The 55,829-nt window shown below is 38.9% G+C and carries 68 protein-coding genes and 1 riboswitch (2 of these 69 cut by a window edge); of the genes, 55 read left to right on the top strand and 13 right to left on the bottom strand.

Annotation, left to right across the window (positions count from 1 at the left end):
- The 3 genes in view from H0184_RS07860 to H0184_RS07870 are tightly spaced (each overlapping or abutting the next) and all read left to right on the top strand, a layout consistent with a single transcriptional unit that may run on beyond the window.
- Positions 1 to 105, top strand: the final stretch of a protein-coding gene (locus tag H0184_RS07860) for an ABC transporter ATP-binding protein (RefSeq protein WP_221823185.1). Its footprint begins 717 nt before the window's first position; the window shows 105 of its 822 coding nt (coding positions 718-822); the start codon falls outside the window, past its left edge; the stop codon is at positions 103 to 105.
- Positions 98 to 874, top strand: coding sequence for an IucA/IucC family C-terminal-domain containing protein (locus tag H0184_RS07865; RefSeq protein ID WP_221823186.1), 777 nt, complete (start codon positions 98 to 100; stop codon positions 872 to 874). Before H0184_RS07860 ends, H0184_RS07865 begins: the two co-directional genes overlap by 8 nt.
- A complete protein-coding gene (locus tag H0184_RS07870; RefSeq protein ID WP_221823187.1) occupies positions 834 to 1,085 on the top strand; it encodes a DUF2573 family protein in 252 nt (83 codons plus the stop codon). Before H0184_RS07865 ends, H0184_RS07870 begins: the two co-directional genes overlap by 41 nt.
- A 441-nt stretch (positions 1,086 to 1,526) precedes the next feature.
- Here H0184_RS07870 and H0184_RS07875 read toward each other — a convergent pair whose 3' ends face one another.
- Positions 1,527 to 1,658, bottom strand: coding sequence for a YuzL family protein (locus H0184_RS07875; RefSeq protein ID WP_221823188.1), 132 nt, complete (start codon positions 1,656 to 1,658; stop codon positions 1,527 to 1,529).
- 213 nt (positions 1,659 to 1,871) lie between these two features.
- On the opposite strand from H0184_RS07875, the gene H0184_RS07880 reads away from it, so the two are divergent.
- From H0184_RS07880 to yunB, 23 genes are all read left to right on the top strand, one after another.
- Positions 1,872 to 4,259, top strand: a complete 2,388-nt coding sequence (locus H0184_RS07880) for a 3-hydroxyacyl-CoA dehydrogenase/enoyl-CoA hydratase family protein (protein WP_221823190.1) — start codon at positions 1,872 to 1,874, stop codon at positions 4,257 to 4,259.
- Positions 4,260 to 4,336: 77 nt separating this feature from the next.
- The gene (locus H0184_RS07885; RefSeq protein ID WP_221823192.1) at positions 4,337 to 5,512 is read left to right on the top strand and encodes an acetyl-CoA C-acetyltransferase; all 1,176 of its coding nucleotides are present in this window, start codon (positions 4,337 to 4,339) and stop codon (positions 5,510 to 5,512) included.
- Between the two features lie 62 nt (positions 5,513 to 5,574).
- On the top strand, positions 5,575 to 7,359 hold the full coding sequence (locus tag H0184_RS07890) for an acyl-CoA dehydrogenase family protein (RefSeq protein ID WP_221823194.1): 1,785 nt from the start codon (positions 5,575 to 5,577) through the stop codon (positions 7,357 to 7,359).
- 182 nt (positions 7,360 to 7,541) lie between these two features.
- Positions 7,542 to 7,898 (top strand): arsenate reductase family protein, encoded by a 357-nt coding sequence (locus tag H0184_RS07895; RefSeq protein ID WP_221823196.1) that lies wholly within the window; start codon positions 7,542 to 7,544, stop codon positions 7,896 to 7,898.
- Positions 7,899 to 7,982: 84 nt separating this feature from the next.
- On the top strand, positions 7,983 to 8,366 hold the full coding sequence (gcvH, locus tag H0184_RS07900) for a glycine cleavage system protein GcvH (protein WP_221823198.1): 384 nt from the start codon (positions 7,983 to 7,985) through the stop codon (positions 8,364 to 8,366).
- A gap of 113 nt (positions 8,367 to 8,479) precedes the next feature.
- Positions 8,480 to 8,719, top strand: coding sequence for a YusG family protein (locus H0184_RS07905; RefSeq protein ID WP_095250799.1), 240 nt, complete (start codon positions 8,480 to 8,482; stop codon positions 8,717 to 8,719).
- A gap of 131 nt (positions 8,720 to 8,850) precedes the next feature.
- Positions 8,851 to 9,207, top strand: coding sequence for a toprim domain-containing protein (locus tag H0184_RS07910; RefSeq protein WP_221823200.1), 357 nt, complete (start codon positions 8,851 to 8,853; stop codon positions 9,205 to 9,207).
- 3 nt (positions 9,208 to 9,210) lie between these two features.
- Positions 9,211 to 9,516, top strand: a complete 306-nt coding sequence (locus tag H0184_RS07915) for a thioredoxin family protein (protein ID WP_221823203.1) — start codon at positions 9,211 to 9,213, stop codon at positions 9,514 to 9,516.
- Positions 9,517 to 9,643: 127 nt separating this feature from the next.
- The gene (locus H0184_RS07920) at positions 9,644 to 10,000 is read left to right on the top strand and encodes a hypothetical protein (RefSeq protein WP_221823204.1); all 357 of its coding nucleotides are present in this window, start codon (positions 9,644 to 9,646) and stop codon (positions 9,998 to 10,000) included.
- 31 nt (positions 10,001 to 10,031) lie between these two features.
- Positions 10,032 to 11,348 (top strand): O-acetylhomoserine aminocarboxypropyltransferase/cysteine synthase family protein, encoded by a 1,317-nt coding sequence (locus H0184_RS07925; RefSeq protein ID WP_221823206.1) that lies wholly within the window; start codon positions 10,032 to 10,034, stop codon positions 11,346 to 11,348.
- Positions 11,349 to 11,472: 124 nt separating this feature from the next.
- Positions 11,473 to 11,579, top strand: a riboswitch (SAM riboswitch).
- Positions 11,580 to 11,742: 163 nt separating this feature from the next.
- Entirely contained in the window at positions 11,743 to 12,768 is a 1,026-nt protein-coding gene (locus tag H0184_RS07930) for a methionine ABC transporter ATP-binding protein (RefSeq protein WP_221823207.1), read from the top strand.
- Positions 12,761 to 13,426: a methionine ABC transporter permease gene (locus H0184_RS07935; protein WP_221823208.1), complete on the top strand. Its 666-nt coding sequence runs from the start codon at positions 12,761 to 12,763 to the stop codon at positions 13,424 to 13,426. The genes H0184_RS07930 and H0184_RS07935 overlap by 8 nt, the downstream gene beginning before the upstream one ends.
- A gap of 16 nt (positions 13,427 to 13,442) precedes the next feature.
- The gene (locus H0184_RS07940; protein WP_221823209.1) at positions 13,443 to 14,279 is read left to right on the top strand and encodes a MetQ/NlpA family ABC transporter substrate-binding protein; all 837 of its coding nucleotides are present in this window, start codon (positions 13,443 to 13,445) and stop codon (positions 14,277 to 14,279) included.
- A gap of 428 nt (positions 14,280 to 14,707) precedes the next feature.
- Positions 14,708 to 15,493 (top strand): Fe-S cluster assembly ATPase SufC, encoded by a 786-nt coding sequence (gene sufC / locus H0184_RS07945; protein WP_221823210.1) that lies wholly within the window; start codon positions 14,708 to 14,710, stop codon positions 15,491 to 15,493.
- A gap of 24 nt (positions 15,494 to 15,517) precedes the next feature.
- Positions 15,518 to 16,828 (top strand): Fe-S cluster assembly protein SufD, encoded by a 1,311-nt coding sequence (gene sufD / locus H0184_RS07950; protein ID WP_221823211.1) that lies wholly within the window; start codon positions 15,518 to 15,520, stop codon positions 16,826 to 16,828.
- The gene (locus H0184_RS07955) at positions 16,828 to 18,057 is read left to right on the top strand and encodes a cysteine desulfurase (protein WP_221823212.1); all 1,230 of its coding nucleotides are present in this window, start codon (positions 16,828 to 16,830) and stop codon (positions 18,055 to 18,057) included. The genes sufD and H0184_RS07955 overlap by 1 nt, the downstream gene beginning before the upstream one ends.
- Complete coding sequence (gene sufU / locus H0184_RS07960) at positions 18,047 to 18,487, top strand: Fe-S cluster assembly sulfur transfer protein SufU (RefSeq protein ID WP_221823213.1); 441 nt, start codon at positions 18,047 to 18,049, stop codon at positions 18,485 to 18,487. Before H0184_RS07955 ends, sufU begins: the two co-directional genes overlap by 11 nt.
- Before the next feature lie 51 nt (positions 18,488 to 18,538).
- Complete coding sequence (gene sufB, locus H0184_RS07965; protein WP_221823214.1) at positions 18,539 to 19,936, top strand: Fe-S cluster assembly protein SufB; 1,398 nt, start codon at positions 18,539 to 18,541, stop codon at positions 19,934 to 19,936.
- 558 nt (positions 19,937 to 20,494) lie between these two features.
- Positions 20,495 to 21,340: a DUF72 domain-containing protein gene (locus H0184_RS07970; RefSeq protein ID WP_221823216.1), complete on the top strand. Its 846-nt coding sequence runs from the start codon at positions 20,495 to 20,497 to the stop codon at positions 21,338 to 21,340.
- A 17-nt stretch (positions 21,341 to 21,357) separates the two neighbouring features.
- On the top strand, positions 21,358 to 22,179 hold the full coding sequence (locus H0184_RS07975) for a sulfite exporter TauE/SafE family protein (RefSeq protein ID WP_221823218.1): 822 nt from the start codon (positions 21,358 to 21,360) through the stop codon (positions 22,177 to 22,179).
- A gap of 18 nt (positions 22,180 to 22,197) precedes the next feature.
- Positions 22,198 to 23,538, top strand: coding sequence for a bifunctional metallophosphatase/5'-nucleotidase (locus tag H0184_RS07980; protein ID WP_221823220.1), 1,341 nt, complete (start codon positions 22,198 to 22,200; stop codon positions 23,536 to 23,538).
- A 67-nt stretch (positions 23,539 to 23,605) separates the two neighbouring features.
- Positions 23,606 to 23,908, top strand: coding sequence for a YunC family protein (locus H0184_RS07985; RefSeq protein ID WP_221823223.1), 303 nt, complete (start codon positions 23,606 to 23,608; stop codon positions 23,906 to 23,908).
- Positions 23,909 to 24,019: 111 nt separating this feature from the next.
- Positions 24,020 to 24,778 carry a sporulation protein YunB gene (gene yunB / locus H0184_RS07990; protein WP_221823225.1) on the top strand — a complete coding sequence of 253 codons (759 nt, stop codon included), beginning with the start codon at positions 24,020 to 24,022 and terminating at the stop codon, positions 24,776 to 24,778.
- Positions 24,779 to 24,801: 23 nt separating this feature from the next.
- Here the strand turns inward: yunB and H0184_RS07995 are convergent, their stop codons facing one another.
- On the bottom strand, positions 24,802 to 25,758 hold the full coding sequence (locus tag H0184_RS07995; RefSeq protein WP_221823495.1) for a M23 family metallopeptidase: 957 nt from the start codon (positions 25,756 to 25,758) through the stop codon (positions 24,802 to 24,804).
- Positions 25,759 to 25,961: 203 nt separating this feature from the next.
- Here H0184_RS07995 and lipA point away from each other — a divergent pair, with 203 nt between their 5' ends.
- Positions 25,962 to 26,879, top strand: a complete 918-nt coding sequence (gene lipA / locus H0184_RS08000) for a lipoyl synthase (RefSeq protein ID WP_221823227.1) — start codon at positions 25,962 to 25,964, stop codon at positions 26,877 to 26,879.
- A 234-nt stretch (positions 26,880 to 27,113) separates the two neighbouring features.
- Here the strand turns inward: lipA and H0184_RS08005 are convergent, their stop codons facing one another.
- Entirely contained in the window at positions 27,114 to 27,752 is a 639-nt protein-coding gene (locus tag H0184_RS08005; RefSeq protein WP_221823229.1) for a YhcN/YlaJ family sporulation lipoprotein, read from the bottom strand.
- A 114-nt stretch (positions 27,753 to 27,866) separates the two neighbouring features.
- Between H0184_RS08005 and H0184_RS08010 the strand changes: the two genes are divergently transcribed.
- Positions 27,867 to 28,142, top strand: coding sequence for a YutD family protein (locus H0184_RS08010; protein ID WP_095250773.1), 276 nt, complete (start codon positions 27,867 to 27,869; stop codon positions 28,140 to 28,142).
- Between the two features lie 44 nt (positions 28,143 to 28,186).
- Here the strand turns inward: H0184_RS08010 and H0184_RS08015 are convergent, their stop codons facing one another.
- Together H0184_RS08015 and H0184_RS08020 are read right to left on the bottom strand one after the other, a co-directional pair.
- On the bottom strand, positions 28,187 to 28,471 hold the full coding sequence (locus H0184_RS08015; protein WP_221823231.1) for a cytosolic protein: 285 nt from the start codon (positions 28,469 to 28,471) through the stop codon (positions 28,187 to 28,189).
- A gap of 47 nt (positions 28,472 to 28,518) precedes the next feature.
- The gene (locus tag H0184_RS08020; RefSeq protein ID WP_221823233.1) at positions 28,519 to 28,785 is read right to left on the bottom strand and encodes a DUF3055 domain-containing protein; all 267 of its coding nucleotides are present in this window, start codon (positions 28,783 to 28,785) and stop codon (positions 28,519 to 28,521) included.
- 184 nt (positions 28,786 to 28,969) lie between these two features.
- Here H0184_RS08020 and H0184_RS08025 point away from each other — a divergent pair, with 184 nt between their 5' ends.
- The 3 genes from H0184_RS08025 to H0184_RS08035 all read left to right on the top strand — a co-directional run bounded on the left by H0184_RS08025 (position 28,970) and on the right by H0184_RS08035 (position 31,582).
- Positions 28,970 to 30,271, top strand: a complete 1,302-nt coding sequence (locus H0184_RS08025; protein WP_221823234.1) for an EAL domain-containing protein — start codon at positions 28,970 to 28,972, stop codon at positions 30,269 to 30,271.
- A 27-nt stretch (positions 30,272 to 30,298) separates the two neighbouring features.
- Positions 30,299 to 30,733, top strand: coding sequence for a DUF86 domain-containing protein (locus H0184_RS08030; RefSeq protein WP_221823235.1), 435 nt, complete (start codon positions 30,299 to 30,301; stop codon positions 30,731 to 30,733).
- Positions 30,734 to 30,817: 84 nt separating this feature from the next.
- A complete protein-coding gene (locus H0184_RS08035; protein ID WP_221823236.1) occupies positions 30,818 to 31,582 on the top strand; it encodes a TIGR01457 family HAD-type hydrolase in 765 nt (254 codons plus the stop codon).
- Between the two features lie 39 nt (positions 31,583 to 31,621).
- Here the strand turns inward: H0184_RS08035 and H0184_RS08040 are convergent, their stop codons facing one another.
- Positions 31,622 to 32,122, bottom strand: a complete 501-nt coding sequence (locus H0184_RS08040; RefSeq protein WP_095248389.1) for a phosphatidylglycerophosphatase A family protein — start codon at positions 32,120 to 32,122, stop codon at positions 31,622 to 31,624.
- Positions 32,123 to 32,330: 208 nt separating this feature from the next.
- Here H0184_RS08040 and yutH point away from each other — a divergent pair, with 208 nt between their 5' ends.
- A complete protein-coding gene (gene yutH, locus H0184_RS08045; RefSeq protein ID WP_221823237.1) occupies positions 32,331 to 33,341 on the top strand; it encodes a spore coat putative kinase YutH in 1,011 nt (336 codons plus the stop codon).
- A gap of 43 nt (positions 33,342 to 33,384) precedes the next feature.
- Here yutH and H0184_RS08050 read toward each other — a convergent pair whose 3' ends face one another.
- Entirely contained in the window at positions 33,385 to 33,630 is a 246-nt protein-coding gene (locus H0184_RS08050; RefSeq protein ID WP_081954428.1) for a NifU family protein, read from the bottom strand.
- Positions 33,631 to 33,778: 148 nt separating this feature from the next.
- Between H0184_RS08050 and H0184_RS08055 the strand changes: the two genes are divergently transcribed.
- Positions 33,779 to 34,105, top strand: a complete 327-nt coding sequence (locus tag H0184_RS08055; RefSeq protein WP_221823238.1) for a YuzD family protein — start codon at positions 33,779 to 33,781, stop codon at positions 34,103 to 34,105.
- Between the two features lie 36 nt (positions 34,106 to 34,141).
- Here the strand turns inward: H0184_RS08055 and H0184_RS08060 are convergent, their stop codons facing one another.
- Complete coding sequence (locus tag H0184_RS08060) at positions 34,142 to 35,209, bottom strand: NAD(P)/FAD-dependent oxidoreductase (protein WP_221823239.1); 1,068 nt, start codon at positions 35,207 to 35,209, stop codon at positions 34,142 to 34,144.
- 246 nt (positions 35,210 to 35,455) lie between these two features.
- On the opposite strand from H0184_RS08060, the gene H0184_RS08065 reads away from it, so the two are divergent.
- Positions 35,456 to 35,695: a YuzB family protein gene (locus H0184_RS08065; protein ID WP_221823240.1), complete on the top strand. Its 240-nt coding sequence runs from the start codon at positions 35,456 to 35,458 to the stop codon at positions 35,693 to 35,695.
- A 141-nt stretch (positions 35,696 to 35,836) separates the two neighbouring features.
- Entirely contained in the window at positions 35,837 to 36,202 is a 366-nt protein-coding gene (locus H0184_RS08070; RefSeq protein WP_221823241.1) for a HesB/IscA family protein, read from the top strand.
- A 33-nt stretch (positions 36,203 to 36,235) separates the two neighbouring features.
- Here H0184_RS08070 and H0184_RS08075 read toward each other — a convergent pair whose 3' ends face one another.
- On the bottom strand, positions 36,236 to 37,234 hold the full coding sequence (locus tag H0184_RS08075; protein WP_221823242.1) for an NAD(P)/FAD-dependent oxidoreductase: 999 nt from the start codon (positions 37,232 to 37,234) through the stop codon (positions 36,236 to 36,238).
- Between the two features lie 358 nt (positions 37,235 to 37,592).
- Between H0184_RS08075 and H0184_RS08080 the strand changes: the two genes are divergently transcribed.
- The 9 genes from H0184_RS08080 (at position 37,593) to kapD (ending at position 45,005) form a co-directional block, all read left to right on the top strand.
- On the top strand, positions 37,593 to 38,810 hold the full coding sequence (locus H0184_RS08080; protein WP_221823244.1) for an NAD(P)/FAD-dependent oxidoreductase: 1,218 nt from the start codon (positions 37,593 to 37,595) through the stop codon (positions 38,808 to 38,810).
- Positions 38,811 to 38,898: 88 nt separating this feature from the next.
- The gene (locus H0184_RS08085) at positions 38,899 to 39,390 is read left to right on the top strand and encodes an NUDIX hydrolase (protein ID WP_221823246.1); all 492 of its coding nucleotides are present in this window, start codon (positions 38,899 to 38,901) and stop codon (positions 39,388 to 39,390) included.
- Between the two features lie 156 nt (positions 39,391 to 39,546).
- On the top strand, positions 39,547 to 39,678 hold the full coding sequence (locus tag H0184_RS08090) for a YuiA family protein (protein WP_221823247.1): 132 nt from the start codon (positions 39,547 to 39,549) through the stop codon (positions 39,676 to 39,678).
- Between the two features lie 167 nt (positions 39,679 to 39,845).
- Complete coding sequence (locus tag H0184_RS08095) at positions 39,846 to 40,169, top strand: YuiB family protein (RefSeq protein ID WP_221823248.1); 324 nt, start codon at positions 39,846 to 39,848, stop codon at positions 40,167 to 40,169.
- Between the two features lie 114 nt (positions 40,170 to 40,283).
- Positions 40,284 to 40,901 carry a 3D domain-containing protein gene (locus H0184_RS08100; protein ID WP_221823249.1) on the top strand — a complete coding sequence of 206 codons (618 nt, stop codon included), beginning with the start codon at positions 40,284 to 40,286 and terminating at the stop codon, positions 40,899 to 40,901.
- A 395-nt stretch (positions 40,902 to 41,296) separates the two neighbouring features.
- On the top strand, positions 41,297 to 42,802 hold the full coding sequence (locus H0184_RS08105) for a leucyl aminopeptidase (protein WP_221823250.1): 1,506 nt from the start codon (positions 41,297 to 41,299) through the stop codon (positions 42,800 to 42,802).
- Positions 42,803 to 43,501: 699 nt separating this feature from the next.
- Positions 43,502 to 43,714, top strand: a complete 213-nt coding sequence (locus tag H0184_RS08110) for a hypothetical protein (RefSeq protein ID WP_221823251.1) — start codon at positions 43,502 to 43,504, stop codon at positions 43,712 to 43,714.
- A gap of 112 nt (positions 43,715 to 43,826) precedes the next feature.
- Entirely contained in the window at positions 43,827 to 44,210 is a 384-nt protein-coding gene (locus H0184_RS08115; protein ID WP_221823253.1) for a hotdog fold thioesterase, read from the top strand.
- A gap of 174 nt (positions 44,211 to 44,384) precedes the next feature.
- On the top strand, positions 44,385 to 45,005 hold the full coding sequence (gene kapD, locus H0184_RS08120; protein WP_221823254.1) for a 3'-5' exonuclease KapD: 621 nt from the start codon (positions 44,385 to 44,387) through the stop codon (positions 45,003 to 45,005).
- 38 nt (positions 45,006 to 45,043) lie between these two features.
- Here the strand turns inward: kapD and kapB are convergent, their stop codons facing one another.
- Positions 45,044 to 45,424 carry a kinase-associated lipoprotein KapB gene (gene kapB / locus H0184_RS08125; RefSeq protein ID WP_221823255.1) on the bottom strand — a complete coding sequence of 127 codons (381 nt, stop codon included), beginning with the start codon at positions 45,422 to 45,424 and terminating at the stop codon, positions 45,044 to 45,046.
- Positions 45,425 to 45,519: 95 nt separating this feature from the next.
- On the opposite strand from kapB, the gene H0184_RS08130 reads away from it, so the two are divergent.
- From H0184_RS08130 to H0184_RS08160, 7 genes are all read left to right on the top strand, one after another.
- Positions 45,520 to 46,260, top strand: a complete 741-nt coding sequence (locus H0184_RS08130; RefSeq protein ID WP_221823256.1) for a peptidylprolyl isomerase — start codon at positions 45,520 to 45,522, stop codon at positions 46,258 to 46,260.
- 87 nt (positions 46,261 to 46,347) lie between these two features.
- Complete coding sequence (locus H0184_RS08135; RefSeq protein WP_221823257.1) at positions 46,348 to 46,563, top strand: hypothetical protein; 216 nt, start codon at positions 46,348 to 46,350, stop codon at positions 46,561 to 46,563.
- 77 nt (positions 46,564 to 46,640) lie between these two features.
- The gene (locus H0184_RS08140) at positions 46,641 to 47,162 is read left to right on the top strand and encodes a superoxide dismutase family protein (RefSeq protein WP_221823258.1); all 522 of its coding nucleotides are present in this window, start codon (positions 46,641 to 46,643) and stop codon (positions 47,160 to 47,162) included.
- 131 nt (positions 47,163 to 47,293) lie between these two features.
- A complete protein-coding gene (locus H0184_RS08145; RefSeq protein ID WP_221823259.1) occupies positions 47,294 to 47,635 on the top strand; it encodes a hypothetical protein in 342 nt (113 codons plus the stop codon).
- Between the two features lie 79 nt (positions 47,636 to 47,714).
- Complete coding sequence (locus H0184_RS08150; protein WP_221823261.1) at positions 47,715 to 48,944, top strand: alanyl-tRNA editing protein; 1,230 nt, start codon at positions 47,715 to 47,717, stop codon at positions 48,942 to 48,944.
- A 67-nt stretch (positions 48,945 to 49,011) separates the two neighbouring features.
- Positions 49,012 to 49,389, top strand: a complete 378-nt coding sequence (locus tag H0184_RS08155) for a PH domain-containing protein (RefSeq protein WP_221823262.1) — start codon at positions 49,012 to 49,014, stop codon at positions 49,387 to 49,389.
- A gap of 85 nt (positions 49,390 to 49,474) precedes the next feature.
- The gene (locus H0184_RS08160) at positions 49,475 to 49,738 is read left to right on the top strand and encodes a YugE family protein (protein ID WP_260631491.1); all 264 of its coding nucleotides are present in this window, start codon (positions 49,475 to 49,477) and stop codon (positions 49,736 to 49,738) included.
- 28 nt (positions 49,739 to 49,766) lie between these two features.
- Here H0184_RS08160 and H0184_RS08165 read toward each other — a convergent pair whose 3' ends face one another.
- Both H0184_RS08165 and H0184_RS08170 read right to left on the bottom strand, forming a co-directional pair.
- The gene (locus H0184_RS08165) at positions 49,767 to 50,591 is read right to left on the bottom strand and encodes an alpha/beta fold hydrolase (protein ID WP_221823263.1); all 825 of its coding nucleotides are present in this window, start codon (positions 50,589 to 50,591) and stop codon (positions 49,767 to 49,769) included.
- 198 nt (positions 50,592 to 50,789) lie between these two features.
- Entirely contained in the window at positions 50,790 to 51,005 is a 216-nt protein-coding gene (locus H0184_RS08170) for a helix-turn-helix domain-containing protein (protein ID WP_221823264.1), read from the bottom strand.
- A gap of 202 nt (positions 51,006 to 51,207) precedes the next feature.
- On the opposite strand from H0184_RS08170, the gene yugI reads away from it, so the two are divergent.
- The 3 genes from yugI (at position 51,208) to H0184_RS08185 (ending at position 54,273) form a co-directional block, all read left to right on the top strand.
- Entirely contained in the window at positions 51,208 to 51,615 is a 408-nt protein-coding gene (yugI, locus tag H0184_RS08175; protein WP_221823265.1) for a S1 domain-containing post-transcriptional regulator GSP13, read from the top strand.
- 147 nt (positions 51,616 to 51,762) lie between these two features.
- On the top strand, positions 51,763 to 52,962 hold the full coding sequence (locus tag H0184_RS08180) for an ornithine--oxo-acid transaminase (protein ID WP_221823266.1): 1,200 nt from the start codon (positions 51,763 to 51,765) through the stop codon (positions 52,960 to 52,962).
- A gap of 21 nt (positions 52,963 to 52,983) precedes the next feature.
- Positions 52,984 to 54,273 carry a Glu/Leu/Phe/Val family dehydrogenase gene (locus H0184_RS08185; RefSeq protein WP_221823267.1) on the top strand — a complete coding sequence of 430 codons (1,290 nt, stop codon included), beginning with the start codon at positions 52,984 to 52,986 and terminating at the stop codon, positions 54,271 to 54,273.
- 41 nt (positions 54,274 to 54,314) lie between these two features.
- Here H0184_RS08185 and H0184_RS08190 read toward each other — a convergent pair whose 3' ends face one another.
- Complete coding sequence (locus H0184_RS08190) at positions 54,315 to 54,545, bottom strand: DUF378 domain-containing protein (protein WP_221823268.1); 231 nt, start codon at positions 54,543 to 54,545, stop codon at positions 54,315 to 54,317.
- Positions 54,546 to 54,676: 131 nt separating this feature from the next.
- Here H0184_RS08190 and H0184_RS08195 point away from each other — a divergent pair, with 131 nt between their 5' ends.
- A protein-coding gene (locus tag H0184_RS08195; protein ID WP_221823269.1) for an iron-containing alcohol dehydrogenase crosses the window boundary here: on the top strand, positions 54,677 to 55,829 show its 5' portion. It continues 11 nt past the right edge of the window; 1,153 of the gene's 1,164 nt are visible here — the first part of the coding sequence; its start codon is at positions 54,677 to 54,679; its stop codon lies beyond the right edge, outside the window.

Here is a 55,829-nt window from a genome sequence, read left to right on the forward strand (position 1 = left end):
ATGGAATGTGAAGTTACAATGGATCCGCTATTTGGAACACCGTTATGTATCCCTTATGGAAAAGGAAGACGAATCCTCCAAAAGGCGGCTGTGTCGAATGGGTAATATACTTAAAGAGAATGACTTGGGTGCCCTGCAGAAATACAGGCTTAGGCCGGAATCAGGCAAATCATTTAACGTGGCAAATCTACTTGAAAAAGCATATGTAACAGATTTTATGAAAAATTTGGCAGAATCAATAGGAGCTCCTTCAGAAAGAGCGGCCGCCTCCATATTTATTAAGAGATATGCATTTATTGCGGTTATTTCCCTTTTTGCAATGACGGCGGATAATAAGAAATTGAATTTATCCTTGGATAATATTGAAATGGAAGAAGCGGAACGTGGAAAAGACTGGCTCCCAACGATTTCTTTAAAAGATCCATCTATCGAGGAATGGGATGGAGAAAACAGGCATGAATGGCGGAAACGTGTTTACATCAATCTATTTGCTAACAATATCTATCCTATCATTGAACATTTTGAAAAAACGTTCAAGGTTTCTAAATTAATTTTATGGGAAAATATCGCTGTTTATCTGTTCTGGTTATATGAGTCGGAATTAAAGGACAGCGATAATCCAAACGTGCTAAGTGATTTCCGTTTTTTAATTAATGAAGCAGAAGGACTCTTGTTTGGCAGATACAATCTAAATCCAATACAGAAATATTATACAGAAAAGAACCAAGATGAGGTCAGGATCAGAAAAACTTGTTGTTTTACTTATCAGCTGGGGTCAAAACGCTGTAAAACATGTCCATGTACTCATCTGGTTAAGGATGGAGTGTGCCTTGATGGAGAAAATATTTGCGGAGCAATTCAAAGCTTTACTTGAGAAATATAGCGAATTACTCGTTGGTGAGTCTAGTGAGGAGACAACCGAAAAGGTAAAGGCATATGCATTGTATACGCATATTGCCAAATCAATGCCAGCCTTAGCGAAGCACTGGAATGAACTCTACCCGGAGGCAAAGGACGAAATGAAAACAATCATTGGTGAAATTAAAGAATTAAACGAAAAACACCGCAGCACAGCAAAAAAATAAAACCGGAGGGCAATGCCTCGGGTTCACGAATTTTAATTGCCCAATTTGCCTAGTAAATCACAAGGTATGAAGTTTGTTTGTGATTTAGTACGTGGATTATAATTGAATAACCAGTGATAGTTAAAATAAGCGGAGAATTTCCGGTTATTTACAGAACAAAGCTTGTTTCGGGGTAAATAAGCGGAGGTTTTCCGGTTATGCAAAGAAAAATCTTCTATTTTTTCGTTTTTTGCTTCAATAGACGGAATTCCTCCGTCTATTGAAACGATTTTTAGTGCTATTTCCTAAATAAGCGAAATTTCTCCGCTTATTTATCAACTAGCTCTAGTATCTAATGAACTTGAACAACTTACAGGGCAGCTTCGCGAAAAAGGAAAATATTAAAAAAGGCTTAGAAATATATGCATCTCTAAGCCTTTTTGATATCTCGGGTTTTACTTTTTATCTTTTATATTGATTGTTTTGGGAGTTTACTTTGTTTTTATCGTTTTGTTCTCCGCCAGGACCGGCGTTTCCTTGAACGCTAGCGGCACTTACGCCTCTTTTAGATGGGTTTTTCTTCATTTTTCCCATGCTTCATCACCTCGTTTATAGGATGTCCAATTCTATCTTTTTATGAAGAAAAAAACGTTTACGAAAAAAAAATTTAATTTTCCACGATTAGTTATTGCGCAAATTTTTTAAATATTCTATAGTTATAAGTAGCAGAACTCATTCGTTTATTTATGAATTTTTTTTGACAAAAAAATGAATGAGTGTTCATTCAAAGCCTTAAAGGGGGAGACAATGTTGAACCAACTTATTAAAAAAGCAGCTGTTTTAGGATCAGGAGTTATGGGATCAGGGATTGCTGCTCACCTAGCAAACATCGGCATTCCAACATTATTATTGGATATTGTACCTCGGGAGTTAACAAACGATGAAATAGCAAAAGGGCTGACGCTTGAAGATAAACAAGTTCGTAACCGTATTAGCAGCCAATCCATTCAGAAGTTATTAAAACAAAAACCTGCACCACTAGCGGTAAAAAAGAATCTTGCACTAATTGAAGCGGGTAACTTAGAAGATGACCTTGTTAAATTGAAAGATGTTGATTGGGTGATCGAGGTTGTCGTTGAAAATCTGAATGTAAAGAAGCAGGTCTTTGAAAAGGTTGAACAATATCGGAAACCAGGGAGCATTATCAGCTCGAATACATCGGGAATCTCTGTTGAAGCGATGGCAGAAGGCAGGTCTGAGGATTTCAAAAAGCATTTCCTAGGCACCCACTTCTTTAACCCGCCTAGATACTTAAAATTACTTGAAGTAATACCTACTCAGTATACGAGTCAAGAAGTTGTCTCATTCATGAAAACCTTTGGCGAGGATGTATTAGGGAAAGGTGTCGTTCTTGCAAAAGATACACCAAACTTTATTGCAAACCGAATTGGAACTTATGGCCTCCTGATTACTGTCCAAGAAATGCTGAAGGGCGGATATAGCGTAGGTGAAGTCGATTCTGTTACTGGACCATTAGTCGGCCGTCCTTCAAGTGCAACTTTCCGTACGCTGGATGTAGTGGGACTTGATACATTTGCACATGTCGCAGGAAATGTTTATGAGAAAGTAACCGGAAAAGAAAAAGAAGTTTTTGAAGTTCCTGGTTTTATGAAAACCATGCTTGAAAAAGGCTGGCTGGGAAGCAAATCTGGGCAAGGCTTCTTTCTGAAAAAAGGGAAAGAAATCCTTGAACTTGACCCTGCTTCTTTAGACTATATTCCACGTAAAAAACTAAAAACAACAGCAACCGAATTAAGTAAACAGGAAAAAGGCACTGCAAATAAATTGAAAGCGCTTGTATACGCCGGGGACCGTGCTGGTGAGCTTTTATGGAACATCTTTAGTCCGGTTCTAGTATATTCTGCGCAGCTGTTAGGAGAAATTGCTGACACCATCGTCGATATTGACCGTGCTATGAAATGGGGCTTCGGATGGGAGATGGGTCCGTTTGAAACATGGGATGCCATTGGATTAGAGAAGTCAGTTGAAAAAATGAAGAATGATGGCTTGGAAATTCCAGCATGGGTAACAGAAATGCTGGCTAAGGGCCAAACTTCATTCTATTTAGAAGAAAATGGCGAAGTATTCTTCTATAAAAATGGGGAATATCGCTTAGTTGAAAGTAATCCAAAAGCGATCGATTTAAAACAATTAAAAAAACAAAAGGGCGTAATTAAGAAGAATGGCGGTGCCAGCTTGCTTGATTTAGGTGATGGTGTAGCACTTCTTGAATTCCATTCACCGAATAATGCGATTGGTCTTGATATTATTCAGATGATTAACTTTGCTATTGACGAAGTGGAGAAGAATTACAAGGGGCTTGTAATCGGTAACCAAGGTAAAAACTTCTGTGTTGGTGCGAACCTCGCTATGATGCTGATGGAAGCTCAGGATGACAATATTTATGAGCTAGATATGGTTATTCGTCAATTCCAAAATGCGATGATGAAGGTGAAATACAGTGCAAAACCAGTCGTAGCAGCACCATTTGCCATGACACTTGGCGGAGGGGCTGAGGTATGTTTACCTGCTGCACACATTCAAGCATCGGCTGAAACCTATATGGGATTGGTTGAAGTAGGTGTAGGCTTACTTCCTGGCGGCGGCGGTAATAAAGAGTTATATATTAAACACTTAGAAGGTCTGCCGAATGGCGTCCAAATTGATTTACAGGCTGTAGCAAACAAAGTGTTTGAAACGATTGCCACTGCAAAAGTATCCACATCTGGTGCAGAAGCTCGAGAGAATAATTTCTTAGGCTTAGGTGATGGCATCAGTATTAACGGAGATCACTTGTTATACGACGCAAAGCAGGCTGTACTCGCATTGCATGAAAAGGGATATGTACAAAAGGCACGCAGAAAAGTACCAGTAGTGGGTGAAACAGGGTACGCTACACTCTTACTGGGAGCACAATCCATGTACTTATCAGGATATATTTCAGAGCATGATTTAAAAATAGCTAAAAAAGTAGCATATGTCATTGCGGGCGGTAAAGTTCCATACGGCTCAGAAGTGGATGAGCAATATTTATTGGATTTAGAAAGAGAAGCGTTCTTAAGCTTAATAAGAGAAGGAAAAACACAACAGCGTATGCAGCACATGTTAGTAAAAGGAAAACCTTTACGTAATTAAAATGAAAAGCGAAAAGCGCCTAAGCGCGGAAGCTAGACAAATAGATTGCTACTATAAGAGAAAGAGAGGGAACACGCATGAGAGAAGCGGTAATTGTAGCCGGAGCACGAACCCCGGTTGGTAAAGCGAAGAAAGGTACGCTTGCCCATGTTCGCCCTGATGATTTGGGAGCATTGGTTGTAAAAGAAACATTAAAACGTGCAGGAAATTACGAAGGAAATATTGATGATTTAATCATAGGATGTGCGATGCCTGAAGCTGAGCAGGGAAATAACATGGCTCGGAATATTGGGGCACTTGCAGGCCTGCCGCACACAGTTCCGGCAATCACCATTAACCGTTTTTGTTCTTCTGGACTACAAGCGATAGCCTATGCAGCACAAGGGATAATGCTCGGTCACACCGATACAGCGATTGCTGGTGGAGCGGAATCGATGAGTCTAATCCCAATGGCAGGGCATGTGGTTCGTCCAAATGTAAAACTAGCAGAATCAGCGCCAGAGTACTACATGGGAATGGGTCATACTGCTGAAGAAGTAGCCAAGAAATATGGTATAACGCGTGAGGACCAAGACGCATTTGCTGTTCGCAGCCATCAGAAAGCTGCAAAAGCCATTCAAGAAGGAAAATTTGTGGATGAAATTGTTCCCGTGGAAGTTACCTTCCGTTCTGTCGGAAAGGACAACAAGCTAGTTGAGAGAACAATCAAATTTTCTCAAGATGAAGGCGTGCGCCCTGATACAAACGTACAATCTTTAGCAAAACTTCGTCCCGCCTTCTCTGTGACAGGTTCTGTTACAGCTGGCAATGCCTCACAAACAAGTGATGGAGCAGCAGCTTTAATGATAATGGACCGTGAAAAAGCAGAGTCACTTGGGCTAAAGCCATTAGCTAAATTCAGATCCTTTGCGGTCGGAGGTGTACCGCCGGAAATTATGGGAGTTGGTCCTGTTGTCGCAGTTCCAAAGGCCGTTAAACTGGCTGGTCTAGAATTATCCGATATAAATCTTTTCGAATTAAACGAAGCATTTGCTTCTCAATCCCTGCAAGTCATTCGCGAGCTTGGTCTCGATGAAGAAAAAGTAAACGTAAATGGCGGGGCAATTGCACTAGGTCATCCGCTTGGCTGTACAGGTGCAAAACTTACGTTAACACTAATCCACGAACTAAGACGCCGGAACCAGCAATTTGGGGTCGTAACCATGTGCATAGGCGGCGGAATGGGCGCTGCAGGAGTTTTCGAACTTCTTTAAAACGACGTAAAGAATTCATTGATGAATTACGGCTGGCTATAAAAGATTAGGAGGAATTTTTGATGACACAACAAGCAGAAAAAATTATTAAAGGCGGAAGCTTTTTAATCGACGATATTTCCTATGATCAAATGTTAACACCAGAGGATTTTAACGAAGAGCAACTAATGATCGCGAAAACTGCAGAGGACTTCATAGAAAAAGAAGTGCTTCCACAACTGGAACATCTTGAAAATCATGAATTTGATCGCACAGTAAAACTATTAAAGCAAGCTGGAGATCTAGGTCTTTTAGCAGCAGATGTACCTGAGGAGTATGATGGTCTAGGTTTAGATAAAGTGACTTCATCACTGGTAACTGAGAAAATGTCAAAAGCTGGCGGCTTCTCACTTTCCTATGGCGCACATGTTGGAATCGGCTCACTGCCTATCGTTTTATTCGGTAACGAAGAGCAAAAGAAAAAATATTTACCGGCACTAGCTTCTGGTGAAAAGATTGCAGCATACGCCTTAACAGAGCCAGGTTCAGGTTCAGATGCACTTGGTGCAAGAACAACAGCAAAACTAAACGAAGCAGGTACACATTACATTCTTAACGGCGAGAAACAATGGATTACCAATGCTGGTTTTGCCGATGTATTTGTTGTCTATACAAAAATAGATGGTGAACATTTCACTGCGTTCATTGTTGAAAAAGACTTCCCTGGAGTTTCTACTGGCGCTGAAGAAAAGAAAATGGGAATTAAGAGCTCTTCTACTCGTACACTTATTCTAGAAGATGTACCTGTCCCTGTGGAAAACCTATTAGGAGAGTATGGAAAAGGTCACGTCATTGCGTTTAATATCTTAAACATCGGACGCTACAAATTAGCTGTAGGCGGAGTGGGCGGTTCTAAAAATGCATTTGAATTAGCCGTTAAATATGCAAATGGCCGTAAGCAATTTAATACACCAATTTCTCAGTTCAATTTAACAAAAGAAAAATTCGGTACAATGGCCTCTAGGATCTATGCTGCTGAGAGCTCTGTCTACCGTACGATTGGACTTTATGAAGATAATCAAGGAAAGCTTACAACTGAAGAGCAGAAGGATATTAAGTTAGTAGCCAACTCAATTGCTGAATATGCGATTGAATGCTCTGTTAATAAATTCTTCTGTAGTGAAGTTCTAGATTACGTGGTAGATGAGGGTGTTCAAATTCACGGTGGATACGGCTTTATGCAGGAATATACAATCGAAAGAGCTTACCGAGATTCACGTATCAATCGAATTTTTGAAGGAACAAATGAAATTAACCGTCTCCTAGTACCAGGAACATATATAAAGAAAGCATTCAAAGGTGAGCTTCCGCTGTTCCAAAAGGCCATGGCACTCCAAGAAGAAATTATGATGTTAATGCCTGAAGAGCCAGGCGATGAGCCGCTAGCACAAGAAAAGCATTTAGTAAGCAATGCCAAGAAAATCGGCTTATTAGCTGCCGGTTTAGCTGCACAAAAATTTGGTAAAGCTCTTGATAAAGAACAAGAAATCTTATCAAATATTGCTGACATTGTTTCAAATGCCTATGCAATGGAATCTGCACTTCTGCGGACAGAAAAGGCAATTGCAAAGAATGGTCTTGAGAAAAATAAACAAAAGCTTCTTTACACACAAATCTTCTGTCAAGAAGCATTTAACGAAATCGAGCAGCATGCAAAAGAAACGTTAGTTGCAACTGAACAAGGAGATACACTTCGTATGCTAGTATCTGCACTTCGCAAACTTACTCGCCATACGCCAATCAATGTGATTGCTAAGAAACGTGAAGCTGCTGATGTGCTTATTGAAGCAGAACGCTATATTGTTTAATAAATAAGTTTTTAGGCTCCCCTCTTTTGTGGGAGTCTAAATTTTTTCTGTTCGTTAAGCAGGAAATACGCAGATTTAGTCGAATTTTTGTAAGGGAAGTATTTTTACTTTTTTTCCTGATATGTTACTATTCAAGTGACGATTGACGTCATTGATGTTTGTGCAAAGGAGGGTGGAAACAGATGTCTCTTACTTTTTACTGGTATCCGAAATGTGGTACATGCCGTAATGCTAAGAAATGGCTTGATGCACATCAGCTTTCCTACAAAGAAATACATATTGTTGAAAACCCGCCGTCAAAGGCAGAACTTCGGGAGTATTACGAAAAAAGCAACCTTGAATTAAAGAAGTTCTTTAATACGAGCGGACAAAAGTATCGTGAATTGGGTATTAAGGATAAAATATCCACTGCTTCTGAAGATGAGCTGCTAGATTTGTTAGCCTCGGATGGGATGCTAATCAAAAGACCATTAGTTAGTGATGGAGAAAAAGTAACAGTAGGATTTAAAGAAGAAGAGTATGAGAAGATGTGGTTATAAGCATAATCAATACTTTTCAAAAAGGCAGCAGGGATAAATTGATATATGTGCTGAAGATTTAGAAATTAATGGAGGGATTTTGAAATGACTACACCAAAGGAATTGCGTTATTCTGAAGAACATGAGTGGGTAAAGGTTGAAGGAGAAACAGTCCGTGTAGGGATTACTCACTTTGCACAATCTGAGTTAGGCGACATCGTGTTTGTTGAACTTCCTGAAGTTGGCGATGAAGTGACTGCAGATGAGCCATTTGGCAGTGTTGAATCTGTTAAAACAGTTTCAGAATTATATGCTCCGTTAAGCGGTAAGGTTGTTGCCATTAACGAAGATTTAAGTGACAGCCCTGAATTCGTGAACGAATCTCCATACGAAAAAGCATGGATGATTGTGATCGAGCCTTCTAATAGCAGTGAAATAGAAAACCTAATGACTGCAGAGCAATATGAAGAAATGATTAAAGAAGATTAGTATTACAAAACACCTTGTTTATCAAGGTGTTTTTTTATGGAGAAAATTAGCACCATGTAACTTCTAAAACTAGGAGATACTAGAATAAACTTTAATTAAAAGGGGCTCTTGGTATGACATTGAAACAACAGAAAATTGATGTGACAGATCGAGTAGTTGGTAAAATGAAAAATGGTGAGATGGAGTTATTTCTTGATAATACGCCAATTGGTAAGATTCAGCTGCCAGGAGACATGACCTTCCAGCTAGATCAGCGATTTGAAGTAGAACAACGGAAAATATTTCAGAATGTAACAGTGACGGAACAGCCAGATGCAAAATATACGGATTGTGATGATGGTGGATGGTGCTAGCAGCTTATAACTGAGCAAACACCTATTATCATAAAAATAATCGTGGTATAGTTAACATATTCACACGATATTAAATTTATTGAATATGTTAACATCAAACAAATAACTTTCGATTGTATAGGTGATGAATGATGAATGATACGTATGGTGATAAAGTTCTGATTGTCGAAGGAAAATCAGATAAGAAAAAGGTTAAAAGTATTCTGAAGGAACCCATGGAGATAGTCTGCACAAATGGGACAATCAGCATGACGAAATTGGATGAATTGATTGATACACTTGAGGATAAAGACGTTTATATTCTCGTTGATGCTGATGACGCTGGTGAAAAGCTTCGTAAACAATTAAAAAGGGAGTTCCCTCAAGCGGAACATATCTATATTGACAGAATGTATCGTGAAGTTGCAACAGCACCAGTTTATCACCTTGCCACAGTCCTCTTAGGTGCAAATATCGATGTTCATTCTGAATTTTTAGAGATGGGTTAAAAAATGACCGATTGGAACCTTGATGAGGTATCATCATTCTTAAAAAATCATTCATCTGGACTCATTTACTTCTATACTCCTTTATGTGGTACTTGTCAGGTAGCATCCAGAATGCTCCAAGTCATTGAAAATATGGTTGATGTGAAAATAGGAAAAGTGAATTTGAACTTTTATCCTGAAATGGCAAAGCAATTTGAAGTAGAAAGTGTTCCCTGCCTGTTATTAATTAAAGACGGCAACGTGATCGATCAGATTTATGCTTTTCAATCAGTTCCGTTCTTATATGAAAAAGTAAAAACAATCGTCTAAAAACAGATGCCTGGCGTCTGTTTTTTTTTGTTTGATAAACGAGAAATTTGTCGATGAAAGAATGAAGGAGTTCTAATCATTTAACTTGAATATATAACAGAATGGAGTGTAAATGGAGTGATGGAAAATGGAAGAAATGATACAAGTATTCCTTTCTGCTATCAGAAAACAGTCTCACGTCTTAAAGTTGATTGAAAACTTGGATGTTCTAAAGATAAAACTGATTAGCGATAATGCTGAGGAGATTCTTGTTTTTCATCGTGGTGAAGTTTTCTTACTCGTCGACAATGATGAAAGTGCTGGAACTTATGTGATAAGTGGTGAGCGGAATTCCATTTATAGCCTGCTTCAAGGGAAAGAAAAATTAAGGAATCTAATTCACTATAAAAAGCTTAACATAACCGCACCATTTCGCACTATATTACTAATCGAATCGATTTTTTACTTAACAAGACCAGAAGAGAAGTATTCAATTATTTCTTAAAATGATTATAAATTTAGAGGAGTGTTTTAGTATGGGGGAAAACAAAAAAAATTATCGTTTTGAAACATTAAGTGTCCATGGAGGCTTAGCTCCAGATCCAGTTACAGGAGCACGCGCGGTACCAATTTACCAAAACAATGCATATCAATTCAAAAACACAGAACATGCTGCTAATCTATTTGCACTTAAGGAAACGGGATACATATATACGCGCATCCATAACCCAACCACGACGGTTTTCGAAGACAGAGTTGCATTATTAGAAGGCGGAGTGGGAGCACTTGCAGTAGCGAGCGGAATGGCTGCGATTACTTTGGCTATTTTAAATATTGCTGAAGCAGGAGATGAAATAGTTTCGGCCTCCAATTTATATGGCGGAACATACAATTTATTTGCAGTTACCCTTCCGAAATATGGAATTAAGGTTAAGTTCGTAGATCCTGAAAATCCAGAAAACTTCCGTGCAGCAATTACGGATAAAACAAAAGCGGTGTTTGCAGAGACTATTGGTAATCCTTCTTTAAGAATTCTTGATATTGAAAAAGTTGCGGACATTGCCCACGAGGCAGGAGTTCCATTAATAATTGATAATACATTTGCGACACCATATCTTTGCAGACCAATAGAATACGGTGCTGATATTGTCATTCATTCAGCAACAAAATGGCTTTTAGGTAATGGAACAACAACTGGTGGGATTATTGTAGACGGCGGGAAATTCGACTGGAATTCAGCTAAATTCCCAGGCTTTACGACTCCAGATTCAAGCTATCATGACCTTGTTTACGCCGAAGCATTAGGTGCTGCTGCTTATATTGTTAAGGCACGCGTACAGCTATTGCGTGATTTAGGACCTGCTTTAAGTCCACAAAATGCGTTTCAATTCACCCTTGGACTTGAAACCCTTCACGTCCGCATGAAAGAACATATTTCTAATACAAAGGCAGTAGTGGAATATTTATTAAATCATCCTGCAGTAGAATGGATTTCGTATCCAGGGCATAACTCGCATCCTGATTATGCATTAGCTAGTAAGTATTTGCCAAAAGGAGCAGGATCGATGATTGTTTTTGGTATTAAGGGTGGAAGAGAAGCAGGAGCAAAATTGATTGATTCAATTACCCTGTTTGCCCATGTAGCCAATGTTGGCGATGCGAAAAGCCTGATTATTCATCCTGCCAGCACGACTCATCAGCAGCTTGATGCAGAAGGACTAAAGGCAGCTGGAGTTTCGGAAGATTTAATTCGTCTTTCCATTGGGATTGAAAATGTAGAGGATTTAATAGAAGACTTAGAAGCTGCGATTGAGACAGCAACAGGTGTCGCATCATTAAAAGCAAAAGCCTAAAAAGAGTGTATTCATAATTGTAGAAATTTTCGTTGACACCAATTTTTATCCATGTTAAGATAACTTTCGTACTAAAACAATTGCTTAATCAATCAACGTGTAAATTGAATATAGAATGCTATAACTCTTATCAAGAGTGGTGGAGGGATGTGCCCGATGAAGCCCGGCAACCGTCAATATTTATTGAAATGGTGCCAATTCACACAAAGCGGATGCTTTGGAAGATGGGAGAAAGGTCTTTATTTATGATGCCTTTCTGCCTATGCAGAAAGGCTTTTTAATTTTCTAATATAAGAATGTTTTATGCACAACAGTCAAACCCTATATTTAAGCAGTATGGTTTAGTTGGAATTTTTGTCATTCATATTTTATTGGATAAAAAGTAGGTGATGGAATGATTTCTATAAAAGATGTCGGGAAGGTTTTCCCTTCTAAGCAGGGGCAGCTGAAGGCAGTCGATGGTGTTAACTTAGAAATACATCAAGGAGAAATTTTTGGTGTTATCGGATATAGTGGTGCAGGAAAAAGTACGTTAATTCGAATGCTAAATGGTCTAGAGCTTCCTACAGAAGGATCTGTTACCGTTGCTGGCCGCGTTATTTCAAAGATTAGAGGCAGTGAACTTAGGAAAGCACGCCAGGAAATTAGTATGATTTTTCAACATTTTAACTTGCTTTGGTCAAGGACGGTCAGCGAAAATATTGCTTTTCCTTTAGAAATCGCTGGAGTTACCGGTGCAGAAAGGCAGAAACGGGTAAACGAACTGATTAAATTAGTCGGCCTTGAGGGAAGAGAAAATGCGTATCCATCACAGCTTAGCGGCGGACAAAAACAGCGTGTAGGAATAGCCAGGGCACTCGCTAATAATCCTAAAGTTCTGCTTTGCGATGAAGCCACTTCTGCATTAGATCCGCAGACGACTGATTCTATCTTGGATTTATTAGTTGATATTAATAAAAGACTTGGCTTAACCATTGTCTTAATCACACATGAAATGCATGTTATTCGAAAAATTTGTCACCGTGTAGCCGTTATGGAAAGTGGTAGAATCGTAGAACTGGGTCAGGTGTTAGATGTTTTTAAAAACCCACAGCAGTCCATAACAAAACGATTTGTACAGCAGGTAACGGAACCTGAAGAAACCAAAGAAACGATTGAGCATTTACTCGAACGTTATCCGTATGGAAAGGTGGTTCAGCTCTCGTTTGTTGGAGAGGCAGCAGAACAGCCATTGATTACCACTCTAATCAGGGATTTTGACGTTGTCGTAAACATTCTGCAAGGGAAAATTTCACACACTCAAAACGGGTCCTACGGTACTTTATTTATACACTTAGATGGTAAGGCAGAAATTATTCAGAAAGCCATTAATTATATCCACTCTCAACAAGTCGGTGTGGAGGTGATTAGTAATGGCTAGCTTTTTCGAAATGGTAAAGTGGGATCAGTTATGGGAGGCAACGCTTGAAACCCTTTATATGACTTCCATTTCAGTGTTTACTACATTCATCTTAGGAATAGTTCTTGGTTTGCTGCTATTTCTAACAGATAAGGGTAATTTATGGGAAAACAGATCGGTAAATGTTATTATTGCCGCCTTTGTAAATATTTTTAGATCCATCCCCTTTATTATCTTAATAGTTTTATTAATTCCTTTTACAAAATTATTGGTTGGAACCATGCTTGGTGCAAATGCAGCGCTGCCTGCCTTAATTATTGGAGCGGCCCCTTTTTACGCCAGAATGGTGGAAATTGCTCTTAGGGAAATCGATAAAGGTGTTATTGAAGCATCACAATCAATGGGAGCAACACATGGTCGTATTATCTTTAAAGTATTAATACCGGAATCCTTGCCTGCATTAATTTCAGGGCTTACGGTTACAGCTATTTCATTAGTTAGTTTTACAGCAATGGCTGGAGTAATCGGAGCAGGGGGGCTTGGACATTTTGCCTACCTTGAAGGATTTCAGCGCAATAGACCCATTGTAACGTTAGTTGCAACGGTTGCCATTTTAATTTTGGTTTTTATCATCCAATTTATTGGAGATTATTTTACAAAAAGAACAGATAAACGATAACAGGAGGAGTTAGAGTATGAAAAAAGTATTTAGTTTAATTATTATCGCATTAGCAGCATTTGTCCTGACAGCTTGCGGCGGCGCTAAAGACGATAGTGCAGATAACGGAGGAGAAAAAGGAAACAAAAAGTTAGTTGTGGGAGCATCTGCTGTACCGCATGCAGAAGTGTTAGAGGCAGCAAAACCATTATTAGAGGAAAAAGGCATTGATCTAAAAGTACAAGTTTTTCAAGATTACATCCTGCCAAACGTAGCTTTAAGAGATAAAGAACTTGACGCAAACTATTTTCAAACACCAGGTTATTTAGAATTGCAAATGGAAGAAAATAAGGACTTCGACTTTGTAAGTGTAGGCGGCGTTCATAAGGAACCAATCGGAATTTATTCTAAGGAATTCAAAAGCTTAAATGACCTTCCAAAAGGTGCGAAAATTATTATGAGTGATTCACTAAGCGACCATGGACGTATTTTACCTATTTTTGAAAAAGAAGGATTAATTAAGCTTAAAGAAGGCGTTGGAGCGAATGCAAGAGTAGAGGATATTGTGGAAAATCCAAAGGACCTTGATTTCTCAACTCTAATTGAAGCAAAACTATTAGCTTCTTCTTTCGAGAGCGGTGAAGGTGATGCAGTCGTTATTAATACGAACTATGCATTAGAAGGCGGAATCGACATTGGGAAGTATGGGATTGCATTTGAAGGCGATGACGTAGTACCAGCAAACCTTGTTGTCGTTCGCTCTGAGGACAAAGACCGTGAAGAGATTAAAACACTTGTAGAGGTTCTTCAATCAGAAGAAATTAAAAAATTCCTGGAAGAAAAATACCAAGGTGCTGTTATTCCAGGAGAATAATATTCAAAATGGACTAAAATAGATACTTATAAGAAGAAAACAGAAAGCCAGTGATAATGATTCACTGGTTTTTCTGTTTATATACATGAATTCAATTTGATAGGTAAAAATAGGTAAGAAATAATAATGCGCTAGCCTTGGCAAACTAGAGAAAAATAAGTTATGATTTAGTTCGTATGTGAATACATAAAGCGGTCACAAGATATAAAATGCTGAATTAACATACTCCTTTATTGCTTATGCATTCTCATTTAGTTTGGGGTTAGTGAAAATAAAAATTCTTTTTCTTTTCGGTATCGTTATTACTGTTTATGAGTTGCTAACAGATTCTATTTGTTATAAGATTGTAATGAGAATAAAGTGAGAATGAATTTTGGGCCAACGTTTAAGGCTTCAAGATACAAAATTATCTTTGCGGAGGTATATATATGGCTGGATCAACATTAACTATCAAAGATTTACATGTAGCAATTGATGAGAAAGAAATTTTAAAAGGTGTAAACCTTGAAATAAAAGGTGGAGAAATTCACGCAATCATGGGACCAAATGGTACTGGTAAGTCTACTCTTTCTTCTGCCATTATGGGTCATCCTAAGTATGAAGTTACTAGCGGTTCTATCATGCTGGATGATGAAAATGTTCTTGAAATGGAAGTAGACGAACGTGCACGTGCAGGTCTATTCTTAGCAATGCAATATCCAAGTGAAATTAACGGTGTTACAAACGCCGATTTCTTGCGTTCTGCGCTTAATAGCCGTCTAGGTGAAGGAAATGAGATTTCTTTAATGAAGTTCATCCGTAAAATGGATAAACAAATGGAATTCCTTGAAATGGATCTTGATATGGCACAACGTTACCTGAATGAAGGATTCTCTGGTGGAGAGAAAAAGCGTAATGAAATTCTTCAATTAATGATGCTTGAGCCAAAAATTGCAATTTTAGATGAAATTGACTCTGGGTTAGATATTGACGCATTGAAAGTGGTTTCAAAGGGAATCAATCAAATGCGCGGAGAAGATTTTGGCTGTTTAATTATCACCCACTATCAACGACTTTTAAACTATATCACTCCTGACCATGTGCATGTAATGATGCAGGGCCGCATTGTGAAATCTGGCGGACCAGAACTTGCACAACGCTTAGAAGCAGAAGGATATGACTGGATCAAGCAAGAACTTGGAATCGAAGATGAAACAGTTGGGCAAGAAGCGTAAGAGTTTAGCGTTAGGAGGATAATCATGACAACAGAAACGAATTTATCATTTGATAAAGATTTTGTTCGTTCTTTTTCAAAAGAAATGAACGAGCCTGCTTGGATGGAGGAATTTCGTCTAAAAGCTTTTGAATTGAGCGAGACTCTGCCAATGCCAAGGCCTGATAAAACAAAAATTGATAAGTGGAACTTCACTCAATTTGATACTCATACTGTGAAAAGCAGCAGTTTTTCATCACTTGCTGAACTTCCTGAAGAGGTAAAAGCATTAATTGGTGATGAAGCAGCAGCTAAAAATTTATATATCCAGCGTAATCATACACCTGCTTATATTTCTCTAACAGAGGAGTTAAAAGGGCAAGGGGTTATTTTTACAGATATCTTTACGGCCATTCGTGAACACAGCGAACTTGTACAAAAATACTTTTTAACAGAAGCAGTTAAGACTGATGAACATCGTCTAATTGCCTTACATGCAGCACTTGTAAATGGCGGAGCATTCTTATACATTCCTAAAAATATTGAAGTTAAAGAACCTATCCATTCTATTTATTTACATGATCATGCAGATACGAACCTTTTCAATCATGTCATTGTCGTTGCGGACGATAATAGTTCCGTAACATATGTAGAAAACTATCTGTCAACACTTGAAACTGCTAATAGTGTTTTTAATATTGTGACAGAAGTAATCGCAAATGCTGGTGCGAAAGTTCAGTATGGTGCGGTGGATACTCTTGCGAAGGGCATCACAACCTACGTAAATCGTCGTGGTTCAGCAGGCAGAGATGCTCGAATTGAATGGGCTCTTGGTTTAATGAATGAAGGTAATACCATCTCAGAAAATACAACCAACCTTGTTGGCGATGGTGCTTACGGAGATACCAAAACGGTTGTTGTAGGACGTGGCGAACAAACACAAAACTTTACAACAAAGGTAGTTCATTTTGGTAAAAACACTGAAGGTTATATTTTAAAGCATGGTGTTATGAAGGATAGCGCTTCGTCCATTTTTAATGGAATTGGCCATATCTTACATGGTGCTTCAAAATCGAATGCAGAACAGGAATCACGTGTGCTTATGCTTAGTGAAAAAGCACGTGGCGATGCAAACCCAATTCTTCTTATCGATGAAGATGATGTAACAGCGGGACACGCTGCATCAGTTGGACGTGTGGATCCAGTGCAGCTTTACTACCTAATGAGCCGCGGAATTCCGAAGAAAGAAGCAGAACGCCTGGTTATTCATGGCTTCCTTGCACCTGTAGTTAATCAGCTTCCTATCGAAGGAGTTAAAAAGCAATTAACTGCAGTAATTGAAAGGAAAGTACGATAATGAATGTCCTTGATATTCGTCGTCAATTCCCTATTTTAGATCAGGAAGTAAATGGAAACCCACTTGTCTATCTAGATAGTTCTGCAACTTCTCAGAAACCGATCCAAGTCATTGAGACAATGGAAAAATATTATAAAGAAATCAATTCCAATGTTCATCGTGGTGTTCATACGCTAGGAACTAGAGCGACAGATGCCTACGAAGGAGCTAGAGAAAAGGTTCGTAAGTTTATTAATGCAAAGTCTACCCAGGAGGTTATTTTTACCCGGGGTACGACAACTGCATTAAATACGGTTGCGGCTAGCTATGCGGCTGAAAACCTCAGTGCAGGTGACGAAATTGTCATTACCTATATGGAACACCACAGCAACATTATTCCTTGGCAGCAGGTTGCAAGACGGACCGGAGCAACGTTAAAGTACATCCCGCTTCAAGAGGATGGAACGATTTCTCTTGATGATGTGCGGGCAACGATAACGGCCAATACCCGTGTAGTTTCTGTCATGCAGGTATCGAATGTACTGGGAGTTATTAACCCTGTTAAGGAAATTGCCCAAATTGCTCATGAGAATGGTGCGATTATGGTGGTCGATGGGGCACAAAGTGCACCACATATGAAAATAGATGTTCAAGATTTAGATTGCGACTTCTTGGCTTTTTCTGGGCATAAGATGTGTGCTCCCACTGGTATCGGAGTGTTATATGGGAAAAAGCATTTGTTAGAAAAAATGGAACCCATTGAATTTGGCGGTGAAATGATCGATTTCGTTCATTTACAAGAATCTACATGGAAAGAGCTTCCATGGAAGTTTGAAGCCGGAACACCAATCATTGCAGGGGCCATAGGTCTTGGAGCAGCAATTGACTTTTTAAATGAAATTGGCTTAGATAATATTGCAAATCATGAGCATAAGCTGGCAGAGTACGCGCTGGATAAAATGTCTTCAGTTCCTGGAATGACAATTTATGGACCTTTAGACGCTTCCAAACGTGCAGGTCTTGTTACCTTTAATATTAGCGATGTGCATCCTCATGATGTCGCTACTGTACTAGACGCTGAGGGCATTGCTGTCCGTGCAGGACATCATTGTGCCCAGCCATTGATGAAATGGCTAAAGGCATCTGCAACGGCTCGTGCAAGCTTTTACTTATACAACACGGAAGACGATATTGATAAGCTGGTTGAAGGACTTGTGAAAACAAAGGAGTATTTCAGCGATGTCTTCTAATAATTTAGATAATTTATACCGTCGGGTAATTATGGACCATTATAAAAATCCACGAAATCGCGGAATTTTAGAAGATGGCAGTCATACGATTAATATGAACAACCCTACATGCGGAGATCGAATTCAATTAACTTTCAAGGTTGAAGATGGAGTTGTGATCGATGCAAGATTTGAGGGAGAAGGCTGTTCCATTTCAATGTCATCTGCTTCAATGATGACCCAAGCGATTAAAGGAAAAAAAGTAGAGGAAGCGATCAAGCTTTCGAAGATTTTTTCCGATATTATGCAGGGGAATGAATATGATGACGATATCGATTTAGGTGATATTGAAGCACTTCAGGGAGTTGCAAAATTTCCAGCACGTATTAAATGTGCCACATTAGCGTGGAAGGCAATGGAAAAAGGATTAACTGAAGAGGAACAAAAGTAAAACATGAGGGGAGTTTTAAACCCCTTTCGTTTAAGAAGGAGGAACAGGTCGATGGCGAAGAAAATGCCGGAAATCGGAGATTATAAATACGGTTTTGCCGATAAGGACGTTTCTATATTCAGATCAAAACGTGGTTTAACAAGTGAAATTGTAGAAGAAATTTCAAAGCTAAAGAATGAACCACAATGGATGCTTGATTTTCGTTTGAAATCTTTAGAGCATTTTTATAAAATGCCAATGCCTCAATGGGGCGGAGATTTAGGTTCGTTGAACTTTGACGAAATCACATATTATGTAAAACCATCTGAGAAATCGGAAAAATCTTGGGATGAAGTCCCTGAAGAAATTAAAGCAACATTTGATAAACTTGGGATTCCTGAAGCAGAGCAAAAGTATCTTGCTGGTGTATCTGCTCAATATGAATCCGAGGTTGTTTACCATAATATGAAGGTAGAACTTGAAGACTTGGGCATTGTTTTTAAAGATACTGATTCTGCTCTTAGAGAGAATGAAGATATCTTCCGTGAGCATTTTGGAAAAACAATCCCGCCGACAGATAACAAGTTTGCTGCACTAAACTCCGCAGTATGGTCAGGTGGATCATTTATATATGTTCCAAAAGGAGTTAAAGTAGATACTCCTTTACAAGCTTATTTCCGAATTAATTCTGAAAATATGGGACAATTTGAGCGTACTTTAATTGTTGTTGATGAAGGCGCACATGTTCATTATGTCGAAGGCTGTACAGCACCAGTTTATACAACAAATTCACTTCACAGTGCAGTTGTAGAGATTGTTATTAAGAAAGATGCTTACTGCCGTTACACAACAATCCAAAACTGGGCAAACAATGTATTTAACCTAGTTACCAAGCGTGCTGTTTGCGAAGCAAATGCCACAATGGAATGGATTGATGGTAACATTGGTTCTAAGTTAACAATGAAATACCCTGCTGTCATCTTAAAAGGTGAAGGCGCTCGTGGTATGACATTATCCATTGCGATTGCAGGTAAAGGTCAACACCAAGATGCAGGAGCAAAGATGATTCACTTAGCTCCTAATACGTCTTCTACGATTGTGTCTAAATCAATCTCTAAGCACGGCGGTAAAGTAACATACCGTGGTGTCGTTCACTTCGGACGTAAAGCAGATGGCGCACGTGCAAATATCGAATGCGATACGTTGATTATGGATAATCAGTCAACATCTGATACCATTCCATACAACGAAATCTTAAACGATAACATTTCACTTGAGCACGAAGCAAAGGTTTCTAAAGTATCTGAAGAGCAGCTCTTCTACCTAATGAGCCGTGGTATCTCAGAACAAGAAGCAACTGAAATGATCGTAATGGGCTTCATCGAGCCATTTACAAAAGAACTTCCAATGGAATACGCAGTCGAAATGAACCGTCTCATCAAGTTCGAGATGGAAGGTTCTATCGGTTAATAAATGTTGGTCCGCTTGCCTCCGTTGGCAAGCGGATTTTTGCGTTTAGTTGCGGATGGCGGGAATTAGTTGCGGATGGCGGGAATTAGTTGCGGATGGCGGGAAATTAGTTGCGGATGGCGGGGAATTAGTTGCGGATGGCGGGAATTAGTTGCGGATGGCGGGAATTAGTTGCGGATGGCGGGAATTAGTTGCGGATGGCGGGAATTAGTTGCAGATGGCGGAAATTAGTTGTGGATGGCGGGAATTAGTTGCGGATGGCGGGAAATTAGTTGCGGATAAGCGAGATAACTCTCGGATAGCGGAAAACACTCTCGGATAAGCAGAGATAACTCTCGGATAGCGGAAAACACTCTTGGATAGCGGAAAACACTCTTGGATAGCGAAAAACACTCTCGGATAGCGAAAAACACTCTCGGATAGCGAAAAACACTCTCGGATAAGCGGAGATAACTCTCGGATAGCGGAAGACACTCTCGGATAACAAGAAAATACTCTCGGATAGAAAAAAGCAGCAATTAGGGTTATGCTATTATTAGCATGTGGAGGTGATCGTAGTTGATTTATATAGGTGTAACAGGCTGGGGAGATCATGACAGCTTATATCCGGGTCAAATCTCTCCACGTGATAAGCTAAAAGAGTATGCAGGACATTTCCCGACAGTTGAAGTGGATACTGCTTTTTATGCCATCCAACCGAAGCGGAATGCAGTTAAATGGGTAAACGATACACAAGACTCTTTCCAATTCATCGTGAAGGCTTACCAGGGGATGACAGGACATCAGCGTGGTGAAATCCCATTTGCAACAAAGGAGGAAATGTTTCACGCCTTTAAAGAATCGTTAGAACCATACATAGAAGCAAATAAATTAGCCATGGTACTTTTTCAATTTCCACCATGGTTTGATTGTAAACAGGAGAATGTTGACTATTTAAGATGGTGTAAAGCACAAATAGGGGATATACCCAGCGCACTTGAATTCAGGCACCAATCTTGGTTTACTCCCCGTTACCGCCAGCATACATTGCAATTTATGAAAGAGGAAAAGTGGATACATAGTATTTGTGATGAGCCGCAATCTGGTGATGGGTCAATACCAGCTATATTAGAGACAACTGATTCTGAAAATCTATTGATTCGGTTTCATGGACGTAACGTTCACGGCTGGCAAAAACGCCAAGATAGTGATTGGCGTGAAGTCAGGTACCTTTATCGATACAATCAGCAAGAACTTCAAGAATGGGCAGACATAATCCAAAGGTTAACCAAGGAATCCAAAAACCTCTATGTCCTATTTAATAACAATTCTGGCGGAGATGCAGCAGATAATGCAAAAGAAATGATAAACCTCTTAGGGATAAAATATGATGACCTTGCTCCTAGACAGCTTGATTTATTTTAGTGTAAAGGAGAAAAATAATGGAATGGATTGTTTTAATAGTAATAGGAATTGCAGGTAGTTCCTTAGGGAGCTTAATTGGACTAGGCGGAGGGATCGTGATTGTTCCTTCGTTACTCTTTTTAGGCTCTTTATCGGGATTTGGTTATATCTCTCCTCAGACAGCTGTGGGGACTTCACTCTTCACCATGATTTTTACCGGGCTTTCTTCGACGTTAGCTTATATGAAACATAAAACGGTCGACTATAAAAGCGGCTTGATTTTTTTGATTGGAAGCGGTCCAGGGAGTATCCTGGGAGCATGGGTTACGGAGATTTTAAACTTAAAATCATTCAATTTATTTTTTGGCATTTTTATCATTTTTGTTTCATTTGTTCTGCTTTTAAAAGACAAACTAAAACCCATTCCATTTCGCAAAGAAAAGGGTATTGTCAGGAGTTACACCGATAATTCAGGGAAACTCTTTGAATATGGCTTTAACCCTTTAGCGGCCGTCGTTATCTCTTTCGCGGTCGGATTTTTATCAGGAATATTAGGTGTTGGCGGCGGATCGTTAATGGTTCCGACAATGATTCTATTCTTTTTCTTTCCTCCCCATGTTGCAACAGCAACATCTATGTTTATGATTTTGCCAACCTCCATTCTAAGCTCTATTACCCACATCACGCTAGGGAATGTGGATTGGCTGCTGGCATTGGCATTGGTTCCAGGGGCATGGATTGGGGCGAAGGTTGGAGCCTATTTAAACATGAAGCTAAAAAGCAAAACGATTGTTTTATTATTACGAACCATATTAATTATCGTTGGCATACGATTAATTTATCAAGGTATTATTGGCTAAGAAGGAAGCGAAATAAGCATGGAAACCATTCAAATCTATCATACAAACGATATTCACAGTCATTTAAAACGGTGGCCGCGGATTCACCAATTCTTAACAAGCCGAAGAAAACATCATGAAGAAGCAAGGGAAGAAGTTTTTCTATTTGACATAGGTGACTTTATTGATCGATGGCATCCGTTATCTGATGCGACTCATGGGCAGGGAAATATTGAACTGTTAAATGAATCCGGTTATACAGCCGTGACAATAGGCAACAATGAAGGAGTTAATTTTCCGTACGAATCATTGAATCATTTGTATGACAAAAGCAAGTTTGATGTTGTGGTCGCCAACCTCTATAACAAGAATAGTCAGCATCCAGCATGGCTCAAACCATATGAGATTTATCAGACGACAGGCGGTACAACGATTGGTGTGATTGGATTGACAGCCCATTATTCTCTTCTTTACGAGCTTTTAGGCTGGCATCTGACTGAGCCGCTTGAAGAATTGGGGAAGTGGATGCAAATTTTAAAGGAACAATCTGATGTAATCATTCTGCTTTCTCATCTAGGTCTAAGCCATGATGAACAAATTGCAATGAAATATCCCGAAATTGACATCATACTTGGCGGACATACACACCATACCCTTCCTGAAGGCAAGCAGGTGGGTCATACAATGATTGCCGGAGCTGGAAAGCATGGAAGATATGTTGGGCACGTCACACTTCAGATTGACGAAAAAGAACCTATTAAGAAACAAGCAAAATTGTACAATGTATTGGAACTTCCACCAGTACCCGATGAGAAAGCAACTTCCAGGGAACTTTACCGTAAAGGAAAAAAAATACTAAATCAAAAAATCACCACATTGACTAATAACCAGGATTCTTTCCAAGTTACAGAGCTTTCACAAATCTTATGTGATGCATTAAGAGAATGGTGTAATGCAGATTGTGCGTTTATAAATGCTGGTCTTATTTTGGGTTCACTTTCAGGTAATGTGACTGCCTATGACCTGCTTACCATATGTCCTCATCCTATTAATCCCTGTAAAATTGAACTCACAGGAAGTGAGTTGAGGAAGGTCTTACTTGAAACGAGGGAGAAAGACTGGGCGGAAAAACAAGTAGTAGGACTAGGCTTTAGGGGTACCGCAATGGGCTCAAGTGTATATTCTGAGATTGCTTTTAAGGAAAACAACGACATCTTTATCAATGACATGGAACTAGATTTAGACAAGACATACTCACTGGCTATTCCAGATATGTTTACCTTTGGGCATTTTTTTAAAGAAGTTTTTCCAAATAAACAAAAAGAATATTTCCTTCCTGAATTTTTACGAGACTTATTAAAATGGAAATTACAACAGTAGTCCTAAAATATATACACGCTTTTTCTTTCGCTTTCATAAGTTGTTAGTGAGGAAAGGAGTGTGTAAATTGATTGAGCTATCACCGGTAGAGATTAATGGTCACACGTTCTTGGCTGTTACTGTTTTACTACCAAAAACAACACTGCTCTCGGTAAGCAGTGAAAAGGGATACATCATGTGCGGTGCTTTAGATGTCGGGTTATTGAACGAAAAGTTAAAGGATCGCAAAATCATTGCTGCAAGAGCGGTAGGGGTAAGAACCATTGAACAGCTCCTTAACGCTCCAATGGAATCAGTTACGGTCGAGGCGGAAAGATTAGGAATCACAAAAGGAATGCTGGGAAAAGACGCCTTGCTAAAAATGATATGAAAAGCTTGCACCTGTGCAGGCTTTTTCTTATGAATAAGGATAACTCCATTAAATTTATAGGCTAGTTCACCTCTTCATCGCATACATATAACTTGTAAGGGGGGATCATGATTGGCAAAATTTCGTGTACGTCACCGAAAAAGGGGACCATTACCTTTCCGATATGTAATGTTATTGTCGTTTGTATTCTTTCTTCTGTCTACTGCAATGGGAATATGGCTGGTGAACAAGGGAATTGAGCCTTCCTTGATGAGATATGCGGAATCTAAGACAAAACAAATCGCCTCACAGGTCATCAATAAGGCCATCAACAAAAAAACGGTCGAAGTGGGGGATGTTATTGCGGTTGAACCCGGCCAAAATGGTGCGCAGCCAAGTGCAAGTTTGAAGACCGAAGTCATTAACCAAAAATTATCTGAAATTACGAGTGAAATTCAGAAAAACTTAAATGCAGCAGAAAAAGGGGATCTCTCCTCATTGGAGCGATTAACCGACGTGGATATTGAGGTAGAAACGAAGCAGCGTGAAGATGGGATTGTTTGGAATGTTCCACTAGGGCAGGCAACCAATATGGCGTTGTTAGGAAACCTAGGTCCTAAAATACCCGTTCGATTTCATGCAATTGGTGAAGTCCGTCCTGATGTGAAAATTGATCCCAAACCAATGGGGATCAATAATACTTGGATTGATGTGGCTATTCACTTGGAGGTGTCTGTACAAATCATCACGCCGTTTGCAACAGAAATCACCAAGTTAGAGCAAAAAATTCCTGTTGGCGGCAGATTAATACAGGGGGAAGTCCCGCAATTTTATAATAATGGCGGCAGTGGAATTACACCATCGATTCAAATACCGCCTCCTAAAAATTAAAAGGACTGTCTTTGTGACAGTCCTTACTTCTTTTTGTTTTTCAATGCCTGTCTCTCTTGCTGTTTCCACAATCTTAAGTGTGGAGTTGGGTCAAAGGACCACTCAGTATAGCCGTTATCTTTGTACATCCCATAATGCAAATGGGGAGGAAATTTACCTGATGTCCCCGGAGGTCCATAACCAGAACTGCCAACGCCGCCGATTAACGTTCCAGGTTCCACTATTTGACCTACTTTTAAATCTTTAGCAAAACCGCTAAGATGAGCAAAATAATGATACGTATTATTAATATCACGAATTCCTACTCTCCAGCCGCCGAACTTATTCCAACCCTTCATTTCAACGATGCCATAGTTTGTAGCTCGGACAGGGACTCCGTAGCCAGCAAAAATGTCGGTACCTTCGTGAATTCTTCTTCCACCCCAGCCTCGTGCATCGCCCCAGGTACTGCGATAACTATGATTGCTTCGCAGTGGTAAAGGAAAGACGTGTGAATCTAATTCTAACCGGCCGAAATGGCGGTAAATCTTCGCCTTATCCGCAATAATCCCAACTGTTTTGTCACGATGATAATAATTCCATAGACCGATTTTTATATTATCATGGTCTATCCCATATGATAAAAGATAATTGGCAAAAGCATATAAGACATCTTCGTCGTTCTTTATACTGGCTTTACCATCTCCATCCCCATCCACGCCCATACCGCCAAAAAACTGAATCATTGCAGGGTTTTCATCTGCTGGATTTGGGTTAGCTGGTCCTGCCCATTTCTCGGGAGTGAAATAAATTCCTATCACACTTTCCGCTTTTGGTAAATCCCTGCGTACCGCGCGGATATTCCTTTCATATTGATCCGCTGCTGCTAAGTAATACCATGGAATTTGTGTGATGGTTTCCACCTTTTTGTAGAGCCTCATTCTTTCCTGATATTCATCAGGACCTTTTGCATGAGCATCCCTGGGAGATATGCTGCTCATTAATAAGAGGAAAGTTCCAATTATCAGAAATGCCCGCACAGGAATCCTCCTTCCGATTATTGTACGCTTTTAGTTTATGACTTCTAGGCTATTTCATAATGATCAATAATTGGAAATAAGGTTTAAGAAGGTAGTCTGCTTTTGTTGTTACAAAAAGTATGGTAAAGTGACATGGAGCAAACTCATTTATAGGGGTGGAATTAGTGAGCAAAAATGCAGATTACTTAAGAAAACCAGAATGGTTGAAAATAAAATTAAATACGAATGAACACTATACAGGTTTAAAAAAGATGATGCGTGAAAAAAACCTACATACTGTATGTGAAGAAGCAAGGTGCCCAAATATTCACGAATGCTGGGCTGAAAGAAGAACCGCTACTTTTATGATACTTGGTGATACGTGTACCCGAGCATGCCGTTTCTGTGCGGTTAAAACAGGATTACCAACAGAATTAGATCTCCAAGAACCAGAACGCGTGGCAGACTCTGTTCAATTGATGAACTTAAAACATGTTGTCGTTACTGCTGTAGCCCGGGATGATTTGAAAGATGGCGGTGCAGCTGTATTTGCGGAAACCGTTAGGGCTATTAGAAGAAAAAATCCATTTACAAGTATTGAAGTCCTTCCTTCAGACATGGGCGGTAAAGAAGAAAATCTAGCACTGTTAATGGATGCAAAACCTGATATTTTGAATCATAATATCGAAACGGTGAAAAGATTAACACCTAGAGTTAGAGCGAGAGCAAAGTATGAACGCTCTCTTGAGTTCTTGCGCAGAGCAAAAGAAATGCAGCCAACCATACCTACAAAATCAAGCTTAATGGTAGGTTTAGGTGAAACGAAGGAAGAAATTATCGAAGTCATGGATGACCTAAGAGCTAATAATGTCGATATCATGACCATAGGTCAGTACCTCCAGCCATCTAAAAATCACCTAAAGGTTGAAAAATACTATCATCCAGATGAATTTGCGGAACTTCGTGAAATTGCACTCACCAAAGGCTTTAGCCATTGTGAGGCAGGTCCATTAGTACGTTCCTCCTACCATGCAGATGAACAAGTGAATGCAGCCGCAAAGCATAAACAATTACTCGGTGAAACAGAAGCCAAGGAAGCTTAAAATTAATATAAAGGTGTGTTAATGGATACTAAAGATTTATCTCCTGTTGATTTGCGCGGAAGGCACGAGACTCCTGCAGGAGTACGGAGCAGGTGAGACCCCGCAGGCGCTAGCGCCGAGGAGGCTCGCCGCAACGCCTGCGGAAAGCGAAGTGCCTGGAGCGCAAATCAACAGCCCAATTTAACACAGCTAAATAAAAAAAAGAGTTCAGTCTAGCGGCTGAACTCTTATTTTTTATTTATTTGTCGTCTTCATAACATCATCTTTTGTTGCTCCATTTTCATCCTCACTATCACTCATTCGATTACCTTGAGGGGACTTCTTCATCTGTTTCACTAAGCCATCAATTAAACCTCTTGCATTTTTGCTTTTTGAGTCTAGGTTCGCGAGATTTTCCACATCGCGCATTAAATTTGTGTTGTCTGAAACATAAACATGGTAATATCTAGGGATAACGGACATAGCTGTTCTTTTGACCTGGTCAGCAGTTTTGTTACGGTCCTTGGAATCTGTACTATAGGAAACAAGAACCTCCTGGTCCGTTACCAGCGTAGCTACGTCATTCACATTTGGGATATCTGTACTCAGCTGGCTAATAATATTCGCCACTTGTTCACGGTCAATCGCCGAATAGTGTTCTGTTCCACCTCGGTCACCCTGAATAGGACTTTTTTGATGACGGACAAAACCATAATCATCGCTTACATTACGAACACCTTTACTTCCGCCTTCATTGTACAGCTCATCTCTTTTATTATTTACATTTATGGTATCGCCGCTTTCTTCATACACATCTCGATTTGCCATATCCTTTGAGCAGCCAGCAGCTGTAAAGAGTAAACAAAAACCAATGATAATCGACCACTTTTTCATTTAAAGCACCTCCTTTTTTTAGAATAGCCAAATAACTGATTTTTTTTCTTAGTAATTGATGGGGAATCGGTTATAATGAAAGAAAGATTTACTGGTAAAATTTGAGGTGATAACATGATCAATATCAACGGCTCCACCTATGAAATTGTGCAGGAACACAGAGATGCCTTTAATGAGGAAGCCTTAAAGGCGAGATATAGTGATATATTATCTAGATATGATTATATTGTCGGGGATTGGGGATATGGGCAGCTCCGGCTTAAGGGCTTTTTTGAAGATCAAAATCAAAAAGCTACCTTTGATACCAAAATCAGTACATTAAGTGAATATTTGTATGAATACTGTAATTTTGGCTGTGCCTATTTTGTCTTAAAGAAAGTAAAAAAATAAAGAAGCTTGCGATTAAGCAAGCTTCTTTATTTTTGGCATTCAGCTTAAGTTGTATAAGGAGGCTGTTCCTCCGTATCAGGGTCGTCATGTGTGGGATGAGCCCCGTCCATTTGCCGTGGGATATTCTGATGAAACGTTTTATCCTCATAGTTAAAATTACTATAATAACGCTGCCCTTCTTGCCAGGGAGTGTTTTTATTTTCAACAGGCTGATCTTTGCCCACTGGTGACCCAAAGGGACCCTCAGGGAATTCCTCAGCAGTTAAGAAGTTCTTCTGTTTTTCAACATTAGAAAGATCAAAATAGCTTCTCTCTTTTTTCTCGTCCATGTGCACTCACTCCTTTTTATTATTATGTAAAAAGGAGTACTAAATAATTATAGTAATTCTAATAAAAAGGAACGTAGTTCTTCAGCGTCTTCTTCATTTAATTGATAGGCGTATTCTAAATACCCTTCCTCTTTTAGGTCATCCTCGCCAATAATCGCAAATCGACTCCCTTGCATGTCGAGAACAAGATGTTTCCCAAAATGGCGGTCAGATTGAACGATGGCCAAATCGAAGCGTTGGTTGTCACCAACAAAGCTGACGAACCGTGTTTTTGTATCCTCTGTATCATCGTATAAGAAAAAACGTTCTTTCATGTGCTGTTCTCCTTTAGTTAATTTCTTCACTTCTTTATATTACCAAATATATTGTCCGTGAGGTAATTATAGTGTTAATCGAATATTGTTAAAAATTTACTGAAAGGGAAAACGGATTCTGTCAAATTGTGTTACAATATACTTATTATTGTCGTATGCTGCGCTGCTGAGAGGGATGGATTCCATGGACTGTCGTTACATGAAAAAAGTAAAGAGTGTAATGCAATGGGGAAAGATTATATTACCTCTTTCGTCCCTTCGCTATTACCCTCCTCAATTTACCTTGCGCGATCCCTTATTAGAAGGGGTAAGGAATGCTTTTGGGGCTGGACATGAGGTAGCGGTAATCGTTTTTAAATTAAGGAACCAAAAGGATTTGATGGAACAAACTGAAATACAGCTGCAGTCGAAGGTAATGAAAACCATAAAGAAACTTTTTCAAATAGTTGTGGAACAAGAGGTCAGCCAAAAGGAATTTATTGCCCTTCATGATTATTATGGCGAAGGAATTACCTTATTAATAACTGTTGATCATGACCGCCATTCTATTTCTAATATTGACCTTATGATGAAGAAGATTACCGAAGAAGTAGCACAGAAGTTTATTAAATTGTATCCTTCACTGTACCCGATTTTTGAAGAAGGGTATATGTTTGTTGAAAAATATGAGTACTCTATCCAAGATTCGATATTAATAGCACATAGACAAGCAATTGGCATGGCTGAGAAACGAGAGCAGCTAAAAATTAATGAAATGTTATTAGCACTCAATAAAATTATCACCAAAAAGGATATAAACTTGTTAGCACAGCCTATTTTCGATGTTGCAACAAGTGAGATACGGGCTTGGGAATTGTTAACCCGCGGGCCAAGAGGGACTCCTTTAGAAGCACCTTTACAACTTTTTTCTGTTGCAAGACAAACGGGTCGTTTATACGAATTAGAAATGATTGTCTTGGAAAAGATGCTCCAGCAGGTAAAGGCATCTCGTTTTCATCAAGATATATTTGTTAATTGTACACCATTAACTTTGGGAAATATAAAATTTACTAGTGATTTGAAAAAACTGCTGCGAAAATATAGAGGCATATCACCGAAACAAATTACCTTCGAAGTGACTGAACGGGATTCAATTGAAGGATTGAAGAATTTTACCTTTAATATTAATGTATTACGATTAATGGGTTTTAAAATTGCCGTTGATGACACGGGAGCTGGTTATTCCAGCTTGAACACCATAACCGAACTTATGCCTGATTTCATCAAGATTGATCGTTCTGTTATTGAAAATATAGATAAAAACTCGGTTAAGGAGTCAATGTTAAAAGGATTGCTCCTTGTAGCAAGAGAGGCTGGTTCTTTGGTGGTTGCGGAAGGGATTGAAAACCAAGAAGAAGCTTCAGTACTAAGCAGAAATAAGGTTGACTTAGCACAGGGGAATTTTTATGCGGAGCCAGCCATGTTTTTCGATGGAATTGCAACATAAGTGAAAATGAATGAGGAAGTGGATGACATGTATTTTGTAGACCGCGAAAAGTTGGAGACAACATTGGTTTTCTTAGAAAAGCAAATCAATCTATTTTCCAGCCAGAATCAATGGGAAACACCGATTGAAAAAGCTGCCTTAGAGCGGATCACACACCTTATGATTGAATCAGTTTTAGATGTGGGTAACGCAATGATTGATGGATTTATCATGAGGGACCCTGGCAGCTACGAGGATATCATTGAGATACTAATCGACGAAAAGGTTGTTACACCTGAGTCGGGTAAAAGCTTAAAAATACTGGTCCAGAAACGTAAGGAACTCGTCCAACTATATACGGAGATTAATCATAGTGACCTCTATATTCAGTTCTCTAACCATATGCAGGTACTAGCATTATTTCCTAAAAATGTCCGTGACTACCTGCAGAATGAACTTGGCCCCGTTTCGGCATTTAGTTAATCAATTTTTTGGACCGCAGCTTTGCGGTCCTTTACTATGATGAAAAGAAACTTAAAACGGATATGATAAAAAAGGAATGATTTCATGAAAAAGTATAAAGGTTATTTAATTGATCTTGATGGAACGATGTATAAAGGAACAGAAAAAATTGAGGCGGCCGGGGATTTTGTTAAGAAGTTAAAGGAAAAAGAAATTCCCTACTTATTTGTAACCAATAATTCATCCCGGACTCCTGCCCAAGTTGCACAAAAGTTAAAGGATTTTGATATTCCTGCCGAAGAGGACCTAGTTTTTACGACGAGTCAGGCCACCGCGAATTATATTTACGGCCAGAAGAATGACGCCTCGGTTTATGTAATTGGAGAGGAAGGACTTCGTCAGGCTTTGGAGGATAAGAAATTTACCTTTGCTGGGGAAGAGGCGGATTATGTAGTAATCGGTATAGACAGGGAGATTAGCTATGAAAAATTAGCAATAGCCTGCCTTGCTGTTCGAAATGGTGCTGTCTTTATTTCAACGAATGGTGATATCGCGATACCAACGGAGAGAGGCTTACTTCCTGGAAATGGATCACTCACATCGGTTATTGCTGTATCAACACAGACAAAACCTATTTTTATTGGCAAGCCCGAATCCATCATAATGGAACAAGCCCTAAAGGTATTGGGGACAGAAAAAGAAGACACCTTAATGGTGGGCGATTATTACGATACAGATATTCTAGCAGGGATGAACGCAGGACTTGATACCCTTCTAGTCCACACGGGTGTGACAACGAGGGAATTACTTGCGGGGTATGACCGTAAACCAACCTTTGCGATTGACTCATTAGATCAATGGGAGCCGTAAGAAAAGGATGGATAGATTTCCATCCTTTTCTTTATGGTTTTATTCCACATGTGCGGCACGGTGAGCCAATCTGCTTGAAGCGGCCGCTGCGATTGCACCGATGATGTCATCTAAAAATGTATGGCACTCGCCAGTTGATTTATCATTTAAACGGGCTAAGATACCGGGTTTTTGCTTATCGATATAGCCGTAATTGGTGAATCCGATTGAGCCATACACATTAACGATGGACAAAGCAAGAATTTCATCAACACCATATAAACTTTCATCTGTTTTAATGATGGATTGTATTGGTTCTTCGAGCATGTTTTTTTCTGCTAGCATATCGAGCTGGATTCCCGTAATGATGGCATTTTGAACCTCTCGCTTAGCAATAACACGCTCGACATTTGCAATGCAGTCTTCCATTTTTAGGTTTTCATGATATTTTTCCTGTAAAAAAAAGACTAAATCTGCAATATCCTGAATTTCTACGCCTCTTTCTTTAATCCATCTTCGTGCAGTTTCTTCTGTTAAATCCATTTTTTTATCTTCTGCCATCCATTTATCACCTTTTCCTTGGATTTTTTTACCATTCTTAATTCATAACATATGTGCGCTCATTTGAAAAGGAACGAATGAATCAACACCCTTCTTACAGAATCTCCTTTAACATTTTTCTTATACTTTTATTGCATAAGAAGACAACAAGTTTTTTGGGCTACTACATATATATGACATAAGAGTAGAAAAGAGAAGAGGTGGAAGGGTGCTGCAAAAATTACTTGAAAATAAATATGGAATACAAGTTGATGAATATGTAAAGCTGGATACTTATGATGCGTTGAGAAGTAATGGCTGGCTTTACTTAATTGCGAAGCCCCAAGGAAGAGAAGCTGAAGATATTGTTGAATTAGAGAGAATTGCTGAACACCTAAGAAATAACGGTGATTCTCATGTCCCAGCATTTTTACAATCTACCGAGGGGACCTTAATTACAACTTGGGAAGAGCATCAATATTGTGTGCTTGCAAATCGGCAGACAGAAAAGCCAGCAAAAGTGAAGCTTGGAAGAAAGTTAGCAAAATTTCATGAACGAGGTAAAAGTGTTCCGTTTAAAATTGAAAGATCGAGTAGAATTGGACAATGGAAGCAATTATGGGAAAAGCGTCTAGACCAAATCGAAAAGGTATGGAGTGAGCTCCTGTATCAAACGCCTGAGGATGATTTTGAAAGAATGTTTATTGATTCATTTCCCTATTATATTGGTTTAACGGAAAATGCCATCCAGTATTTAGTTGATACGGAGCTTGACGATGAACCAAAAGAATCCGATAGCGGAACCGTGTGTCATGAACGTTTTTCAAATGATTCCTGGGGAGCTAATTATTATATAAAAGATCCTTTCGATTGGGTTTTTGACCATCGCAGCCGTGACCTTGCAGAATGGACTAGAGAACGATACTTTAGGAATACGCAAACATATGAGGTAGATGTGAGACAGTTTTTTGTTGATTATCAAAGTATTGCCCCGTTATCCTCTTTTTCGTGGCGGTTATTATTTTCGCGTTTATTATTTCCTCTTCATTACTTCGAGTGCATTGAGAATTACTATATAACTAGATCTGAGCAGGAAAAAAGACATTTAGAAGAACAACTAACGAAGATATTAAAGCAATCCACTGAATATGAGCGTTTTTTGAGTACTTTTTTTCATACTGTCAGAGCACCCATAAAACCGTTACAGATTCCTCAATTAGACTGGTTGCTAATTAGATAACAAAAAAAGCGATTGCTGATTTAGCAATCGCCTTTTTTGTTTATTAAAATACTTGCTCTACTTCGACTACTCCAGGAACCTCTTCTAATAGTGCTCTTTCGATTCCTGCTTTTAGGGTAATGGTTGAGCTTGGGCAGCTGCCGCATGCGCCAAGTAAACGGAGTTTAACAATACCATCCTCAACATCAACTAATTCACAATCCCCGCCATCGCGAAGGAGAAACGGACGTAATTTATCTAATACTTCCTGAACTTGCTCAAACATTTCTTGCACTTCTTGTTCTGCCATATTATATCGTCTCCTTTCCTACTTATATTATAATGTCATTGAGGGTAAAAATCCATTCTCATGAAATGGGAATTCGCACATTTACAACCATATTTGTGTGTTTAATAGTTTGAATGATGTAAAATAAAAGAAAAAGGCAGGAGAAGGAATGACAAATTCTACAGTTGAAATTATCCTTTATGGTGCAGAACAGTTATGCCCGAGCTGTGTTAATTTACCTTCGTCAAAGGAAACATTTGAATGGCTTCAGGCAGCTATTGCAAGGAAATTTCCGGAGCAGCCATTCAAGATGATTTATGTTGACATATATCAACCACCAAATGAAAGTAAAAAAGAGAACTTTGCAAAAAGAGTGATTGAAGAGGATTTATTTTATCCCGTTGTTGTGATTAAAGATAAGATTGTTGGAGAAGGAAACCCGCGACTCAAAACAATTTTCAGCGAGATGGAAAAATATGGATACAAATCCATATAAAAAGGCATTCCAGTTTTAGGCTGGAATGCTTTTTTATCATCCGTTATGGTATTTGTAGAGCCAAAGAACTCCAGATTTTAGAAGTCGGGCAACTCGACCTGTAATGGCTCTGTCTGCCATCATTCCAAAGCCATGTTTCTTACCAAGAGAGCCAAGGACACCTTTTAGTTTAATAGTCGGGAATTCTGTTGGCGGTTCCTCGCCATTCCAACGCTTTTTCAACACTTCAACAATCTGCTCCGCTTGTCCCTCCGCTAACTGAGCACTTGGGGCATGTGGAAGACTAGCACAATCTCCTAGAATAAAAACATTCTCATCATTTGGTAAATGATGACGAGGCGTGATAATAAGCCTGCCGGAGCGGTCCATTTCTTCCCCTAATTCACGAACAACCTTATTCGCCTGGATACCAGCGGTCCAAACGACCACATCACACGAGACGGGCTCATCATGGTTGTACAGCAATTTTTCTTCAACTTTTGTGATATTAGAGTTATTAATGATTTCAACATTATTTTTATGAAACCAATTTTCAACATATTTACTTAAGCGATCAGGGAAGGCAGGAAGAATGTGCTTGCCGCGATCAAATAGTTTGATTTTAAGATCTCCGCGGCTCTCGCTTAGTTCACTTGCCAGCTCTACACCACTTAGGCCTGCTCCAACAATACCAACAACAGATCCAGGACCTAAATTGTTTAGAACAGAGTATGTCCTGCGGGATTTTTCAATACTTTGTATGCTGTAGGTATATTGATCAGCTCCTGGTACACCATGATACTTGTCCTCGCAGCCTAGACCAATGATTAAGTCATCATAGCTTATTGGCTCTGAATCTTTAAGCAAAACCTTTTTATTGTTCTTTTCAATTCCTGTCACTTCTCCGTATTTAATTTCTAATTGAGGGTGCTCTGGAAAGGAAACACGCAGCTCCTTATCTGAAACAGTCCCTGCCGCCAAGGCATAATACTCCGTTTTCAAACAATGGTATGGCACACGATCAACAAGTGTAATTCGTATATCCTCAGGTAAATGGTTTGGAAGAAGTTCACTCAATATCTTCATTCCGCCGTATCCGCCACCGAGAATTACAAGGTTTTTCATTATATATTTCCCCTTTGTAAACCAGTAATTATGTCTTTACTCTTACATAGAATATGTGACCTAGGCAAGCTAGGTTTTAAGATGAATATAATTGTAATATAGCGTTTAAATCCATTAAGAGTATAGCTGAAATATGACAAAATAACAACACATTTGACATTATTATTGACAGATTCCACTAACACATGATAATTGACGTGTCTAAAAAAAAATAGTAAGATAATATGTTATGGAGAGGTGATAGCCATGTTTAAGCCAATTATTGAATTTTGTATCAGTAATCTTGCTAGTGGTGCTCAAAAAGCACTTGAGAAGTTAGAAAAAGACCCCAATCTTGATATCATTGAATATGGATGTCTTGGCTATTGCGGGAAATGTGCTTCCACCCTTTATGCACTTGTAAACGGTGAAGTCGTAACAGGCAGTACACCTGATGAATTGGTGGAACATATTTACCAGCACATAGATGAGAATCCAATGTTCTAATATATAATAAGCTATAGGGGGCGTGTACCGCTTCCCTATTGTTTTTTATCATATAATACTCATAAGAAACGAATTAGTTGAGTCATGAAGATACAGTGTATATACTAGAAGTAGAACCTTCAAAAAAGGAGGAAAAAATAAATGAGTAATGAAGTAGTAATTTTAACGGAAGCTGCGGCTCTTCAAATAAAAGAAATGATGAAGCACAATGAAGAAGAAGGTGCCCTATTACGAGTTAGTGTAAAAGGCGGCGGCTGCAGTGGTTTATCATATGGAATGGGATTTGATCATGAAGTGAAAGAAGAGGATCTCCATTTTGCTCAGCATGACATACAAATTCTTGTAGCTAAAGAGGATGCAGCTATCCTAAATGGTACAAAAATTGATTATAAGCAATCGATGATGGGCGGCGGATTTACCATCGACAATCCAAACGCAATTGCATCATGCGGCTGCGGCTCTTCATTTAGAACAGCAACAGCAACGGGTACACCGGAAGAATGTTAATAAGTAAAGGCGCCTCGAGGGCGCCTTTATTTATTACTTACCAAACATTGATGAACTATGAAGCGGCTGAATTTTTGCTTTTGGATCAATAAATGCTTTTGCATTGTTAACGGCCGTAGGTGCTTCACCAAATCCACAGGCAATTAATTTAACTTTGCCATCATATGTGCAAATATCTCCAGCTGCGTAGATTCCAGGTATCGCTGTTTCCATTTTAGAGTTAACCACAATCGAGTTCTTTTCGATTTGCAGGCCCCATTCCTTAATCGGACCAAGTGAGGAAACAAAACCATAGTTACAAATAACTGCATCTACATCAATGGCTTCTCTATTTTCTCCATTAACACCAGTAAGAACGACTTGCTTAATACCACTGTCATCACCAATCAATTCAGCAGGTACAAAAGGCGTTTTTACATTAACCTTTGAATTATGCAGGTTCTCAACACTATGTTCATGGGCTCTGAACTTATCTCTGCGATGTACAATCGTTACTTCTTTCGCGATAGGCTCTAACATTAATGCCCAGTCCACTGCTGAATCACCGCCGCCAAAAACGACAACTTTTTGACCAGCAAATTTATTAAGGTCATCAATGAAGTAATGCAGGTTTTTACGCTCATATTGTGCAGCGCTTTCAAGCTCTAATCGGCGTGGCTGGAATGCACCATTTCCTGCAGTAATAATTACTGTTTTTGAATAGTGAACTTCACTGTTTGTTGTTAATTTGAACGTACCATCCTCTTGCTTTTCCAACTTCTCTACAGATTGCTCTAAAGCAATGGCCGGAGAGAACTTTGCCATTTGTTCCTTTAAGTTATCAATTAATTCTTGTGCGCGGACTTTGGGAAATCCAGCAACATCATAAATGTATTTTTCCGGGTAAAGTGCCGATAACTGACCGCCTAATTGTGGTAAGCTTTCAATGATTTTTACTGAAGCTTGTCTCATACCGCCATAAAATGCAGTAAATAGACCGGTAGGACCGCCCCCGATAATAGTTATGTCATAAATTTTTTGATCTTCTTGCACCGTGTATCCCCCCAACTTATGTAATAACAGACTCCATTCCTTATAATATCACAAAACCACCAAATCCTCACAACTTTTGGGAAATATTCAGATTGCGAGGATTAAAAAATTTCATACAATTTTTCAAAAAAATAATCATATAAACCACTTGAAAATGTGAAGAGTTTAGCATAATATGTATTGAGGATAGATGTTAAAGTTTTGTGACAAAAAAAGAAATATTTTGTGTCCTCATACGTGAATTATATCACATACTTTTTTCCTCATTACAATATAATTAACAAAATAAAAAACATAAAAGCTGAGGAAGATAAGAACAAGTATTTTACTCAAAATAAAAAAGGTGGAAGTGATCACTTTGAAAAAGCCAAAAATAGTTATTGTTGGTGCGGGGTATGGCGGGCTTATGACAACTGTAAGGTTGCAAAAGCTTGTGGGAGTCAATGAAGCGGATATTGTATTAATTAATAAAAATGATTATCACTATGAAACTACATGGCTGCATGAGGCTTCTGCAGGCACACTTCATCATGACCGTGTACGTTATGACATTCGCGATGTTATTGATAGCAGCAAAGTTGATTTCGTACAGGATACTGTTGTAGAAATCAAGAAAGAAGAGAAAAAGGTAATCCTAGAAAAAAGCGAAGTCGAATATGATTACCTCGTTATCGCTCTTGGCGGAGAACCAGAAACCTTTGGAATTAAAGGGTTAAAAGAATATGCTTTTGGGATTACGAATGTAAATTCTTCACGTCAATTACGTGAGCATATTGAGTATCAATTTGCTACTTATAATATGGAAGAAGAAAAGAATGATAATCGTTTGGTTATTGTTGTAGGCGGTGCAGGCTTTACAGGTATTGAGTTCTTAGGTGAATTAACCAATCGAGTACCTGAGCTTTGCCGTGAATACGATGTTGATCCACACAAAGTAAAAATTCTTTGTGTAGAAGCAGCACCAACCGTTCTCCCAGGATTTGACCCAGAGCTTGTGAACTATGCTGTATCACAGCTTGAGCGTAAAGGGGTAGAATTCTTAATTGGAACAGCAATTAAAGAATGTACACCTGAGGGAATCATCGTAGCAAAAGGTGAAGAAGAGCCGCGTGAAATTAAGGCGGAAACAGTTGTTTGGGCCGCTGGCGTACGCGGTAATTCAATTATTGAAAAATCAGGCTTTGAAGCGATGAGAGGCCGTGTGAAAGTACAGCCTGACCTTCGTGTACCAGGATTTGATGATGTCTTTATCATTGGTGATAGTTCACTAGTAATCAATGAAGAAATCAACCGTCCTTATCCGCCAACTGCTCAAATTGCGATGCAGCAGGGGGAAGTTGTTGCACGTAACGTAGCAGCATTAATCCGAAATAAGACAGACCTTGAAACCTTCACATTTGATAATAAAGGAACAGTATGTTCACTAGGTCACGATGATGCCATTGGTGTTGTATTTGGCAAAAAAGTAACTGGTGCAAAAGCATCCTTTATGAAAAAAGTTGTCGATAATCGTTCTTTATTCATGATCGGCGGCGCAGGACTAGTCTTGAAAAAAGGTAAATTTAACGTTTTCTAATAATAACTTTTTTAAAAGGGGCAGATATCTATATCTGTCCTTTTTTTGATACTATAGATTTAAAGCCTTTATGTATGGAGGGGTTGTTATGAGTAATAGAGAGAAAAGAGGCAAGGTCTGGTTAGCGGTTGGAGGAGTAGTCATATCATCTGAAGGTCATTGGCTGGTGGTTAAGAAGCGATATGGCGGATTGAAAGGAAAGTGGTCCATTCCTGCTGGTTTCGTTGAAGAGGGAGAGACCGCCGATGAAGCAGCGATTAGGGAGGTAAAGGAAGAAACAGGTCTAGATTGTGTTGTAACGGGATTGATTGGTCTCCGAACAGGGGTTATTTCTAATGAGATTAGTGATAATTTACTCGTCTTTTTACTTGAACCCCTGGATGAAATGGGAATCCAACACCAGGAAAATGAGCTATATGAGGCAAGGTTTATGGCACCTGAAGCACTACTCGAAGAAAAAGATGCATCAATCATGCTGCACTACCTGATCAATCAAGGTGATACTATTGCCAAGCCAGCTTGTGATGGATTAAATCCTGGTGATCAATTTAAATACAGTGCTTACAAATTATTTTTTTAATTTTTAGAAAATTTAAGTGACGTTCAGGAAATGAAAGAAAACTTAACATGTATCCGTTTTCCTGCTTGTTTTTGGTTGAATTTCGTCCTTTTCTTTCTGTCAGATTCTTGATATATTATCAGAAAATTTAAATAACATTTTAAGGAGCTGATTCGAATGAAAACAACTAGCTTAGATACTAAAAATTGTGATTACTGTTCTGGCACTGGATACTTTCAATTACTGCTTGGGGGGTCCGAAACATGTTCTTGCTGCGAGGGCACTGGAAAGAAAAAAGAAGAGTATTAATGAAATCTTCCAAATTGAACTAGAGCCATGCTTCCTCGAGAAAAATTCGGGAAGCTATTTTTTTGCAATTTTTCTCATAATAGGATAACAACAAACTGGTGTGTAAGGATTGACTCCCTCATGGACATTAAGTAAACTATTTAGTGATGTGTAAAGGAGGTATTTCCATGCAGATGAGCATTGTTGTATTAATTATTTCGATTTTGTTATTTTTTGTATTGTTTTTTGGAATTGGATTTATTCTAAATATGCTTTTAAGAATGTCTTGGATCATGGCAATCATATATCCGATTATTGCTATTTTTATCGTAGATAAAGTTAAGTTCATTGAATACATTACAAATAGTAAGGCGGCATTTCTGGAGCTCGGACAAAAACTAAGCTCACTTGCAACAGCTGATATTCTCATCTTGCTAAGCGGGTTAGCAGGCGCCATTGCAGCCGGAATTACAATTAAACTTTTACGGAAAAATGGATATCAAATGTTTTAAGGCTTTTTCCTTGTGAAAAGGTCTTTTTTTATTTTAAAAAATGGTTTTTACTCCTTTTTAGAATATTTCCGTGCTGGTTGGGAAATGAATATTTTGGGAGGAGTGAAAATTTTAATGAATAACATCAAAAATTGGACAAAGCGTTTTGCCATGACCGTTCTTTTCCTGCTGGCCATATTAGTGACTCTGCAATCAATAACAGGTATAGATATTAAAGTGTTAATTACAAATATGGTGCAATTAGAGGCGCACGCTGCTTCGGGCGAAGTAAATGCCAAGAAACCACTTCCGTTAGAGGATGCCTTCGATTGGTCTAAGTATCCAAAGAAAACAGTAGTAGCAACAGGATATACAGCAGGATATGAATCAACAGGTAAAAATGAAAGCCACCCAGAGTACGGTATTACTTACTCAGGTGTAAAAGTGAAACGGGATTTATATTCGACCGTAGCTGCAGACTTATCGGTTTTCCCCATTGGTACCATTCTGTTTATTCCAGGGTATGGGTATGGAGTTGTAGCTGATAAAGGCGGAGCGATAAAGGGAGATAAAGTCGATCTTTATTACGAGACGGTTGAGGATGTCTATAACAAGTGGGGTAAAAAAGAAATTGAAGTATATGTGATTGAACAAGGAAACGGAAAACTAACCGAATCAGAGTTACAGGCACTAAATGAGGACAAATCCATGCAGGTTTTTCGGCAGCAGTATATCGGTTCTGAGAGGAAATAATGCAGGCATTGAGCCTGCTATTTTTATTGTAAGCTCTGTTAAAACTGAATGTTGATTTCACTGTGTTTGGAAAATAAGCGGAGGTTTTCCGTTTAAATTGGGAAATACCCATATTTCCTTAAAAATAGGCGGAGGTTTTCCGCTTATTGTATTCAAATCCTTGGAATTGGTCTTATTTAAAGCAGTTAAGCGGAATATCTCCGCTTAACTCTGTTTCTAAAGGCTCCTCTATAAACAATAGCCGGAAATTCTCCGCCTATGAATTCTCAACCCTACACGAAACTCAACAATGAATAATAACAGAGCCTTATTGTAAGAAGGTAGAATACTTAGAAAGTCGAAATATATTTATTTTTTCGATATAATGAAAAAGTAATAAATTTGGAGGTGGAGACATGTTTGATGTAAAAAAAGAAATGGACTTCTCGAGCGCACATGAAGGTTTAATTGTTGGGGTCTTTGATAAGTCTGAGAAGTTTAGCGGTCCATTAGAGAATTTGGATAAACAATTCGAAGGTCAATTAACGGAACTTGTTAAAGCTGGTGATATTTCAGCCAAGTATAAAAATATTAACAAAGTACATAGTTTTGGAAAAATCGGATCTAAAAGAATTTGGTTTGTTGGTCTTGGTAAGGAAAAGGAATTTAGCTTTGAAAAGCTCAGTGAGGCATTAGGTAAGGTATTTAAAGCTGTTAAAGGCAGCAAACTTCAAGAAATTGCTGTTTTTTTAGATTCCTTTACTTCAGAGAAAGTAGATGAATTAGAAGCGGCACATGCAGTAAGTGAGGCCTTCGCACTTTCTACCTATCAGTTTAATGGCTACAAACAAAAATCAAATGAACCAGAAAAAAAGGTAGAACAAGTAACGGTTTATAGTGAAAACTATGATTTAGAGGATATTAAGGCTTCTCTTACGGTAGGGCATGCTTTTGGAAAAGGGACAAACTCTGCTCGTACTCTTGTGAATATTCCAGGTAACCTGTTGACAGCAAAGGACATGGCAAATTATGCCCTCGAGCTCGCTGCCAAATATAGCTTTGAAGTTGAAATTCTCGATAAGGAAGAGATTGAAAAGCTTGGAATGGGAGCGTTCCTCGCCGTTAACCAAGGGTCAACAGAACCGCCGAAAATGATTGTATTAAAGTATCAAGGTAAAGAACAATGGCAGGATGTTATTGGATTAGTAGGTAAAGGTATCACTTTTGATACTGGCGGCTATTCCATCAAAACGAAGGCTGGTATTGTAGGGATGAAGAGTGACATGGGCGGTGCTGCTGCTGTACTGGGTGCAATGGAAATCATCGGTGAATTAAGACCAGAGCAAAATGTTGTCGCTGTTATCCCTTCAACAGATAATATGATTTCAGGTAATGCTTTTAAGCCGGACGATGTTATTACCGCTATGAGCGGTAAAACGATCGAAGTGTTAAATACAGACGCTGAAGGCAGACTTGTGTTAGCGGACGCTGTGACATATGCAAAGCACCATGGTGCTGAGTATTTAGTGGATGTAGCCACGTTAACAGGAGGCGTCATTACTGCTCTGGGACTACATACTACTGGTGCAATGACAAATCACGAAACATTGTATGAACAAGTCTTAGAAGCTTCTATGGAGGCTGGTGAGCCAATCTGGCAGCTGCCATTGTTTGAGAAAGACAAAGAACGAGTAAGAAATAGTAAAGTGGCAGATTTAAATAACTCTCCAGGAAGTGAAGGTCACGCCATTGTAGCAGGTGCTTTTATTGGGGAATTTACTGAGGGGACTCCTTGGGTGCATCTAGATATTGCAGGGACTTCTACAACTTCTAGAGAACACGATCTTGGTCCTGCAGGAGCGACCGGTGTAATGACCCGTACACTAGCTTTATTTGTGGAACGATTCGAACCGATAAAGTAATAATAGATGCAACCATGAAACACAGCGAATAAGTACCTTCTGCTGTGTTTTTCTTTTTCTAGAAATGGGTGTGAAGGACAAATCTCAAAGTAGGGAGAGAGGATTTGTCCTTAAGCAGGGGGTCTTAAGGACAAATCTCAAAGTCTGGAGAAAGGATTTGTCCTTAAGCAGGGGTCTTAAGGACAAATCTCACAGCTGGAAAGAGGATTTGTCCTTAAGCAGGGGTCTTAAGGACAAATCTCAAAGCCTGGAGAAAGGATTTGTCCTTAAGCAGGGGTCTTAAGGACAAATCTCAAAGCCTGGAGAAAGGATTTGTCCTTAAGAAGGGTTATGAAGGACAAATCTCAAAGTCTGGAGAAAGGATTTGTCCTTAAGGAGGGAGATGAAGGACAAATCTCAAAGCCTGGAGAGAGGATTTGTCCTTAAGCAGGGCGATGAAGGACAAATCTCAAAGCCTGGAGAGAGGATTTGTCCTTAAGCAGGGGGATGAAGGACAAATCTCAAAGTCAGGAGAGAGGATTTGTCCTTAAGCAGGGGGATGAAGGACAAATCACAAATGATGATAAGGAGATTTGTCTTTCAAGTACGAGGTTATAACGTTAAACGGGCGCTTCTGGTTTTGAAATTGCCCAACCCATATCTTCTTAACTCGCATATGAAGTAGTGTAGGCAAGTATAGCGAATAGGAGGTTTGGCTGCATGTATTATTATCGAAATCCGTATCCTAAACATAATCAGCGTTTTATTGGCTTTGGGCTGCCATTTTTGGGTGGTTTAGTAGGAGGATTATTAGGAAGTGCTTTAATTTATCCTCGGCCATTTTATGGTTATCCACGCCCATTTTATGGTTATCCTGCTTATGGCCCTCCAGTATATGGTTACCCTGGATACGGTGCACCTTTTTATTATTAGTTAGTTGTAAAAAACAGCTTTCAAGGCTGTTTTTTCTTTTTGGTTAAAGGGAAAATCCACTAACAAATAGAATATAAGGGATATCAACTATTGAGTTTGAAAGGAGAAGGAAATGATACAAAACACTCTAATTGAAACGTTAGGTATTGAAATAACTCATTTAGAAGCTGGAAAAGTGATTGCGACAATGCCTGTCGATGAAAGGACTCGCCAGCCATTTGGATTGTTACATGGCGGTGCGTCGGTAGCATTAGCAGAAACAGTCGCAAGTATTGGGGCATTTGAATTGGTAGATAAAGAAACAGAAGGTGCTGCCGGATTAGAAATTAATGCCAATCATGTTAGGCCTATCACAGAGGGAACTGTCACGGCAGTAGGGACAATCCTCCATAAAGGAAAGACCACAATGGTTTGGGATATCAAAATTACGGATGAACAAGACCGTCTTATTTGTGTCTCAAGATGTACAATCGCAGTGATTAAATTGAAAAAGTAAGAGAAAGGTGAGATGGGAGTTTTTCCATCTTTTTTTTGATTCAATTGATAAAATATTTAAAAAATTTGTGTCAATTTCGTGATATAATATAAGAAATATAGAGAATTAGTACAATACTTTGTACAGGTTTCTTTATATAATGGTAGTAAGAAACCTGAAAAAGGTGGTGAAAAAATGAAGGAAAAGAGACAAACTATCTTTATTGATTTTGAATTTACAATGCCTGAACGAAACGTCCGGATGAAAGATTTTTACGCAGAAATTATTGAGGTTGGACTCGTGGCAGTTGTTGATGATCAAATTACAGAGCAATTCTCATCCTATGTTACACCACTTAAATTCCCAAAACTAACTGAACGCTGTAAATCATTTTTACATATTTCACAGCAGCAGGTTGACCAGGGAATTTCATTTTATGAACTCATTCGAAAGTTAGGTGAATTCAATAATCAGTATGAAACGACCATCGTCACTTGGGGAAATATGGATATGAAGGTACTGAGGCACAATTGTTTAGAGGCAGGTGTGGCATTTCCGTTCAAAGCCGCAGAGTTGGATTTATCAATGGAATATAAACGGTTTTTTGGGGATCAAAATCAAACGGGATTATGGAAGGCAGTCCAGGAATATGGTAAAGAAGGAACTGGAAAACATCACAGGGCACTGGATGATGCACTGACTACTTACAATATATTCCGGCTGGTTGAAAAGGATAAACGCTATTTAGAAAAGCCCAAACCAACAACCATTGGTGACCGCATTGATTTTTCAAAGCTATTAAATGAATTTGCATAAAAGGCCAAATCACTCAAACTGATTTGGCCTTTTATTGTTTATTTGAAATAATCTTTTTCAAGAGATGCAAGACTTTTTAAACTCATGTCCGCCCAAGAGGTTCCGTTCTCTGTAAGTTCGGATTTCATCTTACCAACTGCTAGTCTTAAGGAATCAAGGTAGTCAGGTACTTCCTCATTAAAAGGCTTTACCATTTGCTTAGGAATATTGGTCTGCTCTCGATAGGAAAGGGCTTTTCTTTCATGAAAAATCTGTACATCGGCTTCCTTTGGATTATGTAAGTCGCCCTGCATTGGATGTTTGAGAACGGCTAGAACTCTGACTAAATAATGCTGGGGGCGAACCTCGGTTATTTCCCCAATATATTTTCCTGTTTTATAAATTCCGGTAACGATTTCGCCAATCTGTAATTCTGACATCATGTTCCCTCCTCCACTAACTTCTCTCATTATATAAAAAACAAGATGCAAAAAACAAAAATATCGGTTAAATTAATAAAATGGAGGGATGATAAATGAGAAAGAAATGGCCATTTTTAATCGTACTTATGATTGGATTTCTTGTCTTAACTGGATGTGGGACAAGCAAAGAGAAAGAGGAAGCAGCTCCTAAGAGCTCTGCACAGAAAACTGAGGAAAAGGAAGGGAGCGATCAAGTGGCAAACGCAGTTTATCCTCAACTTTCAAATGAAGTTTCTGAAAATGAGAAACTCGTTGAAATAGAAACAACCATGGGAAACATAAAGATTAAATTATTCCCCGAATATGCTCCAAAAGCTGTAGAAAATTTTGTGACGCATGGTGAGGACGGATATTACGATGGACTTATCTTTCATCGGGTAATTAATGACTTCATGATACAGGGCGGTGACCCGAACGGGGATGGAACCGGTGGAGAAAGTATTTATGGTGTTCCATTTGAGGATGAATTTTCAACCAATCTTTATAATTTACGTGGAGCATTATCAATGGCAAATTCAGGGTCAAATACGAACGGCAGTCAATTCTTTATTGTGCAGAAAAAATCAGTAGACCCGTCAATGAAACCAGAAATGGAAAAGGCAGGATTTCCAAAAGAAGTTATTGAGGCCTATGAAGAGAGAGGCGGCACACCTTGGCTAGACCAACGCCACACTGTTTTTGGACAAGTGGTTGAGGGAATGGATATTGTAGACAAAATTGCTGAGGCACCTGTTGATAGTAAAGACAAACCAGAAGAAGATATTTTGATCAAAGACTTTAAAGTGTTGAAGTAACCAGAAGAATTCATTTAATGGCAGAAATAAATTTTTGTTGCTATAATTATATATTAGTGACATTCCTTTAAAGAAAGGGAGAAAAAAATGTTTCAGCCATTTGTATTATCGTTATTTTTATACTTTCCTGAGGATAAATCGGAATATGGTCCAGCGGCAATTACTTTTACTATTTTTGTGATAGGCGCCCTTCTAACTATGAGGTTAATAATCAAGGTCTCAAAGCGTGAAGCCAAAAAAGCGAAGGAACTTGAAGAAAAGTTACTATCTCAAAACAATAGCCAAGGAAACAGCGAACATTAAGCTGTTTCTTTTTTTTACATAATATTTTCCCTTATCGTTGATACTATGACAAAAATGTCTATTTTAGGGGGATATAAATGAAAAGAGTTTGGATGATCATTCCACTAATCCTGCTGACAGGTTGTTTAGAGAAAGAAATTACAAAACTAGATGTAAAGATGGTAAATGATAAAGGCAATTCAATTGGAAACGTCACTCTTCAAGAGGTATCTAGTGGAGTAAAAGTCAAGTTAGAATTAAAAAATCTTCCCCCGGGGGAGCATGCCCTTCATATTCATGATAAGGGAAAATGTACGAAGCCGGATTTCAAATCTGCTGGCGAACATCTTAATCCAGATGATAAGAAGCATGGTCTTTTGCATCCGGAAGGTTCGCATGCAGGTGATCTTCCGAATATCATTGTAAAGGATGACGGGACTGTAAAGGGAGAATTAATGGCAGCGAATGTAACGTTAAAAGATGGGAAGAAGTCGCTTTTTCCGAAGGATGGGACCACAATCATTATTCATGAAGAAAAAGATGATGGTATGACCGAGCCTGAAGGGGATTCTGGCGGCAGGATTGGATGCGGAGAAATATCCAAGGATGGTGCGAAATAAGGAAATAGGCTCTCTCATTTTATTGAGATGCCTTTTTTTATGAGAGAAATTCCTGAACTAGGTCATTTATCTAAGCTTATCCAAATGGTCAAGCATACACTAGCATGTAGACTGTAAGGAGGCGATAATAAATGGCAAAAAGACAATTTTTTGGCGGTTTCCATGGACAACCTGGGTATCCGCAAATGGGAGGCTACCAGCAAGGCTATCCACAAATGGGAGGTTACCAGCAAGGCTATCCACAAATGGGAGGCCACCATCAGGGCTATCCACAAATGGGAGGCCACCATCAGGGCTATCCACAAATGGGAGGCTACCAGCAAGGCTATCCACAAATGGGAGGCTACCAGCATGGCTATCCGCAAATGGGAGGCCACCATCAGGGCTACCCGCAAATGGGAGGCCACCATCAGGGTTACCCGCAAATGGGAGGCTTTCAACAATTTAGAAAGCCAAACCGAAAAAATAAATAAGAAAAAATAGACGTAACAAGCCTGTTTCTTCATAATTGAAGGGACAGGCTTTCTTATAAAAAACTAGGAGTATTCAATTATGAGAAATAGATTATTTTATCAAGACTCTTACATAAAATCGTTCACTTCCGAAGTAGTTACAAAAGGAAAAGATAAGGATGACAATGATTATATTGTTCTGGAACAAACAGCCTTTTACCCGACAGGCGGCGGCCAGCCCCATGATATTGGAACAATTGAAAACAATAAAGTACTCAATGTAGAGGAAGTTGAGGGGGAAATCCGTCATTATCTTGAAAACGAATTAGATGATGGTATCTCTTCTGTGCATGGTATTATCGATTGGGAAAGAAGATTTGATCATATGCAGCAGCATGCAGGACAACACATTCTCTCGGCTGCCTTTGAACAATTATTTGGTTACAAGACAATCGGTTTTCATTTAGGAAATGAAACCATAACAATTGATTTAGAGACAGAAATTCTTCTGGAATCTGAAGCTCTGAGAGTAGAAGAACTGGCCAACCAGATCATAGTAGAAAATCGGTTAATTGAAACCAAATGGGTAACAGAGGAAGAACTAATAAATTATAAACTGCGAAAAGAGACAAGTGTAAAAGAGGATATTAGACTTGTTATCATTCCAAATTTTGATTATAACGGCTGTGGCGGTACTCATCCTAGAGCAACTGGTGAAGTCCAGGCAATAAAAATATTGGGCTGGGAAAGACAAAAGAAAAAGGTCCGCGTAGAATTTGTTTGTGGAAATCGTGTGTTGAAACAGTTAAATCAAAAAAATAAAGTACTAATGGAGCTGACTAAACTCCTTAATGCTCCTGAAAAGGATATGCAGCAAGCTGTTATTCGGCTAATAGAGAACAGTAAAAGCACGCAAAAGGAATTGGAACAATCACGAGAGGAACTGCTTCACTATGAAGCAAGAAGTTTAGCTCGAATTAGTAAAAATGAGGCTGGTTATAAAATTATCAGCGAAGTGTTTCAAAACAGAAGTATACAGGATCTGCAAAAGTTAGCTAGAATGATCCTAACAGAAGATAAAGAATCCATCGTGATATTGGTTTCTGAAAATGAAAATAGGGTACAGCTTGTATGTGCGCGAGGTACTTTAGAAAACATAAGTATGAAAAAATTAATGGGAACTGCACTTTCTCCTATTAATGGAAAGGGCGGCGGAAGTGATTCTTTTGCACAGGGAGGGGGAGAAGCGCTTATTTCAGGAAAACAAATGCTCCAGCATTTACTGGGGATTATCCATTCGTCCAATGGATATACATCTGAGCATTCTTAGGCAAGCTATTTATTGTTGACATATATAAGTATACTAATAATAGAGGCTAAGAAAGGTGTGGATTTTCATGGGATTTTTTGATGGAATGTTGGGAAATGCCGCAGAGGTAAACCCTGAAGAAGCACAAATGGAATTTGCTAGAATTCTTGCTGTAAATGAAAAAATTGAAAAAGCCTATAAGGTAATTAGAGATTTATTCATTTTTACAAATAAACGGCTGATTCTAGTGGACAAGCAAGGGTTAACAGGAAAAAAGGTGGAGTACCATTCCATTCCTTATAAGAGTATTACCCATTTTAGTATTGAGACAGCGGGTAGCTTTGATTTGGATGCAGAATTAAAAATCTGGATTTCAGGGAATGCGCTTCCGCTTCAAAAACAATTTAACAAGAACGTAAACATTTATGAGATTCAAACTGTACTTGCAGAATATGTTTTAAGATAGAAAAGCGGAAGCGCCTTGCTTATGACCCCGAGCCCCTAGGCGCTGGAGCTAGACAAGTAGAAAAGCAGGAGTAGGAGAGAATGAATTGGAAAGTGAAATGAAAACTAATCTACAATTTGTTGACGTATTAAATGAATGGGATCCTTTCTATTTAAAGAATGGAAATTATGATACTGAAATAGCTGATACCATCCAAGCGATTCATGAATTAGACAAGCCAGAAGCATTAGCAGGCAGAATACAAAGTATATATGAATTTTCCTTTGAGAGGTTAATACCTTTCGAGCAGTGCCTAAAAGTTGCTAGGGAGCTGCTGTTGATAAAGGATAATGACTCATGTTCCATATAAAAAACGACAGCTGGCGGCTGTCGTTTTCTTATGCTAAAAATTGTTTTATATGCTGGAATACATCCTCAGGACGTTCCTCAGGTACTAAATGCCCTGTCTCCTTTAAAATAACAAGCTCTGAACTGCTTAAATCCGTTTTCAAGCGTTTACCTACGGATAGCGGGACAACTTTGTCATGTTCACCCCAAATTAATAAACAAGGATGGGTAATATTATTGAGTGCTGTCCTTGAAAGGTCACCTTCATGATCACGGATCATTCTGGTTAATGCTAAAAAAATATCATCCTTTAAAAAAGGCTGTAAATATCCAAAGAGCATTTCATCACTAATTAAGGTATGGTCATGTATGACATTCTGAAGATTTTGTACCACACCTGACTTTGCTAGTGAAAATTTTACGTATAAATGGAAATAAGGAATATAACTGCCTAGGATTAATGGAAGTTTTAAGCGCTTTGAATAAGATGAACTGCAAAGCAGGATAGCCTTATGTGCTAAATCGGGCTGTTGATGCAGGATATTAAGGACAATTTGACCGCCCATGGAATGACCGATTAGAATAACCTCATCTAAACCAAGGGAATGAACAAGCTGAATGACAGTTTGAGCAAGATTTTTATAGGAATAAATAAATTTATTGCTTTTCCCGCTCTTTCCAAAGGGAGGAAGGTCAACGGAAACTACCTGATAATCTTTGTTTAAAAAGGGAATCAATCGTCGATAGCTAAAAGTGGAGGAAAGGAAACCGTGCAGCAGCACCAGTGTCTTTTGGGAATTAGGGTTTGGATAAAACTCATAGTAAATATTTATGTTATTCACTAGCTGATTACGATAAATAACATTTTCTTCCACGTAGACAACCCACTCTCTATTTTATGTTGATTATAATAATTTCTCCAGCGGGTTCATATTTCACACGTGTTTTTACATTTTTTTCAAAAAAAAGGGACACACCACATTGGTTGTCCACTTCAAAAAGGGGGGAATACTAGAAAGCTTATATGTTAATGTTTTCCTAATTAAACTTAAATTATACCTATTGTTATAAATTTATATTTGTTTATCGAGCTGATCTAATAATAATTCTGAGGCAGGAATATCAAGGACGGTCGACAATTTCATAAGGGTTTGAGTGCTTGGGATCTGTTCACCAGATTCATATTTCTCGATAGTATGTGTACCTACTCTAATTTTTTGTGCTAATTCTTCTTTTGTCATCTTTAAATGTTCTCGATAATTTTTGATTGTACGGCCAACTGTATTCATGCTAATCACCTCTCCACATAGACATTATCTCACATTTATATTAACATAAAATTCTTTTTAGCAGTTAAAAACCCAATTGAATATTATGTCAACGTTTTCATTAGATTTAAGGAAAACCTTTTTTGATTAAATCTTTACAATGTGCTATAATTGTTTATTGCGTATATAGAAGATAAAATAATTATTTCTTAGGAGTGTTTTCATGACAGAAAAGATCGAAACTGGAAGTGTAGTAACTGGTAAAGTAACTGGAATTCAACCATATGGTGCGTTCATAGCATTAGATGAAAATACACAAGGCCTTGTGCATATTTCAGAAATTACGCATGGCTATGTAAAAGACATCAACGACCATCTTAAAGTTGGCGATGAAGTAAAAGTAAAAGTATTATCAATTGATGAAAATGCGGGTAAAATTGGTTTGTCTATTCGTGCAACAGAAGAAGCACCTGTTCAACAGGCTGCTGCTGCTAAGCCAAAGAAACCACGTAAGCGTCAAGCAGCTGCAATTGTACCTGAAGTTGAAGGACAACAAGGTTTTAACACTTTAAAAGACAAACTGCAAGAGTGGATTGACCAATCCCAGCGTGAAGACTTAATTAAGAAATAATACAACGAAAACCTAGCACCATGCCATTAACCGCATGAGCTAGGTTTTTTTATTACGAAAAAGTTTATAGTTATGGTTCATTCTTTTTGCATGCTCGGCTACAATAGGTATGTACATACCTACCTTTGAAATGGAGGAAGAAGATCTATGACGGCGGAAATGAAAACGAAAAGCTTAATCGAGCAAACTGAAAAATATGGTGCACATAATTACCATCCACTTCCAATTGTTATCTCACGTGCCGAAGGGGTTTGGGTAGAGGACCCTGAAGGCAATAAATATATGGACATGTTGAGTGCTTATTCCGCAGTAAACCAAGGACATCGCCATCCAAAAATTATTCAAGCATTAAAGGATCAAGCAGATAAGGTAACGTTAACTTCCCGTGCCTTTCATAATGACCAATTAGGACCTTGGTACGAAAAAATTTGTGAAATAACAGGAAAAGACATGGCGCTTCCAATGAATACAGGTGCAGAAGCAGTTGAAACGGCGATTAAAGCTGCAAGGCGCTGGTCTTACGATGTAAAGGGTGTTACCGAGAATCAAGCAGAAATAATCGCATGCACAGGCAACTTCCATGGCAGAACTATGACTGCTGTTTCCTTGTCTTCTGAAGCAGAGTACAAACGGGGTTTTGGACCTATGCTTCCAGGAATAAAACTTATTCCATATGGAGATATTGAAGCTTTAAAATCAGCCATTACTGCCAATACAGCAGCATTTTTGATTGAACCTATTCAAGGTGAGGCAGGTATTGTGATTCCTCCTGAAGGTTTTATGAAGGAAGCTTTTAACCTATGTAAAGAAAACAATGTTCTCTTTATTGCTGATGAGATCCAAGCAGGGCTGGCTCGAACCGGAAAGATGTTTGCCTGTGAGTGGGAAGGAATTGAGCCAGACATGTACATACTTGGTAAAGCACTGGGCGGAGGTGTATTTCCAATCTCATGTGTAGTGGGAAACAAGGATATATTAGGTGTCTTTAACCCAGGGTCTCATGGCTCTACCTTCGGAGGAAACCCTCTTGCATGTGCAGTTTCAATTGCTGCTCTCGATGTACTAATTGATGAAAAGCTCTCTGATAAATCATTAGAATTAGGACAATACTTTGTAAGCAAATTAAAAGAAATACACAATCCTAGGATTAGGGAAGTACGAGGGCGTGGATTGTTTATTGGGGTAGAATTAACAGAACCAGCACGTAAATATTGTGAGGAATTAAAGGAGCAAGGTTTATTGTGTAAGGAAACTCATGATACTGTAATTCGATTTGCTCCACCACTTATCATTAGCAAAGAAGAATTGGACTGGGCTATAGAACGCATTAAAAACGTACTGAGTTAAATGAAAAATAGAGGTGCCAAAATGGGGAAGAATGATGTAACAAATACTGTGGGTGAAAATGATAACGAGAATGAAAACTTAAATCTTTTTACATCAACACAGATTGTTATTCATGATGCGTTAAAAAAACTGGGGTTTACAGAAAATGCGTTTGAGATATTAAAAGAACCGGTCAGGATGCTGAGGGTTAGAATTCCTGTTCGCATGGATGATGGTTCTGTAAAAGTTTTCACTGGCTATAGAGCTCAACATAATGATTCAGTGGGGCCGACGATTGGCGGCATTCGCTTCCATCCTAAAGTCACGGAGGATGATGTAAAGGCATTGGCCATGTGGATGAGCTTAAAATGCGGAATTGCGGATCTTCCCTTTGGAGGCGGAAAGGGAGGTATACTTTGTAATCCCCGAACCCTCTCGTTTGGTGAACTTGAACGCTTAAGCCGGGGATATGTGCGTGCTATTAGTCAAATAGTGGGTCCAACGAAGGATATCCCGGCACCGGATATGTATACCAATTCTCAGATTATGGCCTGGATGATGGATGAGTATAGCCGCCTGCGGAGCTTTGATTCTCCTGGGTTTATTACAGGAAAGCCTATTGGCCTTGGCGGCTCAGAGGGAAGAGAAGAAGCTGGAGCACTGGGAGCAGCCATTTGTATAGAAGAAGCTGCAAAAATACGAGGACTATCCATTAAAGGGGCACGTGTCATTATTCAGGGGTTTGGTAATGCAGGCAGTTTCATTGCAAAGTTTATGCACCAGTCGGGAGCCATTGTTGTTGGGATTTCTGATGTCTATGGCGCACTTTACGACCCAGATGGTCTCAATATTGATTATTTGCTTCAGCGCCGCGATAGTTTTGGTACTGTAACCTCCCTATTTGATGGAACGATTTCTAACGAAGAATTGCTTGAAAAAGAATGTGATATTCTTATTCCGGCAGCAACTTCAAATCAAATTACTGCCAAAAATGCACATAGTATTAGAGCAAAGATTATAGTGGAAGCTGCAAATGGTCCCACAACGATAGAAGCAACGAAGGTACTATCTGAACGTGGTATATTGCTCGTTCCTGATGTTTTAGCGGGAGCTGGGGGAGTGACGGTCTCCTATTTTGAGTGGGTTCAAAATAAACAGGGGTATTATTGGGATGAGAAAGAAGTAAGGGATAAACTGCGGAAAAAGATTGTATATGCGTTTCAACAGATATATGAAATCTCAAATAACAGCAATGTAAATTTACGTGTTGCCGCCTATATGGTCGGTGTAAGAAAAATGGTAGAAGCCTCCGAATTTAGAGGCTGGATATGAAAAAATCCTTGCAATAATTTTGCAAGGATTTTTCTATATCTTTATCTTGTCGTTTCTGTCTCTGGTTCCCTAACATGCGCTTCATTAGGCTTGAAAAGTAATCCAAGGTTGATAAGCCCGGCAATTCCAACCAAACCATAAATAATTCTTGATAATGCTGAATTATCTCCAAAAATGGCTTCAACTAAATTAAATCCAAAAAACCCAATTAATCCCCAATTTATAGCACCGATGATGGTAAGAATTAGGGCTATTCTTTGAATTGTACTCAAGCAGGATTCCTCCTTCGAATTTATGTTCATGATTATATTGCAGATAAATCTTGTGAATTATTCATATCTGTAACCTTTGCAAAAAATATTTTTTTCAATAATAATATAATGTTGAAAGGATGGTGCAAAACATGCAAAATTTTACTTTTTGGAATCCAACCAAATTAATATTTGGTAAAGGACAACTGGAGCAATTGAAACAAGAAATACCTCACTATGGTAAAAAAGTGTTAGTTGTTTATGGCGGCGGCAGTATTAAACGAAGCGGTCTTTATGACAAAGTCATTAACTTATTGAATGAAATTGACGCACAAGTGTTTGAATTACCTGGAGTTGAACCCAATCCCCGGATTACAACTGCCCGAAAAGGGGTCGAAATTTGTAAGAGCGAAGGTATAGATGTACTCTTAGCGGTTGGCGGCGGCAGTGTAATTGACTGCACGAAGCTAATTGCAGCAGGTGCAAAATACGACGGAGATGCATGGGACTTGGTTACTAGAAAAGCAGCGGTAAAGGAAGCACTGCCGTTCGGGACAGTCCTTACGCTAGCGGCTACAGGATCAGAAATGAATTCTGGGTCTGTTATTACCAACTGGGAGACAAATGAAAAATATGGATGGGGAAGTCCGTTCACGTTCCCGAAATTCTCTATTTTAGATCCTGTACATACTTTTTCCGTTCCAAGGGATCAAACCATTTATGGAATTGTCGATATGATGTCTCATGTATTAGAGCACTATTTTCATTTGGAAGAGAATACCTTATTCCAAGATCGTATGTGTGAATCATTACTTATTACCGTAATGGAAACAGCACCTAAACTTTTAGAGAATTTAGAAAGCTATGAACATCGTGCAACAATCCTTTATAGCGGGACTATGGCGTTAAACGGCATCTTAAATATGGGCTATCGCGGTGATTGGGCTACACATAATCTAGAACATGCGGTATCAGCGGTTTATGATATTCCTCATGGCGGAGGGCTTGCCATTTTATTCCCACACTGGATGAAACATAACCTTAAGGTAAAACCAGAGCGTTTTAAACAGCTTGCGGTAAGAGTATTTGGGGTTGACCCAGAAGGTAAAAGTGATGAAGAAGCAGGACTAGAGGGTATCCAAAAATTGCGTGAATACTGGAACAGTATTGGAGCACCTTCGCGCTTAGCAGACTATAATATTGATGACAGCAAACTAGAAATAATGGCAGACAGAGCAATGGTTTATGGTGAATTCGGAAACTTTACAAAACTAAACAGAGAAGACGTGTTAACCATTTATCGGG

The sequence above is a fragment of the Neobacillus niacini genome (assembly GCF_019749295.1).
GTDB classification, from domain to species: Bacteria; Bacillota; Bacilli; order Bacillales; family Cytobacillaceae; genus Neobacillus; species Neobacillus niacini_D.

Bases quoted from the DNA above. Each gene is read 5' to 3' on its own strand.
- H0184_RS07865 (WP_221823186.1), top strand. From the start codon at position 98: ATGGGTAATATACTTAAAGAGAATGACTTGGGTGCCCTGCAGAAATAC.
- H0184_RS07870 (WP_221823187.1), top strand. From the start codon at position 834: ATGGAGAAAATATTTGCGGAGCAATTCAAAGCTTTACTTGAGAAATAT.
- H0184_RS07875 (WP_221823188.1), bottom strand. From the start codon at position 1,658: ATGGGAAAAATGAAGAAAAACCCATCTAAAAGAGGCGTAAGTGCCGCT.
- H0184_RS07880 (WP_221823190.1), top strand. From the start codon at position 1,872: ATGTTGAACCAACTTATTAAAAAAGCAGCTGTTTTAGGATCAGGAGTT.
- H0184_RS07885 (WP_221823192.1), top strand. From the start codon at position 4,337: ATGAGAGAAGCGGTAATTGTAGCCGGAGCACGAACCCCGGTTGGTAAA.
- H0184_RS07890 (WP_221823194.1), top strand. From the start codon at position 5,575: ATGACACAACAAGCAGAAAAAATTATTAAAGGCGGAAGCTTTTTAATC.
- H0184_RS07895 (WP_221823196.1), top strand. From the start codon at position 7,542: ATGTCTCTTACTTTTTACTGGTATCCGAAATGTGGTACATGCCGTAAT.
- gcvH (WP_221823198.1), top strand. From the start codon at position 7,983: ATGACTACACCAAAGGAATTGCGTTATTCTGAAGAACATGAGTGGGTA.
- H0184_RS07905 (WP_095250799.1), top strand. From the start codon at position 8,480: ATGACATTGAAACAACAGAAAATTGATGTGACAGATCGAGTAGTTGGT.
- H0184_RS07910 (WP_221823200.1), top strand. From the start codon at position 8,851: ATGAATGATACGTATGGTGATAAAGTTCTGATTGTCGAAGGAAAATCA.
- H0184_RS07915 (WP_221823203.1), top strand. From the start codon at position 9,211: ATGACCGATTGGAACCTTGATGAGGTATCATCATTCTTAAAAAATCAT.
- H0184_RS07920 (WP_221823204.1), top strand. From the start codon at position 9,644: ATGGAAGAAATGATACAAGTATTCCTTTCTGCTATCAGAAAACAGTCT.
- H0184_RS07925 (WP_221823206.1), top strand. From the start codon at position 10,032: ATGGGGGAAAACAAAAAAAATTATCGTTTTGAAACATTAAGTGTCCAT.
- H0184_RS07930 (WP_221823207.1), top strand. From the start codon at position 11,743: ATGATTTCTATAAAAGATGTCGGGAAGGTTTTCCCTTCTAAGCAGGGG.
- H0184_RS07935 (WP_221823208.1), top strand. From the start codon at position 12,761: ATGGCTAGCTTTTTCGAAATGGTAAAGTGGGATCAGTTATGGGAGGCA.
- H0184_RS07940 (WP_221823209.1), top strand. From the start codon at position 13,443: ATGAAAAAAGTATTTAGTTTAATTATTATCGCATTAGCAGCATTTGTC.
- sufC (WP_221823210.1), top strand. From the start codon at position 14,708: ATGGCTGGATCAACATTAACTATCAAAGATTTACATGTAGCAATTGAT.
- sufD (WP_221823211.1), top strand. From the start codon at position 15,518: ATGACAACAGAAACGAATTTATCATTTGATAAAGATTTTGTTCGTTCT.
- H0184_RS07955 (WP_221823212.1), top strand. From the start codon at position 16,828: ATGAATGTCCTTGATATTCGTCGTCAATTCCCTATTTTAGATCAGGAA.
- sufU (WP_221823213.1), top strand. From the start codon at position 18,047: ATGTCTTCTAATAATTTAGATAATTTATACCGTCGGGTAATTATGGAC.
- sufB (WP_221823214.1), top strand. From the start codon at position 18,539: ATGGCGAAGAAAATGCCGGAAATCGGAGATTATAAATACGGTTTTGCC.
- H0184_RS07975 (WP_221823218.1), top strand. From the start codon at position 21,358: ATGGAATGGATTGTTTTAATAGTAATAGGAATTGCAGGTAGTTCCTTA.
- H0184_RS07980 (WP_221823220.1), top strand. From the start codon at position 22,198: ATGGAAACCATTCAAATCTATCATACAAACGATATTCACAGTCATTTA.
- H0184_RS07995 (WP_221823495.1), bottom strand. From the start codon at position 25,758: ATGAGCAGCATATCTCCCAGGGATGCTCATGCAAAAGGTCCTGATGAA.
- H0184_RS08005 (WP_221823229.1), bottom strand. From the start codon at position 27,752: ATGAAAAAGTGGTCGATTATCATTGGTTTTTGTTTACTCTTTACAGCT.
- H0184_RS08010 (WP_095250773.1), top strand. From the start codon at position 27,867: ATGATCAATATCAACGGCTCCACCTATGAAATTGTGCAGGAACACAGA.
- H0184_RS08015 (WP_221823231.1), bottom strand. From the start codon at position 28,471: ATGGACGAGAAAAAAGAGAGAAGCTATTTTGATCTTTCTAATGTTGAA.
- H0184_RS08020 (WP_221823233.1), bottom strand. From the start codon at position 28,785: ATGAAAGAACGTTTTTTCTTATACGATGATACAGAGGATACAAAAACA.
- H0184_RS08025 (WP_221823234.1), top strand. From the start codon at position 28,970: ATGGACTGTCGTTACATGAAAAAAGTAAAGAGTGTAATGCAATGGGGA.
- H0184_RS08030 (WP_221823235.1), top strand. From the start codon at position 30,299: ATGTATTTTGTAGACCGCGAAAAGTTGGAGACAACATTGGTTTTCTTA.
- H0184_RS08035 (WP_221823236.1), top strand. From the start codon at position 30,818: ATGAAAAAGTATAAAGGTTATTTAATTGATCTTGATGGAACGATGTAT.
- H0184_RS08040 (WP_095248389.1), bottom strand. From the start codon at position 32,122: ATGGCAGAAGATAAAAAAATGGATTTAACAGAAGAAACTGCACGAAGA.
- H0184_RS08050 (WP_081954428.1), bottom strand. From the start codon at position 33,630: ATGGCAGAACAAGAAGTGCAAGAAATGTTTGAGCAAGTTCAGGAAGTA.
- H0184_RS08055 (WP_221823238.1), top strand. From the start codon at position 33,779: ATGACAAATTCTACAGTTGAAATTATCCTTTATGGTGCAGAACAGTTA.
- H0184_RS08060 (WP_221823239.1), bottom strand. From the start codon at position 35,209: ATGAAAAACCTTGTAATTCTCGGTGGCGGATACGGCGGAATGAAGATA.
- H0184_RS08065 (WP_221823240.1), top strand. From the start codon at position 35,456: ATGTTTAAGCCAATTATTGAATTTTGTATCAGTAATCTTGCTAGTGGT.
- H0184_RS08070 (WP_221823241.1), top strand. From the start codon at position 35,837: ATGAGTAATGAAGTAGTAATTTTAACGGAAGCTGCGGCTCTTCAAATA.
- H0184_RS08085 (WP_221823246.1), top strand. From the start codon at position 38,899: ATGAGTAATAGAGAGAAAAGAGGCAAGGTCTGGTTAGCGGTTGGAGGA.
- H0184_RS08090 (WP_221823247.1), top strand. From the start codon at position 39,547: ATGAAAACAACTAGCTTAGATACTAAAAATTGTGATTACTGTTCTGGC.
- H0184_RS08095 (WP_221823248.1), top strand. From the start codon at position 39,846: ATGCAGATGAGCATTGTTGTATTAATTATTTCGATTTTGTTATTTTTT.
- H0184_RS08100 (WP_221823249.1), top strand. From the start codon at position 40,284: ATGAATAACATCAAAAATTGGACAAAGCGTTTTGCCATGACCGTTCTT.
- H0184_RS08105 (WP_221823250.1), top strand. From the start codon at position 41,297: ATGTTTGATGTAAAAAAAGAAATGGACTTCTCGAGCGCACATGAAGGT.
- H0184_RS08110 (WP_221823251.1), top strand. From the start codon at position 43,502: ATGTATTATTATCGAAATCCGTATCCTAAACATAATCAGCGTTTTATT.
- H0184_RS08115 (WP_221823253.1), top strand. From the start codon at position 43,827: ATGATACAAAACACTCTAATTGAAACGTTAGGTATTGAAATAACTCAT.
- kapD (WP_221823254.1), top strand. From the start codon at position 44,385: ATGAAGGAAAAGAGACAAACTATCTTTATTGATTTTGAATTTACAATG.
- kapB (WP_221823255.1), bottom strand. From the start codon at position 45,424: ATGTCAGAATTACAGATTGGCGAAATCGTTACCGGAATTTATAAAACA.
- H0184_RS08130 (WP_221823256.1), top strand. From the start codon at position 45,520: ATGAGAAAGAAATGGCCATTTTTAATCGTACTTATGATTGGATTTCTT.
- H0184_RS08135 (WP_221823257.1), top strand. From the start codon at position 46,348: ATGTTTCAGCCATTTGTATTATCGTTATTTTTATACTTTCCTGAGGAT.
- H0184_RS08140 (WP_221823258.1), top strand. From the start codon at position 46,641: ATGAAAAGAGTTTGGATGATCATTCCACTAATCCTGCTGACAGGTTGT.
- H0184_RS08145 (WP_221823259.1), top strand. From the start codon at position 47,294: ATGGCAAAAAGACAATTTTTTGGCGGTTTCCATGGACAACCTGGGTAT.
- H0184_RS08150 (WP_221823261.1), top strand. From the start codon at position 47,715: ATGAGAAATAGATTATTTTATCAAGACTCTTACATAAAATCGTTCACT.
- H0184_RS08155 (WP_221823262.1), top strand. From the start codon at position 49,012: ATGGGATTTTTTGATGGAATGTTGGGAAATGCCGCAGAGGTAAACCCT.
- H0184_RS08170 (WP_221823264.1), bottom strand. From the start codon at position 51,005: ATGAATACAGTTGGCCGTACAATCAAAAATTATCGAGAACATTTAAAG.
- yugI (WP_221823265.1), top strand. From the start codon at position 51,208: ATGACAGAAAAGATCGAAACTGGAAGTGTAGTAACTGGTAAAGTAACT.
- H0184_RS08180 (WP_221823266.1), top strand. From the start codon at position 51,763: ATGACGGCGGAAATGAAAACGAAAAGCTTAATCGAGCAAACTGAAAAA.
- H0184_RS08185 (WP_221823267.1), top strand. From the start codon at position 52,984: ATGGGGAAGAATGATGTAACAAATACTGTGGGTGAAAATGATAACGAG.